At 65.1% G+C, this 54983-nt stretch carries 54 protein-coding genes and 3 tRNA genes (1 of these 57 cut by a window edge); 28 read left to right on the forward strand and 29 right to left on the reverse strand.

Translation table 11 applies throughout. From position 1 onward, the window contains the following. Positions 1-119: 119 nt before the first annotated feature. Positions 120-863 carry a queuosine precursor transporter gene (locus HGK27_RS13480; RefSeq protein ID WP_206241199.1) on the forward strand — a complete coding sequence of 248 codons (744 nt, stop codon included), beginning with the start codon at positions 120-122 and terminating at the stop codon, positions 861-863. A gap of 221 nt (positions 864-1084) precedes the next feature. Here HGK27_RS13480 and HGK27_RS13485 read toward each other — a convergent pair whose 3' ends face one another. Then, positions 1085-1276: a PspC domain-containing protein gene (locus tag HGK27_RS13485; protein WP_206241201.1), complete on the reverse strand. Its 192-nt coding sequence runs from the start codon at positions 1274-1276 to the stop codon at positions 1085-1087. A gap of 197 nt (positions 1277-1473) precedes the next feature. Between HGK27_RS13485 and recF the strand changes: the two genes are divergently transcribed. From recF to HGK27_RS13500, 3 genes are all read left to right on the forward strand, one after another. Continuing rightward, the gene (gene recF / locus HGK27_RS13490; RefSeq protein WP_206241203.1) at positions 1474-2562 is read left to right on the forward strand and encodes a DNA replication/repair protein RecF; all 1089 of its coding nucleotides are present in this window, start codon (positions 1474-1476) and stop codon (positions 2560-2562) included. Positions 2563-2757: 195 nt separating this feature from the next. Beyond that, entirely contained in the window at positions 2758-3228 is a 471-nt protein-coding gene (locus tag HGK27_RS13495) for a hypothetical protein (RefSeq protein ID WP_206241205.1), read from the forward strand. 47 nt (positions 3229-3275) lie between these two features. Continuing rightward, a complete protein-coding gene (locus tag HGK27_RS13500; protein WP_206241207.1) occupies positions 3276-3701 on the forward strand; it encodes a hypothetical protein in 426 nt (141 codons plus the stop codon). Between the two features lie 107 nt (positions 3702-3808). Here the strand turns inward: HGK27_RS13500 and HGK27_RS13505 are convergent, their stop codons facing one another. Beyond that, positions 3809-4636, reverse strand: coding sequence for a class I mannose-6-phosphate isomerase (locus tag HGK27_RS13505; protein WP_407674618.1), 828 nt, complete (start codon positions 4634-4636; stop codon positions 3809-3811). 34 nt (positions 4637-4670) lie between these two features. Further along, on the reverse strand, positions 4671-5705 hold the full coding sequence (locus tag HGK27_RS13510) for a mannose-1-phosphate guanylyltransferase (protein WP_206241209.1): 1035 nt from the start codon (positions 5703-5705) through the stop codon (positions 4671-4673). A 438-nt stretch (positions 5706-6143) separates the two neighbouring features. On the opposite strand from HGK27_RS13510, the gene HGK27_RS13515 reads away from it, so the two are divergent. Further along, complete coding sequence (locus HGK27_RS13515) at positions 6144-8105, forward strand: glycosyltransferase (RefSeq protein ID WP_206241211.1); 1962 nt, start codon at positions 6144-6146, stop codon at positions 8103-8105. Between the two features lie 127 nt (positions 8106-8232). On the opposite strand, the gene HGK27_RS13520 is transcribed toward HGK27_RS13515, so the two are convergent. Beyond that, positions 8233-8913, reverse strand: coding sequence for an arylesterase (locus HGK27_RS13520; protein WP_241127141.1), 681 nt, complete (start codon positions 8911-8913; stop codon positions 8233-8235). Between the two features lie 80 nt (positions 8914-8993). Between HGK27_RS13520 and HGK27_RS13525 the strand changes: the two genes are divergently transcribed. Together HGK27_RS13525 and HGK27_RS13530 are read left to right on the forward strand one after the other, a co-directional pair. After that, on the forward strand, positions 8994-9743 hold the full coding sequence (locus tag HGK27_RS13525) for an ABC transporter ATP-binding protein (RefSeq protein WP_407674619.1): 750 nt from the start codon (positions 8994-8996) through the stop codon (positions 9741-9743). Further along, positions 9740-12280 carry an ABC transporter permease gene (locus HGK27_RS13530; protein ID WP_206241213.1) on the forward strand — a complete coding sequence of 847 codons (2541 nt, stop codon included), beginning with the start codon at positions 9740-9742 and terminating at the stop codon, positions 12278-12280. Before HGK27_RS13525 ends, HGK27_RS13530 begins: the two co-directional genes overlap by 4 nt. Here HGK27_RS13530 and HGK27_RS13535 read toward each other — a convergent pair. The 5 genes from HGK27_RS13535 to HGK27_RS13555 all read right to left on the reverse strand — a co-directional run bounded on the left by HGK27_RS13535 (position 12277) and on the right by HGK27_RS13555 (position 16658). Next, entirely contained in the window at positions 12277-12489 is a 213-nt protein-coding gene (locus HGK27_RS13535; RefSeq protein WP_206241215.1) for a hypothetical protein, read from the reverse strand. The two genes, HGK27_RS13530 and HGK27_RS13535, sit on opposite strands and share 4 nt — an antisense overlap. A 13-nt stretch (positions 12490-12502) precedes the next feature. After that, entirely contained in the window at positions 12503-12916 is a 414-nt protein-coding gene (locus HGK27_RS13540) for a DUF805 domain-containing protein (protein ID WP_206241217.1), read from the reverse strand. 55 nt (positions 12917-12971) lie between these two features. Then, entirely contained in the window at positions 12972-13376 is a 405-nt protein-coding gene (locus HGK27_RS13545) for a DUF805 domain-containing protein (protein WP_206241219.1), read from the reverse strand. A gap of 80 nt (positions 13377-13456) precedes the next feature. Beyond that, positions 13457-13855 carry a DUF805 domain-containing protein gene (locus tag HGK27_RS13550; RefSeq protein WP_322099034.1) on the reverse strand — a complete coding sequence of 133 codons (399 nt, stop codon included), beginning with the start codon at positions 13853-13855 and terminating at the stop codon, positions 13457-13459. A gap of 130 nt (positions 13856-13985) precedes the next feature. Then, a complete protein-coding gene (locus HGK27_RS13555; RefSeq protein ID WP_206241223.1) occupies positions 13986-16658 on the reverse strand; it encodes a TonB-dependent receptor in 2673 nt (890 codons plus the stop codon). 348 nt (positions 16659-17006) lie between these two features. On the opposite strand from HGK27_RS13555, the gene typA reads away from it, so the two are divergent. The 4 genes from typA (at position 17007) to HGK27_RS13575 (ending at position 21219) form a co-directional block, all read left to right on the forward strand. Beyond that, on the forward strand, positions 17007-18836 hold the full coding sequence (gene typA / locus HGK27_RS13560) for a translational GTPase TypA (RefSeq protein WP_206241225.1): 1830 nt from the start codon (positions 17007-17009) through the stop codon (positions 18834-18836). A 241-nt stretch (positions 18837-19077) separates the two neighbouring features. Then, a complete protein-coding gene (locus HGK27_RS13565) occupies positions 19078-19839 on the forward strand; it encodes a DUF4019 domain-containing protein (protein WP_407674620.1) in 762 nt (253 codons plus the stop codon). Between the two features lie 172 nt (positions 19840-20011). Further along, on the forward strand, positions 20012-20257 hold the full coding sequence (locus HGK27_RS13570) for a hypothetical protein (protein ID WP_206241228.1): 246 nt from the start codon (positions 20012-20014) through the stop codon (positions 20255-20257). 239 nt (positions 20258-20496) lie between these two features. Continuing rightward, entirely contained in the window at positions 20497-21219 is a 723-nt protein-coding gene (locus HGK27_RS13575; protein ID WP_206241229.1) for a hypothetical protein, read from the forward strand. Positions 21220-21427: 208 nt separating this feature from the next. Here the strand turns inward: HGK27_RS13575 and HGK27_RS13580 are convergent, their stop codons facing one another. Further along, positions 21428-21658 carry a hypothetical protein gene (locus HGK27_RS13580; RefSeq protein ID WP_206241230.1) on the reverse strand — a complete coding sequence of 77 codons (231 nt, stop codon included), beginning with the start codon at positions 21656-21658 and terminating at the stop codon, positions 21428-21430. Between the two features lie 536 nt (positions 21659-22194). Here HGK27_RS13580 and HGK27_RS13585 point away from each other — a divergent pair. Continuing rightward, the gene (locus HGK27_RS13585; protein ID WP_206241231.1) at positions 22195-22569 is read left to right on the forward strand and encodes a hypothetical protein; all 375 of its coding nucleotides are present in this window, start codon (positions 22195-22197) and stop codon (positions 22567-22569) included. 197 nt (positions 22570-22766) lie between these two features. After that, positions 22767-23954, forward strand: coding sequence for a glycosyltransferase family 4 protein (locus HGK27_RS13590; protein WP_206241233.1), 1188 nt, complete (start codon positions 22767-22769; stop codon positions 23952-23954). A gap of 122 nt (positions 23955-24076) precedes the next feature. Here the strand turns inward: HGK27_RS13590 and HGK27_RS13595 are convergent, their stop codons facing one another. Then, positions 24077-24919, reverse strand: a complete 843-nt coding sequence (locus tag HGK27_RS13595; protein WP_241127143.1) for an alpha/beta hydrolase — start codon at positions 24917-24919, stop codon at positions 24077-24079. A gap of 404 nt (positions 24920-25323) precedes the next feature. Here HGK27_RS13595 and HGK27_RS13600 point away from each other — a divergent pair, with 404 nt between their 5' ends. Beyond that, positions 25324-26655: a replication-associated recombination protein A gene (locus HGK27_RS13600; RefSeq protein WP_206241235.1), complete on the forward strand. Its 1332-nt coding sequence runs from the start codon at positions 25324-25326 to the stop codon at positions 26653-26655. Between the two features lie 2 nt (positions 26656-26657). Continuing rightward, positions 26658-27683, forward strand: coding sequence for a leucine-rich repeat domain-containing protein (locus HGK27_RS13605; protein ID WP_206241237.1), 1026 nt, complete (start codon positions 26658-26660; stop codon positions 27681-27683). A 33-nt stretch (positions 27684-27716) separates the two neighbouring features. Here the strand turns inward: HGK27_RS13605 and HGK27_RS13610 are convergent, their stop codons facing one another. The 5 genes from HGK27_RS13610 to HGK27_RS13630 form a co-directional block, all read right to left on the reverse strand. Further along, on the reverse strand, positions 27717-28178 hold the full coding sequence (locus tag HGK27_RS13610) for a hypothetical protein (protein ID WP_206241239.1): 462 nt from the start codon (positions 28176-28178) through the stop codon (positions 27717-27719). A 407-nt stretch (positions 28179-28585) separates the two neighbouring features. Next, positions 28586-28660: transfer RNA gene (locus HGK27_RS13615), tRNA-Glu, on the reverse strand. A gap of 36 nt (positions 28661-28696) precedes the next feature. Next, positions 28697-28772, reverse strand: a tRNA-Thr gene (locus HGK27_RS13620). Between the two features lie 30 nt (positions 28773-28802). Beyond that, complete coding sequence (locus tag HGK27_RS13625) at positions 28803-29699, reverse strand: hypothetical protein (RefSeq protein WP_206241241.1); 897 nt, start codon at positions 29697-29699, stop codon at positions 28803-28805. An 88-nt stretch (positions 29700-29787) separates the two neighbouring features. After that, on the reverse strand, positions 29788-30324 hold the full coding sequence (locus HGK27_RS13630; protein WP_241127145.1) for an AAA family ATPase: 537 nt from the start codon (positions 30322-30324) through the stop codon (positions 29788-29790). Positions 30325-30584: 260 nt separating this feature from the next. Here HGK27_RS13630 and HGK27_RS13635 point away from each other — a divergent pair, with 260 nt between their 5' ends. Continuing rightward, the gene (locus HGK27_RS13635) at positions 30585-30938 is read left to right on the forward strand and encodes a UrcA family protein (RefSeq protein ID WP_206241242.1); all 354 of its coding nucleotides are present in this window, start codon (positions 30585-30587) and stop codon (positions 30936-30938) included. Between the two features lie 60 nt (positions 30939-30998). On the opposite strand, the gene HGK27_RS13640 is transcribed toward HGK27_RS13635, so the two are convergent. Beyond that, complete coding sequence (locus HGK27_RS13640; protein ID WP_206241244.1) at positions 30999-31742, reverse strand: LytR/AlgR family response regulator transcription factor; 744 nt, start codon at positions 31740-31742, stop codon at positions 30999-31001. Next, entirely contained in the window at positions 31732-32931 is a 1200-nt protein-coding gene (locus HGK27_RS13645) for a sensor histidine kinase (RefSeq protein ID WP_241127147.1), read from the reverse strand. Before HGK27_RS13645 ends, HGK27_RS13640 begins: the two co-directional genes overlap by 11 nt. 210 nt (positions 32932-33141) lie before the next feature. On the opposite strand from HGK27_RS13645, the gene HGK27_RS13650 reads away from it, so the two are divergent. The 6 genes from HGK27_RS13650 to HGK27_RS13675 are packed head-to-tail and all read left to right on the forward strand — an operon-like array spanning position 33142 to position 37766. Next, the gene (locus tag HGK27_RS13650) at positions 33142-33603 is read left to right on the forward strand and encodes an EF-hand domain-containing protein (protein ID WP_206241245.1); all 462 of its coding nucleotides are present in this window, start codon (positions 33142-33144) and stop codon (positions 33601-33603) included. 51 nt (positions 33604-33654) lie between these two features. Then, entirely contained in the window at positions 33655-34248 is a 594-nt protein-coding gene (locus HGK27_RS13655; protein WP_206241247.1) for an RNA polymerase sigma factor, read from the forward strand. Next, on the forward strand, positions 34241-34660 hold the full coding sequence (locus HGK27_RS13660; protein WP_206241248.1) for a hypothetical protein: 420 nt from the start codon (positions 34241-34243) through the stop codon (positions 34658-34660). Before HGK27_RS13655 ends, HGK27_RS13660 begins: the two co-directional genes overlap by 8 nt. 11 nt (positions 34661-34671) lie before the next feature. Further along, a complete protein-coding gene (locus HGK27_RS13665) occupies positions 34672-35124 on the forward strand; it encodes a periplasmic heavy metal sensor (RefSeq protein ID WP_206241250.1) in 453 nt (150 codons plus the stop codon). A 60-nt stretch (positions 35125-35184) separates the two neighbouring features. Beyond that, a complete protein-coding gene (locus HGK27_RS13670) occupies positions 35185-36585 on the forward strand; it encodes a DUF1800 domain-containing protein (RefSeq protein ID WP_206241252.1) in 1401 nt (466 codons plus the stop codon). 2 nt (positions 36586-36587) lie between these two features. Next, positions 36588-37766: a DUF1501 domain-containing protein gene (locus HGK27_RS13675; RefSeq protein ID WP_241127149.1), complete on the forward strand. Its 1179-nt coding sequence runs from the start codon at positions 36588-36590 to the stop codon at positions 37764-37766. Between the two features lie 106 nt (positions 37767-37872). Here the strand turns inward: HGK27_RS13675 and HGK27_RS13680 are convergent. Then, positions 37873-37962 (reverse strand) — tRNA-Ser (locus tag HGK27_RS13680). A 160-nt stretch (positions 37963-38122) separates the two neighbouring features. On the opposite strand from HGK27_RS13680, the gene hspQ reads away from it, so the two are divergent. Next, a complete protein-coding gene (gene hspQ, locus HGK27_RS13685) occupies positions 38123-38503 on the forward strand; it encodes a heat shock protein HspQ (protein ID WP_206241253.1) in 381 nt (126 codons plus the stop codon). Between the two features lie 76 nt (positions 38504-38579). On the opposite strand, the gene HGK27_RS13690 is transcribed toward hspQ, so the two are convergent. Continuing rightward, positions 38580-39473, reverse strand: coding sequence for an ABC transporter permease (locus HGK27_RS13690; RefSeq protein ID WP_206241254.1), 894 nt, complete (start codon positions 39471-39473; stop codon positions 38580-38582). Positions 39474-39548: 75 nt separating this feature from the next. Here HGK27_RS13690 and HGK27_RS13695 point away from each other — a divergent pair, with 75 nt between their 5' ends. From HGK27_RS13695 to HGK27_RS13710, 4 genes are all read left to right on the forward strand, one after another. Further along, a complete protein-coding gene (locus tag HGK27_RS13695) occupies positions 39549-40253 on the forward strand; it encodes a GcrA family cell cycle regulator (protein ID WP_206241255.1) in 705 nt (234 codons plus the stop codon). A gap of 91 nt (positions 40254-40344) precedes the next feature. Beyond that, positions 40345-42027 carry a hypothetical protein gene (locus HGK27_RS13700; protein WP_206241256.1) on the forward strand — a complete coding sequence of 561 codons (1683 nt, stop codon included), beginning with the start codon at positions 40345-40347 and terminating at the stop codon, positions 42025-42027. Next, a complete protein-coding gene (locus HGK27_RS13705; RefSeq protein WP_206241257.1) occupies positions 42024-43754 on the forward strand; it encodes a hypothetical protein in 1731 nt (576 codons plus the stop codon). Before HGK27_RS13700 ends, HGK27_RS13705 begins: the two co-directional genes overlap by 4 nt. Before the next feature lie 78 nt (positions 43755-43832). Continuing rightward, positions 43833-44975, forward strand: a complete 1143-nt coding sequence (locus HGK27_RS13710) for a GGDEF domain-containing protein (protein WP_206241259.1) — start codon at positions 43833-43835, stop codon at positions 44973-44975. A 257-nt stretch (positions 44976-45232) separates the two neighbouring features. On the opposite strand, the gene HGK27_RS13715 is transcribed toward HGK27_RS13710, so the two are convergent. The 7 genes from HGK27_RS13715 to rbfA form a co-directional block, all read right to left on the reverse strand. Further along, positions 45233-45469: a hypothetical protein gene (locus HGK27_RS13715; protein ID WP_068093237.1), complete on the reverse strand. Its 237-nt coding sequence runs from the start codon at positions 45467-45469 to the stop codon at positions 45233-45235. A gap of 236 nt (positions 45470-45705) precedes the next feature. Then, on the reverse strand, positions 45706-48000 hold the full coding sequence (gene pnp, locus HGK27_RS13720) for a polyribonucleotide nucleotidyltransferase (RefSeq protein ID WP_206241260.1): 2295 nt from the start codon (positions 47998-48000) through the stop codon (positions 45706-45708). 185 nt (positions 48001-48185) lie between these two features. After that, complete coding sequence (rpsO, locus tag HGK27_RS13725; protein ID WP_068093232.1) at positions 48186-48455, reverse strand: 30S ribosomal protein S15; 270 nt, start codon at positions 48453-48455, stop codon at positions 48186-48188. A gap of 5 nt (positions 48456-48460) precedes the next feature. After that, positions 48461-49402 carry a tRNA pseudouridine(55) synthase TruB gene (truB, locus tag HGK27_RS13730; RefSeq protein ID WP_206241261.1) on the reverse strand — a complete coding sequence of 314 codons (942 nt, stop codon included), beginning with the start codon at positions 49400-49402 and terminating at the stop codon, positions 48461-48463. Between the two features lie 2 nt (positions 49403-49404). After that, complete coding sequence (locus HGK27_RS13735; protein ID WP_206241262.1) at positions 49405-50094, reverse strand: site-2 protease family protein; 690 nt, start codon at positions 50092-50094, stop codon at positions 49405-49407. Further along, entirely contained in the window at positions 50091-50666 is a 576-nt protein-coding gene (locus HGK27_RS13740) for a thymidine kinase (protein ID WP_206241263.1), read from the reverse strand. The genes HGK27_RS13735 and HGK27_RS13740 overlap by 4 nt, the downstream gene beginning before the upstream one ends. Further along, on the reverse strand, positions 50666-51106 hold the full coding sequence (gene rbfA, locus HGK27_RS13745; protein WP_206241264.1) for a 30S ribosome-binding factor RbfA: 441 nt from the start codon (positions 51104-51106) through the stop codon (positions 50666-50668). Before rbfA ends, HGK27_RS13740 begins: the two co-directional genes overlap by 1 nt. 184 nt (positions 51107-51290) lie before the next feature. Between rbfA and HGK27_RS13750 the strand changes: the two genes are divergently transcribed. Next, on the forward strand, positions 51291-51668 hold the full coding sequence (locus tag HGK27_RS13750; RefSeq protein ID WP_206241265.1) for an RcnB family protein: 378 nt from the start codon (positions 51291-51293) through the stop codon (positions 51666-51668). A 261-nt stretch (positions 51669-51929) separates the two neighbouring features. On the opposite strand, the gene infB is transcribed toward HGK27_RS13750, so the two are convergent. Beyond that, on the reverse strand, positions 51930-54620 hold the full coding sequence (gene infB, locus HGK27_RS13755; RefSeq protein ID WP_206241267.1) for a translation initiation factor IF-2: 2691 nt from the start codon (positions 54618-54620) through the stop codon (positions 51930-51932). Positions 54621-54637: 17 nt separating this feature from the next. Next, positions 54638-54983 carry the final stretch of a DUF448 domain-containing protein gene (locus tag HGK27_RS13760; protein WP_206241268.1) on the reverse strand. 605 nt of this gene lie beyond the right edge of the window, so the window shows 346 of its 951 coding nt (coding positions 606-951); the start codon falls outside the window, past its right edge — the gene reads right to left on this strand; it ends in the stop codon at positions 54638-54640.

The following is a 54983-nucleotide window of genomic DNA, read 5'->3' on the forward strand; positions in this document are numbered from 1 at the left end:
GGCTGCCAAGCGAAGCGCCCGGCAAGCCCTCCCATAGCCATGTCTTGCCCCCCGCGCAAAGGTGGTTACTGTGCTTTTTCACCCGTCATCACATTCCTTACCCCCCACCGGAGCCCCGCATGACCGACCAGACCCACCTCCGCACCGTCGAGGCAAGCGATCTGGCCCAGAAACCCATGCGCTATTTCGACTTCGTCATGGCTGCTTTCGTGGCGATCCTGCTGCTCTCCAACGTGCTGGGCGCGGGCAAGGTGGCCAAAGTCGATCTGCCCGTCATCGGCGATTGGCCCTTTGGCGCGGGCATCCTGTTCTTCCCGCTGGGCTATCTGATCGGCGATATCCTCACCGAGGTCTACGGCTACGCCCGCGCCCGCCGCTGCGTGTGGGTGGGCTTTGTGGCGCTGCTGTTCATGGCATTTATGTCGTGGGTGGTCGTCACCCTGCCCCCCGCCCCCGACTGGACCGGCCAAAGCGCCTATGACGCGGTTTTCGGCCAGGTGCCGCGCATCGTCATCGCCAGCGTCTGCGCCTTCTGGTTCGGGGAATTTGCCAACAGCTTCGTCCTCGCCCGCATGAAGGTGTGGACCAAGGGCGAGAAGCTGTGGACACGCACCATCGGCTCGACAGTGGTGGGCCAGGCGGTGGACAGCATTGTGTTCTACCCGCTGGCGTTTCTGGGCGCCTCGGGCTGGACGCCCGCGCTGGTGGTGAAGGTGCTGGTAACCAACTGGGCGCTGAAAGTGAGCTGGGAGGTCATCCTGACGCCCGTCACCTATATGGTCGTCGGCTTCCTGAAGCGCGCGGAGGGCGTGGAGGTGTTCGATACGCACACCAATTTCACGCCGTTCAGCGCGAAGGTTTAAGGGAATAAGCAGGGGGTGTTACACCCCCTGCACCCCCATGACGTCTCCCGACGATAGGATGGGAAAAGCCGAAGCCTGGCGCCCAACCTCTCCGCCCCGCAGGGAGTGACTGCCTGCGGCGCTGCGACATTGCGCCAAGGCCGAACCCTTGGCGCCACGCCGACAAGTCATGGGAGCGCGAGGGGGTAACCCCCTCGCATTTCCCCTTTCCCTGAAAACCTTCAATCCGCGATCAAAGCCGCCACCAGATAGATCAGCACCGGCGCGCCGACGCCCAGCAGGGTGGCCAGGACGAAGACGATCCGCACCAGCGTCACATCGAGATCGAAATACTCGGAGAGGCCCGAGCAAACGCCGAGCAGCTTGCGGTTGGAACGGCTGAGAGCGAAAGACTTGCGCTGCGGAAGAGCCATGATGATACCCCTTGAGATTGTCTGGAGCCCGGCGAAGCATGTCCGCCCGGCGATACAGCCAGCATCGCAACACCCATGCCAAATGCTGAAAACCGCGCAAATTGGCGCCCTCGCCCTCAGCTCCGGTGCAAATTCCCCCAAGGTTTGGCGAAAATTCCACCATGGCGCCCGCTCGCCAACCCCGTTACAGCCCGCCCATGCTTGACCGCATCCGCCTCGCCTGGTTCCGCAACCACCGCAACACCGCGCTCAGCGGCGCGCGGGCGTTCAACCTGCTGCTGGGCGAGAATGGCGCGGGCAAGACCAACATTCTCGAAGCGATCAGCCTCTTCGCGCCGGGCCGGGGCCTGCGCCGGGCCGCTCTGCCCGAGATGGCAGGGCAAGGCGGGGATGGCTCCTTCGCGGTGGCGGCCGATCTGGTGCTACCGGGCGGCGAGCCCCTGCGCATCGGCACCGGCACCAGCCCCGACAAGCCGGGCCGCCGCATCCTGCGCGTCAATGGCGCGGATACGCCCGCCGTCGCGCTGGGCGAGCACCTCTCGATCTTCTGGCTGACCCCGGCGATGGACCGCCTCTTCACCGACAGCCCCTCGGCCCGCCGCCGTTTCCTTGATCGCATGGTGCTGGCGGTGGAACCGGCGCATGCCCGCGCCTCCTCGCACCTTGAGCGCGCGCTGACCGAGCGCAACCGCCTGCTCGCCCTGCCTGCGACGCCCGACCGCCAGTGGCTCGATGCCATTGAGGCGCAGCTGGCCGAGGCGGGCGCCGCCGTCGCGCAGGCCCGTGCCCGGCTGATCGAGCGCCTCAACGACATCCTCGCCCGCCTGCCCGATGCGCCCTTCGCCCGCCCCATCCTGACGCACGCCCCGGGCGGCCCCCTGCAGCGTGACGATCTGGCCGCAGCGCTGGCCGCCTCCCGCCCGCGCGACCGCGCCGCCGGGCGCACGCTGACCGGCCCTCACCGTGACGACATGCTGGTGACCATGGCCGCCAAGAACCAGCCCGCCGCCGACTGCTCCACGGGTGAGCAGAAGGCCATGCTGATCGCCATCACCTTGGCCCATTGCGAATTGTCCGGCGCGGCGGTGTCCGGCCTGCCGCGCCTGCTGCTGCTGGATGAGGTGGCGGCGCATCTCGATCCCGTCAGGCGCGGCGCCCTGTTCGAGCGCCTGGCCGCCAATGGCGCGCAAGTCTGGATGACGGGCACCGAGCCGGAGCCGTTCGAGGGGCTGAAAGAGGCCTCCGTGTGGCGGATCGCTGAAGGGGGCCTTCAAGCGGAGGAATAATAAGGTGCGGGGTGGGGTCTGCCGGTCGCTTGCCTCAAGAGACATTCTCCTCGCGCTCCCGGAAAGTTTTCTGGCGATGGGGCGCCTTCTTCACAGGGCAATGATAAGGCTGGATTAGTTCACATGCCCTGTATAGTATGGCGCCGAATTGGGGAGAGCGTAACACATCGGGGGATGAAACTGGAAAGGCACCTTATGTATAAGGCCAGCGTATTTCGAACGAATGTTATTGATATCGCCCTGCATACAATCGGTCTCTACAGCGTTGCGGCATCGGATTTGCTGCTCGGCACGGCGGTGCAGGAGAGCGGCGGATTTCGCTGGAATCGGCAGCTCGGCAATGGTCCGGCCCGGGGCTATTTCCAGATGGAGGTGGCGACCCACAATGATATCTGGACCAACTATCTGAAATATAGGCATGCCTTGGGCGATCTGGTCAAAAAGACCTTGAAGCCGGGCGAAAGCCCGACCGCCGAGACGCTGGTGACCAATGAGTATTATGCGGCTGCCATGGCCCGCGTGCGATACAAGCGCGCGCCCGCGCCACTGCCGCCGGCCGGCAATGTTCAGGCTTTGGCCGATTACTGGAAGCAATATTACAATACAGCGGGTGGTCGCGGAAACTCGCAGGAATTTGTTGCGAATTGGGCGAGGTATGTCCAATGAGCAAGGCTCTGGCACGGGGGAAAACCCCTTTTTGGGGCATGGCTCTGATGTCGGCCATGCCTTTCCTGATGGCGCAGCCGGCCTATGCGGCGGGCAAGCTTCTGGTGCAGTTGCATGTCACAAAAGCGGATCTGGTGCCGAAAAAGCCGGGAAGCCATTACATCAACGGCTTCGTCGATGGCGGGCAATTCGAGATTCTGCTCAGGCCCTCATCCGTGCCCGTGCAGGCACCGATGTGCCACGGGTCAATCATTGCGCGCATGCCGTGGAGCAATCCGAGGCAACCGGGCACCGGCCCTGCCATCGCCGCGAAAAAGCAGCTGTTTGACAAGTTCGAAGCCTTGCAGGCTGGGCGTATCACATCCGTGGATGTGACGGTCGATGCGGCGCCTTATGGCAAGCAGGTTTCCGCCTCACCGAGGGTCATCAGGCTGAGCGAATGCAACGTCTTCTTCCTACAGCCAAGCCCGTAAAGACTGCGATGCCATCATGCGCGCGCCATTCAGGCAGAGCGCAAGGCTGACAGTCATGGGAGCGCGAGGGGGTAACCCCCTCCTTCCTTCTTCAAGCTTTACGGAACTCAAACCGGCTGCATCACCAGCGCCAGCCCGTCATCGGCGAAGCTGGCTCGCCCCAGCCCCATGGCGAGAGCACAACCACCCGGAGCGATCACCTCACCCGCGATATGCACCTCGCCCTTCAGCGGCGCCACCAGCACAGGGCGATCGCCATAGCGCGCCGCCAGATCGCCGCCGGGCACGCCCTCCAACCGGTCCAGCCGGAAGTAAGGCCCATCGACCAGCGCGGCATTGCCATGCTCACCCACATGTTTGTGCCAGCGTGACAGGTCATAGACCTCGCCCAGCGACACGGCGATGCCATCGTCCAGATGCAGCTCGCGCGGGCGGCCATAGTCATAGAGGCGATAGGTGATGTCGCTGTTCTGCTGCACCTCCACCACCGTCACCCCCGCGCCGATGGCATGGACAGTGTTGGCCGGAATGTAGAAGAAATCGCCCGGCTTCACATCGTGCCAGACCAGCTTTTCCTCGATGCTGCCGTCCAGAGCGGCTGCACGCATAGCCTCATGGCTGATGGGCTCGCGAAAGCCGATGCCGAGCTGGCCACCGGGCTCGGCGGCGATCACGAACCAGCATTCCTCCTTGCCCTGCTTGCCCAGGCCGCGCTCCAGCGTCTGCGTGTCGCTGGGGTGGACCTGCACGGAAAGCTTGTCGCTGGTGAAGATGTATTTCACCAGCAGCTCGGGCAGCGCCGGGGGCGGCTCGAACCAGATCTCACCGATCTGGCGGCCATCAGGCGCGGTGAAAGGCGGGGGCAGATCGGTGCGCCCCCAGGGCTTGTCCACCAGCTTGACGGGCAGTTCGCCCTGCATTGCCACGATGCTCATCGCACGCTCCTTCATGTGCTGGTCCGGGGCCTGCTTACTGATTGGCCGCGCCATACAGCTTGCCGACCTTCTGCACGCCGGCCACCGAGGTGATCATCACATCGGGCCCATCGACCACGACGATCGCATCCTCCAGCCCGATGACCGAAACATGCGCGCCATCACTCTCAACCAGAACGTTGCGGCATCCCACGAGTTCCGCCTTGCCGATCACGCTGTTGCCCGCCGCGTCACGATCACGCGCTTCCCACAAGGCATGCCAGTTGCCGATGTCGCTCCAGGCCATGGCGGCGGGGACGACGGCGGCGCGCTGGGTCTTTTCCATCACCGCGTAATCAATTGATTCGCTGGGCACCTGCGCGAAAAGCTCCGCATCCGGGTGGAAGCGGCGGCCATCCTCATGGCCTTGCGCCACGGCGGCGCGCACGGCCTGCGCAATATCGGGCCGATGGGCTTCCAGCTCGCGCAGATAGTCACCGGCGCGGAAGGCGAAGATGCCACCGTTCCAGCTGTAGGTGCCTTCGCTCAGGAACTGCATGGCGCGTTCCAGATCGGGCTTTTCCACGAAACGATCAACCTTGTAGCCGCCCGTGCCCACGATCCCTTCGCCCTGCTTCACATAGCCAAAGCCGGTTTCCGGCGCCGTGGCCGCAATGCCGAAGGCCACCAGCCAGCCCTGTGTGGCAAGCGCCTCTGCCGTGCGCGCGGCGATCACAAAGGCTTCGGGATTGCCGATATGGTGGTCGCTGGGGCAGACCAGCATCACGCTGTCCTCCGGCACACGCAACGCGGCCAGAGCGATCGCGGCGGCTGTGTTGCGCGCGGCAGGTTCCACCACCACGCCGGCATCGGGTGCCAGAGCCAGCTGGCTTTCCACATGCTCCAGATGGGCCTTGCCGGTCACGATGATCGGCGCGGCGAAAATCTCGCGGTCGGCGGCGCGGTGCAGCGCCGCCTCAAACAGGGTGCGGTCCCCCACCAGCGGCAGGAAAGGCTTGGGCTTGGCCGCCCGACTGCGCGGCCACAACCGCGTCCCGCTTCCTCCGCACAGAACCACTGGGGTAATCATCTCAAACAGCTCCTCAGCGACAGCCGGATTCCGCAAGACCGGACCGGGCACACAAGCGCCCCATCCGCACCTTCCTAGCCCCAACCGACGCAATTTACACGGGCTATTCGCTTATGCAGCAAACTGCGCTGTTCCGGCAAGGTCCAGAAGGATGAGATTAAGCCGCTTCTTGTTCCAAATGGGCGCATTTGCACAACAAGCTGTCCCCGCAACCCAGCCTTGCAGCCTGCCTTGCCGGGGCGGAAAGAGCCATTCGGCGGGCTTCTTCCACAACCTCCGGAACGGATCAGACGGATACCCACACGCTTTCGACGTCCCGCCCTGAAACAGCGCCATGGCGAAACCGCATGCAGGCGCCATTCATGCCAATTGTGGCCTGTTAAGATTTGTGCGATGCAACCTTGATCCTCACCCCGTTTCTTGCGGAACGCCAGCCTCATGAGCTTTTACGGCGCCTTTTTTCGCACGCTGTTCTGGCGTCCGCGCCGGGCGACACAGGCGCTCTACTGGCATGCCAAGGGGCAGGCGCTGCGCGCGCGCAGCCTGTTGCGCGCCGGCGCTGCCCCACCGCCACAGACTGGCGCTCCGCAATCGCCCCATGCCTATCAGGTCTGGATCGACACCGTCGAGCGGCGCGAAAAAACCATCGCTCAGGCCCCGAAAGCCATCGAGGAATGGGCAACCAGGCCCCGCCTCACCGTGCTGCTCTATCAGGAGCAGGGCGCCGCACCCGGCGCTTTCGAGCGCTGCGTCACCGCACTCAGCCGCCAGATCTATCCGCATTGGGAGCTGGTGCTGGTGCAATCGCATGAGGTGCAGCCACCGCTCGCCATCGCCGTGCCCCGGCTGGTGCTGGCCCCCAGCCGCGCCAGCAATGCCGCCGCCGCGCTGAGCATCGGCATGCACTCGGCCAGCGGCAGCCATATCCTGCCGCTGGCGGTGGGCACGCGGCTGGCGCCCACCGCCCTCTATCACTTTGCCGAGGCGCTTCAGGACCACCCCCAGGCCGATGTGTTCTATGGCGATCACGACCATACCGGGCTGATGGGGCTGCGGCGGCGGCCATGGCTCAAGCCCGAATGGAACCGGGCGATGTTCCTTTCACAGGATTACCTCAGCCCCGTCTGCCTGCTGCGTGCCGAGCATCTGACCGCTGCCCTGCCGCTGCCCCCCGCTCTGGCCGAGGCGGCGATCTATGCCGTGCTGCTAGGCGTCACCGCGCGGGCGGAGGCCAGCGTGGTGCATGTGCCCCATATCCTCGCCCAGATCGGCAAGGAGGACGAGCGCGACACCGAAGACCGCCCGGAAACCCCTGAGGACAACCCCGAACCCGATCTGGCGCCTGCCTTTGATGGCGCTGTCTTTAACGGCACCACCGCCGGGTCGATCGAAGATCTGCCTGTCGCCCCCGCCGCGCCGCCGCTGGAGCAGGCCGAGATCCCCCTCTCCACCGCACCGGAGCAGCCCGCCCCGGTGGGCCGCCATGCCGCGCGCCTCGCCGCCCTTGCCCGCGCGCTGGAGCATGAAGGCGCAACCATCACCCCCGGCCCCTGGGGCACGCATCGCATCGACTGGCCCCTGCCCGAAGACCCCGGCCCCGTCAGCATCCTGATTCCCGCCGGACAAAAGGCCGAACCGCTGCGCCGCTGCGTGCTCAGCCTGCTGGGCGCCACCCGCTATGCCCGGCGCCATGTCGTGATCGCCAGCCACGGCATGCCCGGCGCCGATATGGAGCGCTATCTGGGCCGCATCGCGCAAAACCCGCGCGTCACCGTGCTGCGCATGGCCGACGCGCCCAGCAGCGCCGCCCTGCTGAACCGGGCGGCACGCGCCGCGCAGGGGCGCTTCCTCTGTCTGATGAGCCCGCAGGTCGAAGTGCTGGACGACCTCTGGCTCACCGCCCTGCTGCGCCACGCCATCCGCGCCGAAACCGGGGCGGCAGGGGCAAGGCTGCTCAACCGCAACGGCACCATCCATCACGCCGGGCTGGTTGTCGGGCTGGGCGAAGGCGCGGGCCACGCCCACCGCTATCAGCGTGATACCGATCCGGGCTATTTCGCCCAGGCCCATATCACGCGCCATGTCACCGCCGTCAGCAGCGCCTGCCTGCTGATCGACCGCGAGAAATTCGAGGCGGCAGGCGGCCTGGACGAGGACGCCTTCGCCCATGCGTTCCATGACGTGGATCTGTGCCTGAAGCTGGAGCAGGCGGGCCTGCGCAACATCTATGTGCCCGAAGCCCTGCTGCTGCATCACGATATGCCCGTCAGCCGCCGCCCCGCCCGCCACGGCGACGAGTTGGCCATGCTGCGTGAGCGGTGGGGCACCGATACATTCCGCGACCCGCTCCACCACCGTTATCTGGATCGCAAGAGTGAGCGTTACACGCTGAGTTTATAGGCCGGAAGAAAAGAGGATATGCGAGGGGGTTACCCCCTCGCGCTCCCATGAATGTCCGCGTCGCAACACAGTCAAATAACGGGACTGCAAAAAGCGATGGTCCTTTGCCCGCCGGAGGCAAAACGCCTTACGCCTTGGGCAGAGCGTCCTTCACCGTGCCGATGGTGGCCTTCACCATGGCCTCCACGCCCTGCGGCGTGGGGTGGATATGGTCGGGCAGCTGCATGCCCTCCTTGCCCATGATCGGCGCCATGAAGAAGGGCACCAGCGCGGTGTGGTGCTTTTTGGCCAGATCGGGATAGATCGCATCGAAGCTCTTGCCATAGGCCTTGCCCATATTGGGCGCCGCCAGCATGCCCAGCAGCACGACAGGGATATGCTTCTCCTCCAGCTTCGTGAGGATCGCATCCAGATTGGCCCGCGCCGTCTCGGGCGAGAGCCCGCGCAGCATATCGTTGCCCCCCAGCGAAATCAGCACCAGATCAGGCTTTTGCCCGCCCAGCGTAAAGTCCAGCCGGGCGAGGCCATCGGCAGTGGTGTCGCCCGAAACGCCGGCATTGGTGACGCTCGCTGCCACACCCTGCGCGCGCAGGGCCGCCTCCAGCCGGGCAGGATAGGCCTGCTGGGGCGTGATGCCATAACCGGCCAGCAGGCTGTCGCCCAGCGCCACGATCTTCGCTCCCTGCGCTTGCGGCGCACTCTGCGCCGAGGCCGCGCTGCCGGTCGCGGCGTCCTCCGGCTTCTGCCCGCAACCGCCCAGCGCGAGCGCGCAAGCCAGCACCGCCGCCATCATCCCAGCCTGACGCAAAATCCTGCCCTTTCCTCGCTGTAACCTTTTGTGCGCCGCAGCACCTTGTCGCGCGGGCACCCGCGCGCCATATCCATCTTGTGACAAACGCCCCGGAAAGCAAGCCCGCCATCACGGCGAACAATCTCACCCTCACGCTGGGGCAAGGTGCGGAGGCGACGGCGATCCTGCATGGCGTTTCACTGACTGTGCCCCAAGGGCAGGTGGTTGCGCTGCTGGGGCCTTCGGGATCGGGCAAATCATCGCTGATGGCGCTGCTGTCGGGACTGGAACGCGCCAGCGGCGGCCAGTTGATCGTGGCCGATCAGGACTTTTCCCAGCTGGACGAGGATGCTTTGGCACGCGCCCGAAGGGGCCGCATCGGCGTGGTGCTGCAGGCCTTCCATCTGCTGCCCACCATGACCGCGCTGGAAAATGTGATGACCCCGCTGGAGCTGGCGGGCCTGCCCGATGCCGAAACCCGTGCCCGTGAGGAGCTGGCGGCTGTCGGCCTGACGCACCGCCTCACCCATTATCCCACGCAGCTTTCGGGCGGCGAGCAGCAGCGCGTCGCCATCGCCCGCGCTCTGGCCCCCCGTCCCACGCTGATCTTCGCCGACGAGCCCACCGGCAACCTCGACCATGCCACAGGCGAGGCGATCATCGAACTCCTTTTCGCCCGTCGCGCCGAAAGCGGCGCCACGCTGGTGATCATCACCCATGACGAGGCGCTGGCCGCCCGCGCCCAGCGCATCATCCGCCTTTCCGACGGCCATATCGCCAGCGACAGCCTGAACGATCCGCACCACACCAGCGAAAACCTCCACGCCAGCCACGATCGCACGTCATGAGCGATGCCACGCTTTCATGGGGCATGGCATGGCGCCTGGCGCGGCGCGATCTTTCGGCGCGCTTCCGGGGCCTGCGGCTGCTGCTGGCCTGCCTGTTTCTGGGCGTGGGCGCGCTGGCCGCCACCGGCACGCTGACCGCCACCATCAACCATAACCTTGCCACCAAAGGCCGCCAGACCTTGGGCGGCGATGTGCAGTTCACGCTCTGGCAGCGCGGGTTGAACCCTCAGGAACGCGCGGCGCTGGGGCGCTATGGCACGCTCTCGGAAGGCAGCCGGATGCAGGCGATGGCCAGCTTCGGCGACACCACCGCCCCCATCGAGCTGAAAGCCGTCGACCAGAACTGGCCGCTGGTGGGCCGCCTGACCTTGGCCGATGGCCGCAAGGTGGGCGCGCCCTCAGCGGGCGGCGCATGGCTCTCTGACGGCGCGGCGCAGAGGCTGGGCATCACGCCGGGCCAGCATTTCACCATCGCCGGGCAGAGCCTGACCGCGCTGGGCATCATCGCCGACGAACCCGACCGCCTCTCCGAAGGCTTTGCCCTCGGCCCCACGATCATCACCGATGCAGGCTTTCCCCATCGCGCCGGGCTGGACGCGCCGGGCGCGATGATTCGCACCCGCACCCGCATGGCCTGCGCGCAGAGCTGCGATGCTCAGGCGATTGCGGACCGGCTGAAGGCTCAGCTGCCCAGCTCCGGCATCGATATCCGCACGCGTGACAAGGCCGCGCCGGGCGCCGAGAACTTTATCGGCCGCATGGGCGATTTCCTCGATCTGGTGGGGCTGGCCGCCCTGATGATCGCGGGCCTCGGCATCGGCGGCGGCACGGCCAGCTATCTTGAAGCCCGGCGGCAGGCGATTGCCACGCTGAAGGTTCTGGGCGCCACCTCTGCCGATATCGCGCGGATCTATGTGGCGCAGATTGCCGCTGCCGCTCTGGCCGGAAGTCTGGCCGGGCTGGTGGTGGGCACCGCCGTGGTGCCGCTGCTCACCCATGCGCTGTCCAGCGTGCTGCCGGTGGATGAGGGGTTGATCCTCTCGCCCCTCGCGCTGAGCCGCGCGGGAGGCTGGGGCCTGCTGGTGGCGCTGGTCTTCGCCGCGCCGCCTTTGGCCGCCGCGCGCGATTTTCCCGCCATGGCGCTGATGCGCGCGCGGGTAGCGGGTGCCGGGCAACGCTGGAGGCGAGGCGCTTTTGTGCCCGTGGCGCTGGGTTTGGTGGCGATTGTCGCGTTGGCCTTCGCGGGCTCCGCCAACATCCGGACCACCGCGCTGTTTATCGCGGGCGCTGTGGGCAGTTTTGCCCTGCTGGGCGCTTTGGGCTGGGGGCTGCGCGCTCTGGCGGCGCGGCTGCCGCGCCCGCGCGATCCCATTGCCCGCATGGCGCTGGCCAATCTGCACCGCCCCGGCGCTCAGACCGGAAGGCTGGTGACGGCGCTGGGCTTCGGCCTCTCGGCCTTTGTGCTGCTGGCGGTGGTGCAGTCCAGTCTGGATGCCAACATCGCCCGCCGCGTCCCCGCCAAGGCGCCGGACTATTTCGCCGTCGATCTGCCGCCCGATCAGCTGGGCACCTTCACGCAAGCGGTGAAGGCCACCGCGCCCGGAGCACATGTTCGCACCGTGCCCGCCCTGCGCGGCGCCATTCTGGCCTATGGGCCGGACAACGCCCCCACGCGCGTCGCCGATCTGAAAGAGGTGCCCGACGACGCCTGGGCGCTGAAAGGCGAACGCGGCCTGACCTTCAGCGACAGTGTGCCCGAGGGCAACACTGTCACCGAGGGCACATGGTGGACGCCCGCCAATGCCGACCAGCCGCAGGTCTCGGTGGATGAAAAGCTGGCCAAAACCATCGGCCTGCATCTGGGCGACAGCATCACCATCGGCCTGCTGGGCGTGGAGCGCAGCGCGAAAGTCACCTCCTTCCGCCGCATCGACTGGGACAGTTTCGGCTTCAACTATGTGCTGGTCTTCTCGCCCGGCGCGCTGGCCGGGGCACCCTACAAGCTGGCGGCAACGATCAGCCTCGATCCCGCCCATCGCTCTGGCGCGGTGAAGGGCGCCTTGCTGTCCCGCCTGACCAAAGCTTTGCCGGGCACCTCGGTGGTCGAAGTCGGCCCGCTGCTGAGCGCGGCCCGCGATCTGTTGGGGCAGGTCTCCACCGCCATCCTCGCGGCGGCCAGCATCGCCGTGCTGGCAGGGATCGCGGTGTTGATCGGGGCGATTGCGGCGGCGCGGGCCTCACGGCTCTATGACAACACCATCCTGCGCGTGCTGGGCGCCAGCCGGGGTCAGTTGCTGGCGTTGCAGATGGCGGAATATGGCTTGCTGGCGGGGCTGCTGGCGCTGGTTGCGCTGGCGCTGGGCAGCAGCCTTGGCTGGCTGGTGGTGGTGAAGCTCTTCAGCTTCGACTTCCTGCCCGACTGGCCTCATGTGCTGCTGGTGCTGGGCGCGGGTCTGGTGGTGGTGCTGGGCTTTGCCTTTGCCAGCTCTCTGCCACTGCTGAACGCCAGACCGGCGCGGGCCCTGCGGGAGCTTTAGAAAGGCTCCCGCGGCTGCACCTCGCGCTCTTCAACCCTTTCGACGTGGTTACGGATCATCCGCAGCACGGTCAGGCCGCCAATCCCCGTCATATATTCCCACCACACATATTTGTGATGGTAGGTCTGCCACCAGGCAAGGCAGATCACCGCGACAATCGCGACCATATGAACCCAAAACAGGACGCGACCGAGTTGAACATCACGCATCCTGCCCTCCTGCTCAACTGAACACGGCTTTCAAGCCGCTGTCCTTGGGGTCATCGCCAAAGCGGTTCGGACCCGGCGTGCCATCCTGACATTCGAAGATCAGTAGCGCCAACCAGCCCAGGATCGGCACGAAAAACAGCGCCATCCACCATTGCGAGCGGTTGGTGTCATGCAGCCGCCGCGCCGTCACTGCGAAGGTCGGCACCACCGAGCCGAGGCCGAAGATGGCCGTAACAACATTGCCCAGCATGGTCTGCTCGGCACGCAGACCCAGCCCCACGGAGAAATCGCCGCCCAGCAGCAGATCGAGCGCCAGATTGGTCAGGCTGGTGAAGAGATGGAACAGCCAGAACTCCAGCCGCCGCGACCGCCCGCTGAATTGCGCATAACGCCGATAGGGCAGCAGCGCCCAGGATATCAAACTCATACCACACCCCTGTCAGGCCAAAAAAAGGGGGCCATTGCAGCCCCCTTCCCTGTCTTCAGCTGAAGACCGTTGCCAGACCACGGCCCTTGGGATCTTCGCCAAAACGGTTCGGCCCGGGCGTGCCGTCAATCACCAGGAAATAGAGCAGCACCAGCCCGCCGATCAGCGGCACCAGACCGATCAGAATCCACCAGCCCGAACGGTCCGTATCATGCAGCCGCCGCACGGCCACTGCCAGCGAGGGAATGATCGACCCCAGAGCGAACAGCCCGCTCAGCGCCGTAGCCGCGAAATTGGGTGTGGAGCGCAGGCCCAGCAGCACCGAATAGGTGCCGCCCAGCCCGCCATCCAGCACCACCTGCACGATCACGCTGAGCAGGATAAACATCCAGTATTCCTTGCGCTGCGAACGACCGGCAAAGTCGAAATAACGCTTGTAGGGCAAGATCATCCATTCCATGCGAACTCTCCTTGATTTTGGCGAATTTGGTGAAATGCGACATCGCCCCTCCGGTAACGCAGCAGAGGGCCGTGGAACGGTCAGCTAAACACGGTAATCAGGCCCCTGTCGAGCGGATCTTCACCGAAACGGTTCGAACCCGGCGTGCCGGGGCGGCACATGAAGACCAGGATCACAATGCCGCCCACATAGGGGAGAAAGGCCAGCAGATAGAGCCAGCCCGACTTGTCCTGATCATGGAAGCGCCGCACATGCACGGCGATGTAGGGAATGATCGAGCCGAGCCCGAACAGGAACCACAGGCCCAGAAACACCATGCCGATCCCGTTGCCCGGATGGTTGATGCCGCCCGAACTGGTGATCACTGCGGCACTGAGCATGGCCAGCATCACGATCGCCTGAAGCAGCACGAACATCCAGAATTCCTTGCGGCTCGATCGGCCGCTGAAATCCGCATAGCGCTTAAAGGGTAAAAGCATCCATTCCATCGGGGGGCTCTCTTCCAAACTTTCATGAATGCTGCCCGAAAGGCAGCAGCATAGGCAAACAAAAAGCAGGGTGAGCCGTGGCACCACCCTGCTTTTTGCGGAAATAGCGAAGAGTACCTATTTAAAACTTGTATAGAGCCGACACACCATAGGTTCGCGGCTGATTGGGATAGCCGGACACCGATCCGGCCTGCGCCGGGCTGTCAAACACGATGTTGATGTAACGATCATCGGTGAGATTGCGGCCCCACACGCTCAGTTCCAGACCGCGCGGCAGCTTCCAGCTCAGCGAGGCGTCGATCTCGCTCACCTCGCGCTTGAAGGCGCGGGCGGCATCGAGACCGGTCTGGTAATTCACCACCGCGCCCGTCAGCGGATTGGTGGTGATGAAGCCGGGCAGACCGTCCTCGATCTGGGTCGGTGCTTCGTAATGCCAGTCGCCACGGAAGATCAGGTGATGGCCATTGGCGAAGGGATGATCCCAGGTCAGCACGGCGGTCGAGGAGATCGGCGGAATGCCCGCAGGTGTGCTGCCCGAAATATCGCCGAAGCTGGAGTTGACGAAGCTGTCATACTTGGGCCGCAGATAGGTCAGGCTTTCTCCGATGGTCACCTCGGGGCCGACATGGACAGTGCCCTCGAACTCGAAACCATAGACCGATTCCTTCTCGGCATTGAGCAGCGCAAAGCCGGTGCCGTCGAACTGGTTGGTCTGGAAGTTCTTGATCGTCTGGTGGAACACCGCGATGTTGGCCGTGGCGATGCCCCAATTGGCCTTCAGCCCGAACTCGATCGAGCGTGAGTTCTCCGGCAGGGCATAGCGGCTGCCATAGGTCAGATTGTTGAGCGCCAGACCAGCCGCGGCAATCGCCGGAGCATCGGCCAAAGCCGGGCGGCTGTCACGCGACAGATTCACCGAAGCCGCCTTCCAGCCTGTCACATAGGAACCATAAAGGTTGATATGCGGGTTGAGCTGATAGGCCAGACGCCCGGTGTAGCTGACGTTGCCATCGGCCACATGGCCGGGCTCAACGGCATTGGGCACGTTGAGGAAGGGCGGCATCACCTGCAGTGCGTGCAGCGCCATCAGCTGCTGCGCCACCGCTCCGGCATTGGGCACGCCCTGCGCGGCCAGCACCTGCGTCGCGCCCGGCACATAGCTGGCCAGATTCAGGCTGGAGAACACGTCATTGCTGACGACATTGGTGGAAAAGCGCTTGGCATCATGGGTATAGCTGATGCCGCCGGTGACGGTGAGCTTGCCGAATTTGACATCGGCCTGACCGAAGATCGAGAAGCTCTCATCCTTCAGCGCATAGGCCTCATTCAAGCCCGTGCCCGACTGGAAGAACTTGCCGCTGTAGAGCGACGGATTGCCCGAAAGCGCCCCCAGCAGATTTTCCACCGCCGGCAGGCTGAAGGCCCCGCCCGACTGCTGCTGCACCAGCAGATTGGCGTAATTGCGGAAATCGCTGCCATATTGCAGCTGGCCGATCTGATCGATCTTCTCGTTGAAATAGGACGCGCCGCCCAGCAGGTTGACGAAATCGCCCAGTGCCAGATTGGCACGGAATTCCTGCGTAAAGGTGCGGATATGAACATCAGCGGCATTGCGGCTGAGCAGATCGGCGCTGGTGAAATCGCTGTCCTGATTGTTGTAGTTCAGGCTTTTGCGCCACGCCGTGATGCTGGTCAGCTTCACCGGGCCCAGATTGTCGTCAATCTGCGCCGACACGCCGTAATTGGTGATGTTGTTGGTGGATTTCAGATTGTTGTAGAGCGTGGAATAGGGATCGCTGGCCGGATTGACCTTGCCGCCGATCGCCTGAATCGCCGCCGTCGTTGCGCTGGGCAGCACATTCATCGTGGCGCAGCACAATTCGTCGATCTTGCCATAATCGCCGATGATCCGCACGCGCGGGCCATTGTCCGGCGCATAGAGCAGCTGGCCCTTCACATACCAGCGGTTGCGGTTGTTCGTCTTGCTGTTGGTCCCGGCGTCATAGACATAACCGTCGCGCCGGTTGTAGCCCCCCGCAATGGAGCCGGCCAGATCCTTGGCGATCTTGCCCGTAAGGTTCGCCTTGGCCACGAAGGCATTGTAATTGCCATAGGACAGCTCCGCCGAGCCCTGAGTCTTGAACTGCGGCTCTTGCGTGGTGATCGAGACCACGCCCGCGCTGGCATTCTTGCCGAACAGCGTCGATTGCGGCCCGCGCAACACCTCGACCTGGGTCACATCGGGGAAATCCGCGATCTGCGCCGCGCTGCGCGAGCGATAGACGCCATCGATGAACACACCGACGCTGGGCTCCAGCCCGGCATTGTTGTCGCCATTGCCGAAGCCACGGATCAGAAAGGAGGTGTTGGCCGAGGTCTGATGCTCATTCACCCGCAGCGAGGGCACCACGCTGGCCAGATCGGCGATATCGCGAATCTTGGCGCGATTCAGCGTCTCGGCGGTGGTGACGGTGACGGCCACAGGCACATTCTGCAGCGTCTGCTCATGCTTGGTGGCGGTGACGAGGATCTCATTGCCACTGCCCTCACCGGCCACAGGCGGCGGTGCGGGAGGTGCTTCCTCGGCCTCGGCGGGGGGAGCCTCGGCGGCGGGCGCAGGCGCGGCTTCGGCAGGCGATGCCTCGGCGGGCGGCTGGGCGGCATAGGCCACGCCCGGCGCCGCCAGCACCATCGCCCCGCCTGCCAGCCAGGCCCCACGCAGGCGCGTCAGCGACGTGGCGAGACCGCCCATCCCCCGCGCTTCAACCCCATCCTCAATCTTGTTACGGTTCATATCATCTGCGTCCCGGCCCGACAGGGCGCTTGTTTTTGTCCTGTTCATCTTGGCCGGTGTTAATGAGCGTGCGGTGCAATCTCAATGGCCAAAGCGGCCCAAACCCTCGGTTCGCCGTGCTTTTCCGTGCAAAGCGCGCCCTCTGTGGCAGTTTTGGGACACTCGCGCAGCGCGGCCCGGATCGCTCGCTGCGCCCAGCCGAGTTGCCTCCCGCTCACCCCACCTTGCCCTGCGCGCGCTTTTCGACTAGGGGGCCGCCAGAATTGTGCGGTGCAAAAGCCGCACCATGACTGATGCCAGAAAGGCGTGCCGCAACGGGCCCGCCCCCTCTTACGGAAAGACCCTTCGATGTCCGCCCCGCTTCCGCTTCGCAACATTGCGATCATCGCTCACGTTGACCACGGCAAGACCACGCTGGTTGACCAGCTGTTCCGCCAGTCCGGCACCTTCCGCGACAACCAGCGCGTGGAAGAGCGCGCGATGGACAGCAACGATCTCGAAAAGGAGCGCGGGATCACCATTCTGGCCAAGCCCACCTCGATCGAGTGGGAAGGCACCCGCATCAACATCGTCGACACCCCGGGCCACGCCGACTTCGGCGGCGAGGTGGAGCGCATCCTCTCGATGGTCGACGGCGTTGTGCTGCTGGTGGACTCGTCGGAAGGCGCCATGCCTCAGACCAAGTTCGTGACCGGCAAGGCGCTGGCGCTGGGCCTGAAGCCCATCGTCGTCGTCAACAAGGTCGACCGCCCCGACGAGCGCATCCAGGAAGTGCTGGACGAAGTGTTCGACCTGTTCGTGTCGCTCGACGCTTCGGACGAGCAGCTCGATTTCCCCGTGCTCTACGCTTCGGGCCGCAACGGCTACGCCAGCGATGACATGAACCGCCGCGAGGGCACGCTGACCCCGCTGTTCCAGAAGATCGTCGACCACGTGCCCCCGCCGGCGCTGGAAGTCGACGCTCCCTTCACCTTCCTGGTGACCCTGCTGGACCGCGACAACTTCTTGGGCCGCGTGCTGACCGGCCGCGTCACCTCGGGCGTCGTCAAGACCAACCAGGCGATCCACGCGCTCGACGCCGAGGGCAATGTGATCGAAACCGGTCGCGCTTCGAAGATCATGTCGTTCCGCGGTCTGGACCGCGTGCCCGTCGATGAAGCCAAGGCTGGCGACATCATCTCGCTGGCCGGTCTGACCGTCGCCACCGTGGCCAACACCATCGCCGACACCTCGGTCCGCACCCCGATCAAGGCCCAGCCGATCGATCCGCCGACCCTGTCGATGCGCTTTGCCGTGAACGACTCGCCGATGGCGGGCCGCGAGGGCACCAAGGTGACCAGCCGCATGATCCGCGACCGCCTGGAGCGCGAAGCCGAATCGAACGTGGCCATCAAGATCACCGAATCGGCCGACAAGGACAGCTTCGAGGTCGCCGGTCGCGGCGAACTTCAGCTGGGCGTGCTGATCGAGACCATGCGCCGCGAAGGCTTCGAGCTGGGCATCAGCCGTCCCCGCGTGCTGTTCGGCACCGACGAGAACGGTGGCAAGACCGAGCCTTACGAAAGCGTCCTGATCGACGTGGACGATGAGTTCTCGGGCACCGTCGTGGAAAAGATGGCGCTGCGTAAGGGCGAAATGACCGACATGCGCCCCTCGGGCGGCGGCAAGACCCGCATCAGCTTCATCGCCCCCTCGCGCGGCCTGATCGGCTACCACGGTGAATTCCTGTCCGACACGCGCGGCACGGGTATCATGAACCGCCTTTTCGACAAGTACGGCCCCCACAAGGGCAAGATCGAAGGTCGCAAGAACGGCGTGCTGATCTCGAACGGCGCCGGTGAAGCCAATGCCTACGCGCTGGGCCCGCTCGAAGAGCGCGGCATCCTGTTCGTCGGCGTGGGCGAGGCCCTGTATGAAGGCATGATCATCGGCGAGAACGCCAAGCCCGAAGACCTCGAAGTCAACCCGATGAAGTCGAAGGCGCTGACCAACTTCCGCGCCAGCGGCAAGGACGATGCCGTCCGCCTCACGCCCCCCAAGGTGATGACGCTGGAGCAGGCCATCGCCTACATCGATGACGATGAGATGGTCGAAGTGACTCCCAAGAACATCCGTATCCGCAAGGCCGAGCTCGATCCCAACGAGCGCAAGAAGGCCAGCCGTCGTAAGGACTCGTAAGAGTTCTTTACTGTTGAGAGATCGCAGGAAGGCCGGGGGGAAACCTCCGGCCTTTTTGTTTGGGTTTCAAGAAAGGAGATGATGCGAGGGGGTTACCCCCTCGCGCTCCCGGGTTTTGTCCACGTTGCGCTTCGTTCGATTGGGTTGGGGCGTTTGAGGGGATGAAATTCACTGCCTGCGGCGCTTTGGGGGTGGTACAAATTTTTTGGGGTTGTCGGGGCCATGCTCGCTGCCCGAAAGGATGGCCATGCTGGCACAAGATGATGTCTGGGGGCTTACGGAGAAGGAAAGGCAGACCTTGCGCCTCATGGTGCGGGGGCATGATGCCAAGTCTATTGCCTCCAGCCTTGGTCTCTCCGTTCACACCGTCAACGAGCGGCTGCGCGATGCCCGCCGCAAGATGACCGTCTCCAGCAGCCGCGAGGCCGCCCGGCTGCTGCTGCAAAAGGAAGGCGAGACAGCCCCCCATTCTCTTGGGGACACGGAAATGGGGGAAGACCCGGGCCAGTCCAAAGCGAATGAGAACAAGGCGCCGGTCAACGGCGTGGAGCGTTCGAAACGCTCCATCTGGATCATCGCTGGAGTTCTGCTCATGCCCCTTCTTCTCGCCCTTCTGGCCCTCAGCCCCTTGGCGCAGATCGATACCACACCGCCTGCGCCCAACGCTGAAAGCGCCCATTCCCAAACCGCCGAGACGGCGAGCCAATGGCTGTCACTGGTCGATCAGGACAAATGGGACAAAAGCTACAAGGCCACCGGCAAGGCCTTCCGCAAGCTGAACACCGGGCAAGTCTGGGCAGCGACATCGCAAAAGATGCGCCAATCGCTGGGCAGAATGATCGCGCGCAGCTTTTCCAGCGAGGAAAACCTGCCCGCACCGCCCTACGGCTATCAGGTGGTGAAATTCCACACCCGCTACGCCAACAAGCCCGACGCACTGGAAACGGTCTCCCTCGACCAGGAAGACGGCCACTGGCGTGTCGTGGGCGTAACGGTGGAGTAATCATCTCCCCCGCAACAGAGAGGCCAAACGCAAGGACAAGGAACCACCGCCCTGTCGCCGGAAGACGTTATGGGAGCGCGAGGGGGTAACACCCTCGCATTTTCCTTTCTTCCCCCGGCCTTGCCCTCATGATAAAATCTCCGCACGGAAAACCGACACCAAGGCTCCTGCCATGTCCCGCCAAGGCAAACTCTGGTTCCGCCGCAAGACCTATGGCTGGGGATGGACGCCGGTTTCTGTCGAAGGCTGGCTCAGCATCGGTGCCTATCTGCTGATCATCCTCGCGCTTCATGCCGCCAGGAACGCCAGCCCCGCCCTTTCCTTTGCCGGCATCGCCCTCGCGACAGCGGGACTGATCGCGCTCGGCTTCCTCAAGGGTGAGCCACCCAAGTGGCAATGGGGCCACCGGGACCGCTAAGCACTTCACACAGCGCGTCTTTCACCTCGACTCATGGAGAGTCAGAGGCGGTTCATCCCGTCTGGCGCCGCAACCGCCCCCTGAACGGCCGCTTCGCGACGAAGCGCAGGAACAGAATCGAAAGGCGATCCTTTCCAGCCACATCTGCCAATGTTTTACCCTGTCAATCACGGCATTGCGGACAGTAAACACTCCGCAAAGAAAGGCATGGTAAAAATACTGGGGTGAATTGAATGGCCATGAAAAGCTTCGTCGTCGCCGGCAATCTTGCCGCCTTCCTGCTCCCCTATCCGGCTTTTGGCCAGAATTCTTCACCCTCCCCTGAAACACCTCCACAAACACAAGACGCACCCAAACAGGATCAACAACCCCAGCCGCATATTTCACCCGTCTATTTCGGCGTGACAGGCGGCAGCCTCGGCGTCGGGCCTGAGGTATCCTATGCCATCAACCGCTATGTCGGCGTGCGCGGCAACATCACCTTTCTCAACGTCTCGCATGATTTCCACTCCGGCGGCCTGCCCTATCACGGCGAGGCACATCTCGGCTCGGGCGGGCTGATGCTGGACTTCCGCCCCTTCGGCGGCGGCTTCTTCATCTCGGGCGGCGCGCGGCTGAACAAGAACAAGCTGCGTGCCAAATCGACCTTCAACGGCGTGATCGTGATCGACGGCGTGACCTACACCTCATCGCGCACGGGCACGCTGCTGGGCTATGCCGATTTCCCGGCGGTGGCGCCCACATTCACCTTCGGCTACGCGGGCACGCTGCGCCGCGGGATCAAGGTGGGGATCGAGGCCGGGGCGATGTTCATGGGCTCCGGGCGGGTCTATCCTTTCACCAACACCGGCCCCACTGTCTCGCCAAGCCGCCTGGAGGCCCAGCGCGCCGGACTGCAGCGCGAGTTGGACAAATATGAGGTCTATCCCATCGTCCAACTGACAGCAGGATATCGGTTTTGATGCGTCGGAAAGAATAAAGAAATCATGCGAGGGGGGGCTTTGTTGGCCGCATGTCTCAAGAGGCATGCTTGCGCCCTCGCCCTCCCGGACGCGTCCATGCTGCGCTCAACGGCATCGTCGGGGCCTGCAAGCAGAGCGCAGCAAGCCTCCCATGCCGGCACAACCATCGCTCAACGTAATATCTGCCAGCAGCCCTTGAAGTATCCGCTCAACACCCATCGGATGGCCGAAAACCCACCCGCCACAACAGATCGAACATCGCCTGCCCCTCAGCCATGGTGGCCTTGCCGGTCTCCATTTCACCCAGCACGGATTTCGCCGCCTGAGCCAGCAATTGCGCTTTCCAGCTGACCTCATGCAGATCGGCATGAGTCATCTGAACCGTCTGCCGGTCGCTTCGCTCAGACGGTCCAGTGCCGTCTGAAGGATTGGATGCCATGGATGGGCTTCCTTTCACTGCGGATCATGGCCATAACTCAAAAAGCCGATCGGCCCGCTGACAAGAACGCAGGCGTTACACCGATTATCCTGAGCCGTAACATGCGATGGACTGCATGTCTGTTACGAATTGTGTATCCGGATCGGGTCGCCTCCGAACCGGATACACAAAACGTCGACTTCAACATGGGAGCGTTACAGTCCACGCATCCAGCTTATCGTATTGATACGATAAGGCCAGTGCCTCCAGTATAAATAATTCATCCGATTTGACTGTCTTCCGGCGCCGAGAGCTGCCCCTGCAACACCACACCGGATCGAACACCCCTTTCGACCATGGCAAGGCCCGGCCTACCCCCAGACTCACCCCTACAAATGTAGGATATCGCAGCCCATGCACCGCTCATCGAAGCTGAACCTCGGCTGCAAGCGCCGTCCCGTTTTCGTTCAGTTGGAAAGCCCCATATCGGTCTCACAGACGGCGACTCGCCAGGGCCGAACAGGGGTTCCAGCCCGGCCGCCGACAGGAGAGCTACGATGAACGTCAAGTTCGGAACAGTGATGCGCAAGGCCGCCATGGCCGCCGCACTGGTTGCCACGGCCGCGACCGGCATGATGGCCACCACCGCTGAAGCCCGCCCCGGCTGGGGTGGCGGCTGGCACGGCGGCTACCATCGCGGTGGCGGCGCCGGCGCGGTGATTGCCGGCGGCATCGTCGGCGCGGCGCTGGGTGCGGCCATCGTCGACAGCAGCCGCCCGCGTTACTACTACCCGGCTGGCTATGGCTACTATGCCCCGCCCCCGCCGCCCCCGCCCTATTACTACGGTGGCTATTACCGCCCCTGGGCCTGGCATGACGGTTACTACTGGGATCACTGGGGTCACCGTTACTACGGCCACCGCGGCTGGTAACACGCCTTTCTGATTGTCCGACTTCTGGTCGCCCTGCCCTTCTCCCCCTCCCGGCAGGGTGCCCCAAACTTGAGCGCATGGCCCTCTCTTCCCCTTGTGGAGGGCCATGCGCCTTTTTCTTGCCCCCTCCTCCTGCAGCGCTTCCGCGCAAGGCAGCCCCCTCGCCAAACCGGGCCGACAGGTCTATGGGCCTCCCGATGACTTCGTCCGACACATTTCCCGCGCTCCCCGCCCGCATCGAGGATCTGCGCGTCGCCCTCTTCAGCGGCAATTACAACATGGTCACCGACGGCGCGAACAAGGCGCTGAACCGGCTGGTCGGCTATCTGCTGGCCAAGGGCGCTCAGGTGCGCATCTATTCGCCCACCGTGCCCAATCCCGCCTTCAAGCCCACCGGCGATCTGGTCAGCGTGCCCAGCTTCGCCATTCCGGGCCGCGCCGAATATCGCATCGCCAGCGGCCTGCCGCGTTCCGTGCGGCGCGATCTGGATGCTTTCCAGCCCAACATCGTCCACGTCTCCTCGCCCGATGTGACGGCCCATCGCGCCGTCAGCTGGGCGCGGGACCGCGGGCTGCCCGTGCTGGGCAGCGTTCACACCCGCTTCGACACCTATCCGCGCTATTACAACATGGCCTGGATCGAACCGCTGCTCACCGCCCTGCTGCGCCGCTTCTACCGCCGCTGCGACGGGCTTGTCGCGCCTTCGGAGAGCTTCGCGCAGGTGCTGCGCGACCAGCGCATGAATTACGACATCTCGCTATGGTCGCGCGGCGTCGACCGCGAGATCTTCAATGCCGAGCGCCGCGATCTGGCCTGGCGCCGCTCTTTGGGCATTGCCGATGATGAGGTGGCCATCGGCTTCCTTGGCCGTCTGGTGATGGAAAAGGGCCTCGACGTCTTCGCCGACACCATCGAGGAACTCGAACAGCGCGGTGTGCCCCATCGCGTGCTGGTGATCGGCCAAGGCCCGGCGCAGGGCTGGATGGAGGCCCGCCTGCCCAAGGCCGTCTTCGCCGGTTATCAGGCTGGCACCGATCTTGGCCGCGCGGTGGCGGGGATGGACGTGCTGTTCAACCCCTCGATCACCGAGACCTTCGGCAATGTGACTCTGGAAGCCATGGCCTGCGCCCGCCCCGTCGTGGCCGCCGAGGCCACCGGCAGCGAGAGCCTCGTGGATGATCGCGTGAATGGCCGCCTGATCCGTCCGGGTGCGGTGCATGCCTTTGCCGAGGCCTTGAAGGTCTATCTGACCGATGCCGATCTGCGCGCTTCTCACGGCGCTGCGGGCGAGGCGCGCGCGCGGGACTTCAGTTGGGATCGGATCAACCAGTCCGTGGCTGACACCTATCTGCGGTTGATCCGGCAGAGGGCTCGCAAGGCGTAAGGGTTGAAGCAGGGGGTATTACACCCCCTGCACCCCCGTGACGTCTCCCGGCGAGAGGTTGCGTTGGGCCTTGGCCTCGCGGCACGGCTTACTGTGGGGCATCGTTTTTCCCTGCGGGGCCGCTATTCCGGTTTCAGGATACCAATGGTGCGCAGCCATTGCTCGGCCAGAACTGGCCAGTGGCTGATCGGATGATTGGTCGGTCGCAGTCCAAAGGCATGTCCACCTTGTGCGTACAGATGCATTTCAGTGGGAACGCCCGCTTTTTGCAGCGCCACGTAATAGGCCAGGGATTGCTCCACCCCATCCACGTCATCGTCTTCGGCCTGCAGCAGAAAAGTGGGCGGCGTGTCCCGCGTCACATGAATGTCCGGACGCAGGCTCAAGTCCGTTTCGTGGCGCGTGGCGTCATCGTCATCCTCATGCACCCACAAATGGCCGGGGTAGATCGCCATCGCGAAATCAGGGCGACTGCTCAATCCATCCGCATCATCCACAGGCCGGTAGGTCCGCTGAGCAAAATGTGTGCTCACGGCAGCGACCAGATGCCCTCCTGCGGAAAAGCCGATGACCCCGATCTTGTGAGGGTCGATCCCATATTGCCCGGCCTGTTGGCGCAACAAGCCGATCGTGCGCTGAGCATCCTGAAGGGCTGTCTGCACCTTCGGGTAATAGCGATGCCCATCCTTCATTGTCGGCCCGGAATCCGGCACGCGATATTTCAACAACACGCAGCTTATCCCGCGAGAGGTCAGCCAATCGCAGACCTCCGTGCCCTCAAGATCCATGGCCAGAATTTGATAGCCGCCGCCCGGGAACACGACCACCGCAGCGCCGGTGTTCAGGCCTTTCGGGGTGTAAACTGTCATGGTCGGTCGGCTCACATTGGCAACTCTGGCCCACCACGCATTGCCCGGAGGCGGCCCGACCGTTTCCGGTTCTGGATCAGGCATGGCATCGGGCACGGCGCCGGGCCATATCGGTCTTTGCGGATGATCCGAAGAGGGCGGCCACGGAGCGCCTTGTGCAGCCACCAAGGGACCGGAGAGGCAAAGCATAAGCACGCAAGCTACAAATCTTCGCATGGGATCAGTCCTGCTTTTCCACCATGTCCAGCGATATGGCGTGGCGGAACCACCGCAATCAAAGCATATTATCTCGACAGAGCCATGAAGCGGATTCATGCTTTCCTGCCACCGGAGGCACTCTCTCTACACACAACGGAGAGGCCTCGCGCCACGACCGGGAGCCAATACCCTTTCGCCGGGAGACGTCATGGGAGCGCGAGGGGGTAACCCCCTCGCATCATCCACCTTCCCCCTTGAACAGACGGATGCAATTTCCCGCCGCCTCCCCTACATACCCCCTTATGGCCGACCTTTTCCAAGCCGATCCCCCGCCGCGTGCCGAGGCGGTTGCTCCGCCCACCGCGATGCCTCTGGCCGAGCGCCTGCGCCCGACATCTCTGGCGGAGGTCATCGGGCAGGAACATCTGACCGGCCCGGATGGCGCCATCGGGCGGATGGTGGGTGCCGGACGGCTGTCGAGCATGATCCTGTGGGGTCCGCCGGGCACGGGCAAGACCAGCATCGCGCGGCTGCTGGCCGATGCGGTGGGCATGCGTTATGCGGCGGTCAGCGCGGTGTTTTCGGGCGTGGCGGATCTCAAGCGGATCTTCGCCGAGGCCGAGGGCGCGCTGACCCTGCATGGCCGCCCGACGCTGCTTTTTGTGGATGAAATTCATCGCTTTAATCGCGCCCAGCAGGATGGCTTTCTGCCCTATGTGGAAAAGGGCACGGTCACGCTGGTGGGGGCCACCACCGAAAACCCGAGCTTCGAACTCAACGCCGCTCTGCTGAGCCGCGCGCAGGTGCTGATCCTCCACCGCCTCTCGCCCGAGGCGCTGACCACCCTGCTGGAACGCGCCGAGGAGGCCGAGGGCGTGCCCCTGCCCCTCACCAAACCCGCGCGCGAAGCCCTGATCGCCTCCGCCGATGGCGACGGGCGTTTTCTGCTGGGTCAGGTCGAGACGCTGTATACCGCCTCGCTGATGGAGCCGCTGGGGCCTGCCGAATTGGGCCAGTTCCTCAACCGCCGCGTCGCCGTCTACGACAAGGACCGTGAGGGCCATTACAATCTGATCTCGGCGCTTCACAAATCCCTGCGCGGGTCGGACCCGCAGGCGGCGCTTTACTATCTGGCGCGCATGCTGACGGCGGGGGAAGATCCGCTCTATGTGCTGCGCCGCCTCGTGCGTTTTGCCAGCGAGGACATTGGCCTCGCTGATCCTCAAGCGCTGGTGCAATGCCTGGCGGCCAAGGACTCCTACGATTTCCTCGGCTCGCCGGAGGGGGAGCTGGCGATCGCTCAGGCCTGCCTCTATTGCGCCACAGCGCCCAAATCGAACGCGGGTTATGTGGCGTGGAAGGCCGCCGCCGCCACCGCCAAGGCGACAGGATCGCTGATGCCGCCCGCCAACATCCTCAACGCGCCCACCAAGCTGATGAAGGAGATCGGCTATGGCAAGGGCTATGCCTATGACCACGATCAGGCGGATGGCTTTTCCGGCGCCAATTACTGGCCCGAGGAGATGCAGCCCCAGACCTTCTACCGCCCGGTGGAGCGCGGTTTCGAGCGCGAAATCCTCAAACGCCTCGAATGGTGGGAGCGCAAGAAGCGCGAACGGCAGGACGAGCGCTGACGATGGAGATCGCGTCCGGGCGGATCGACAACCCCGCCTCGATCTCGGCTGACGGGATCGCGCAGGCTTGCGCGCAGCATGGCGAACTGACGCTCCAGTTCAGCCGCGCCGACGCCTATGATCCGGCGAAACTGGCCGCCCTGAACGAAGCATGCCGATTGGCGGGCGAGGCATTATGCGTGCGTTTCTATGGTCATTACGGCGATCAGTTCGACGCCGCATGGCTGCGCCATCTGCCCGAGGTGCGCACTCTATCCGTCGATTGCCTGACGCAGATCGTGCATGAGGAAGAGATCGGCCGCCTTCCCCGGCTGACACGCCTGTCTTTCGGCGTCTTCGAGCTGAACCGGCCCGATCTGCTGGAAACGCTCGACCTTGCCCGGCTGAAAGGGCTGACGCTGGTGGAGAACCGCAAGCGCAATGTGGATCTCTCGCCCTTGGCGCGGGCCACATCGCTGACTCAGCTTTTCATCCACGGCCATTCGAAAGGCATCGGCGCCATTGCCAGCCTGCCTGATCTGCGCAGGCTGACGCTCAGCGCCTATGCAAAAAGCAATGGGCTGGGCTTTATCGCCGATCTTCCGCAGCTTGAGGCGCTGACGCTGATCCTTGGCGGGCGCGCCACCATCGATGACCTGTCCAGCCAGACGCTGGGCATGCTGCAGATTCTGCGCCTTCGCGGCTTGGCCACGCTGGGCGACCTGTCACGCTTCCCTGCCCTGACGGCGTTGCGGGTCGAGGACCAGCTCCAGCTGCTGCAGCTCGATCTGAACGGTGCGCAGCTTGAGCGCCTGTCGCTGTTCAACTGCCGCAAGCTGGCCGCCCTGCCGGGGCTGGAAAGCCAGCAACGCCTGCGGGAGTTTTCCGTGTTCGGCACGATGCTGGATCTCGATGCGCTGCGGGATCGCGACTGGCCCGCCACCGCGCGCTCCATCCGCCTGAACGGCGCCAGCAAGGCCTGGAACGAGGATGCAAGGCAGCGTCTGGCCGCCAAAGGCCTGAACGAACAGCAGGAGCTATGGCCCTGACACGCTCAGCCGCTCCGGATGGCGGCGGCGCCCTTACCTCGGCCTGACGCCGATCTCCTCCATCGACTTGCGGCCACCCATCTGCTGATAGGTTCGATAGGTTTCCGCAAGCGCGTCCTGATCCTGCGTGATCACCCTCTGCGCTGAATTCAGCACCGACCTGTCCGCGCCCCAATGGTTTGTCCCGAAGCGATGCTCCTGCCGGATCAGGCTGCGCGTATCACTCATATGGTACTGAATCTCGCGGATCTGATCCTCCAGCGCGGCAAGCTGCTGCTCGCGATCCCCATCCGGCAAAGCGCCCCGGCCGACCGAGCCGCGCCCATCATGCCGCTCGATCAGCCGCCGGTGCGCCTCGGCCTCGGCCATCGCGCAGGGATGCACCGAAATATCGCTGCGCCGGCGCACATCTTCGGCGCAGGCCCGCGACAGAAAGGTCGGCGCGCCATCGGCATCCGTGTTGTATTTGAACCAGGCCAGCGGAGGATCATCCATCAACGGCGGATCTTCTTCCTGAGCATACGCCCCGGAAGGCAAGATCAGGAAAAAGGCCGGAATAATCCATGTATAGCGTGATGCGTTGTTCATAACGCCAACTTCGCCTTTTGGCGCATCCGAGTCCAGATTTAATCCCATAGTCGCGGATCAATCCGCTCAACAAACAGCGCGGCATTAATGGGATGTTCACGCCTTACCGCCCAAAGGGCCCGCGGCGCCAAGGCTTTTCCGAATCCCCCCGACTGCGGGTTTGCCGGGCACCAATGTCGATGACATGCACCGAACCCTCGGTGCCAAACGTCCTCTGGAATTTCAGGGACGCTCCTTTCCGGCACGTTCTCGCGACCATCTCGCGCCCGTGCCACCGGAGGCTTTCTCAATCTTCACACCATCTGCACCGCAGATGGTGACCCCTACGGGAATCGAACCCGTGTTTCAGCCGTGAAAGGGCCGCGTCCTAACCGCTAGACGAAGGGGCCGAAGCCTGATGTATTGCCTTCTTCCCGAAGGAAGAATGGTGCCGGCTAGAGGGTTCGAACCCCTGGCCCCCTGATTACAAATCAGGTGCTCTACCAGCTGAGCTAAGCCGGCACGTTTCTGCTAGAGCAAGGCCCCCATGCCCTATGCCACGCCAAAGGTCCAGCCCTCGGTGAGCGCGATTTTGCCTGTCAGCGTGGATGGATGCCACAAATCCTCTCGCGCCGCCTGGCCACGCAGCCATGCCGCCGTCATCAGCGCATCGGCGGCATGGTCGGCGATGGGGGCATCGGCATCCTCCACCGCTTCGCTCTGGCACCCCAGCGCCACCAGCGCCGCCGCCAGATCGCCGCGTGTTCGCACCTTCGAGCGCCCCGCGCTGCGCCCCGCCGCCATCGCGGCCAGCGTGGTGTAGATCTCCACCACCACGCGGCCCTTCTGCGGCAGCGGGTCCATCGGCCAGACCGTCACCTCACGCGGCAGGCGATGGAACAGACGCATCCCCGACAGCGATCCCTTCCCCACCTGCCCTGCCCCCACCAGATTAAAATTGCTGGTCGGGCGGCATCCGGCCAGTGCCTGCGCATGTTCGGTCACCCGCATGCGACCGCGCCCGCCGGGCTGGCCTTCCGCACCGAACAGGTCGCCCTCGCGCAGGCCATGGCGGCGAAAATAGCGGCTCGCCTGCGGGTGGTCGACGAAGCTGGAGACGCCCAGATGCGGCTCATCCACGCAGATCGCCTCGACCAGCGCCCAGAGATCGCGCGCCGTTTCGGGGCTATCCTGCCAGCCGGGGAAGAAGGCGCCCTGGTCGGCATAAGCCAGCGACTGGCCAAGATCGAAGCCGATCAGCGTCTCTGGCGGGGTCTCCTTCAGCAGCCAGTCCAGCACCTCGATGCGCGACCAGACATGGCCGGGGCGGACCAGCGTGGGCATCGGGTCTGCCGCGCCGATGATCGCCACGGCAATGCCCTTGTGCCGCTCTCCGCTGGCGCCGGACCAGTCGACGGCGGCATAATGGGTGAAGCTTGGGTGAGGCATTGCAGGGGTTCTAGAAGAAGAAAGCGGAAATGCGAGGGTGTTACACCCTCGCGCTCCCATTTTTGGGGAAGCGCCCGGCAGGGTGGGTTTAGCACTGGCCGAGGTGGTTCAGCACGAAGTCGGCTCTTTCCTTGACCGGGATCTTGGGCAGGACGATCGGGGCATAACCCAGTTCGCCGTAAGCGATCAGCAGGCGGTCATATTCAGCAATGGCCTCCGCCATATCATGGCGGCGCTCGTGATCCCCGGCGTAGATTTCGGGCCAGGGCGGCGTCAGAAAGACGCTGTGATGATAGCGGGGGAAAGGCGCCAGCGTGATCCGCACCGCCTGGCCGGTGGCGTGCTGCAAGGCCACCGCCGCATCCACAAGGCCGCGATCGAAGAAGGTCCACGGGCCCTTGGGCGCAAGATCGCGATCCCGCGCCGCCAGATCCAGCGCACGCCGAGCAAAGCCCGCCAGATCCACCCATGGCAGCGCGCCACCATCGCCGAGCAATTCTTCCGCGACGATCCGCCGTCCGGGCTCCGCAACCGCCCCGAACCCTCGCCCGGCCAGTTCCGCCAGCAGGGTGGATTTACCCCCGCCCGAACAGCCCGAGAGGATCACATGGCGGGAGGGACTCATCGTGCCGGTCATCATCGTCACTTTCGCAAAGGCGCATCGCGCCGGGGAATGGCAGCCTTCCTGCAACCTGACGTTTGTCGAAGCTGCTTGTTCATTCGTCGGCGCCTCCTGCCTTTGATGGAGGCCTGTGGGGCCCTGATCGAGGATCGGGCGCATCCCGCGCGGCTTGCGCCTAGGACCGGATCAGCGGCGGCTTTGCCCTGGCCTCCGCAAAGAGGCGCGGGGGCCTTCACCCCGCCCCCGCCGGAGGAGCACCGATCATGTCCACTGCCACGCTTCGCACGCTTGCATCGCTCGCCCTGTCCTGCACCGTGGCGGCCGCCCCCGCCATGGCCGCATCGGAAGCACCGCAACGCTTCGTCCATTATGCCGATCTCGATCTGACCACCCGCGCCGGTCAGGATGCGCTGCATCACCGCGTGCTGCGCGCCGCCGCCGAGGTCTGCGAACGCCCTGCCCCCGGCGATTTCGGACCGATGCGCGAGATCTACGCCCAATGCCGCGACACCGCCCTGACCGGCGCGATGACTCAGGTCCATATGGCCTTTGCCAATGCGCGCGGCGGCAAGGCGCTGGCCAGCAATGAGGTGAAGGTCACGCCCCCTGCCCGGTAAAGCCGGCACCTTCACCTGCCCCGCAGCCTCCGGGACCTGATCCCGGGGGCTGCGCCTTTTTCAGCCGCGCCCCACCAGAGCGCGCGCATTGGCCAGATAGCTGCGGCCGATCCGCAGCTGCGCGCCATCGCTCAAAACGGCATGCCAGGTGCCGAGGCCATCATGGCACAGCTTGGCGATCATGTCCCGCCGCACGATGGTCGAGCGGTGCAGGCGCAGGAAGCGTGCAGGATCGAGCCGCTGCTCCAGCACGCTGATCGTCTGATGCAGCAGAAAGCTGCGCGGGCCGACATGCAGGCGCATATAGTCGCGCTCGGCCTCGATGCGGTCGATGTCCTGCGCGGCGATGCGGATCACCTCGGAGCGGTGCGGCACCCAGAATTCCTCGACCCATTCCGGCGTTTCGGCTGGCGCGGGGCGTTCCACGCGCAGGGTTTCGGCGATGCGGGCGATGGTTCTGGCCAGCTGTTCGGGCGTAACGGGTTTGAGCAGATAGCCCACCGCCGCCACATCGAAAGCGGCGACAGCAAACTGGTCGAAAGCGGTGCAGAAGATGATCGCCGGGCGGGCCACCTTGCCTTCCAGCGCCCGGGCCACATCCAGCCCGTCCAGCCCCGGCATGGAAATATCCAGCAGCACGATCTCGGGCGAGAGCGCCTCGATCATCCGCAGCGCCGCCTCGCCATCGGAGGCCGTGCCCACCAGCTGCACCGCCGGAATGGCCGCGCAGAGGATCTGCAACCGCTCGATGGCCAAAGGCTCATCATCGACGATCAGGGTTCGCAGCGCACGCTCAGCAGCCATGGCGCACCAGCGGCAGGGTCAGGGTGACGGTGAAACCGCCTTCGGGCCGCGCCTCCCAATGGCAGGCCGCAGCGCTGCCGAAGCGCGCCGTCAACCGGTCGCGAACATTGCGCAAACCCACACCGGTGCCGCCTTCAACTGCGGCGATGGGATCGCCATCATCCTCGACGCGGAGCGTGACCCTGTCCCCCTCCTCCCGCGCGGCAATGCGGATCGTCACCGGGCGGCGCGAGCGCGACACGGCATATTTGACGGCATTTTCCACCAGCGGTTGCAGGATCAGCCCCGGCACGCAGGCGTGAAGCAGCGCCTCGGGCACATCCATGCTGACCAGCAGCCTGTCGGGAAAGCGCACCCGCTCGATATCGAGATACAGCCTTTGCAGCATGATTTCGTCAGACAGAGGCACATCCTCGGTGGGATCGCCGGTCAGGCTGGTGCGGAAGAAGGTGGCCAGATTGATGATCATCTGCTCGGCCTGCTCGCGCTTGCCGGTCAGGATCAGCGAGGAGAGCGCATTGAGCGTGTTGAACAGGAAATGCGGATTGACCTGATAGCGCAGCGCCTTGAGTTCGGCGGCTTGAGCCGCCGCGCGCAAGGCCGCCTCGCGCCGTTCCAGCGCGGCGGCCCGCACCGCATAGCTGAGCGCCAGATAGAGCGCCGACCAGGCAATGAAGAAGAAATAGCCATTCACCGCCTGATCCACGATGGATTGCAGCGGCGTCATCCCCTCATCCGATGTGTTGCGCATCATGCCGACGCTGAGCGCAGGGGCTCCCGGCACCACCGGGGGCGCCGGCGGGGTGGGCGGCAGAGGGGGCAGGTCTTCGGCCTTCGGGGCCGTCCAGTGCCAGCTCATCGCCACACCCTCGCCGATATGGCTGAACATGTACCAGTTGAAAGCCGAATAGGACAGGGCAGCAGGCACCGCGAGCATCAGCGCCAGCCCGACACTGATGCGCAGCCTGGCCCCGGCCACCCGGCGCATCAGCAGGTAAAAGAGCACCGTGACACCGGCGCTGAACAGCGAGACGACCGCCCGCTTGCCCAGCATGCCGGTCTGATCGTGATGATAGAGCGCCATCGATCGCAGCGACCAGATGGTCAGATAGAAAGCCCAGAAACAGGCGATCGACATCAGGGCGACCGAAGGCGCAAGCCGTGCGGCGGGTGGTTCCTCGGATTGCATCCGCTCAACATAGCCTGAATGGCGGCAAGAAACATGGGCCGACATGTCGTTGGTCGAAAGCGGTCGGCCGCCTGCCGAAATCCCGGGGCCCGCAGGTCCGCGAAAAAACTTTACCCCCGCGCGACGGAAGCGGCGCCGCGCCGCGTTCAACCGGCATCCGCCCCCGAAAGGCGGATGCTCGTGGATGATCGAACCTTCAAGGAGACCCTTATGCGCCTCTCCCCTCTTCTGCTGGCCAGCATGGTGCTGGCCATGCCAGCTCTCGTTCAGCCCGCCATGGCCCAGAGCGCCGATGATGCGCCGGCTCACGGAAAACCCCTGACGCTTGACCAGTTCCTTTCGCGCCAGACCGCGCGTATCATGGCCGCCGACACCGATGGCGACGGCCGCATCAGCAAGGCCGAAATGATGGCCGCCGGTGCGGGAGGCAAGGGCGAGAAGGCGGGCGGCAATCCCGAACGCCGTTTCGACCGGATGGACACCAACCATGACGGCTATCTGGACAAGGATGAAATCCGCGCCGCCCTCACCGCCCGGTTCCAGCGCATGGACCGCAATGGCGATGGCGTCCTCACGCCCGATGAGCGCATGGGGCAGCGGGGTGGCAGGCAGCGCGCGAATCAGGGCGCTCAGGGTGGCGGTGACATGCCCGCCCCAGCGCAGCAGCCTTGATCCTGTGGCGCCCTGCTCTGCTATGCGCTCTGCTGCCTGCGCGAGTCCGGCTTGACCACGCAGGACCCGGATACCGCGCTGATCGCGCAAGACCCGGATGCCGCGCTTGTCGCGCGGATGGGACAGGGCGACGAGGGGGCGGTGCGTCAATTCGTCACCGCCCGCCTGCCGCGCGTGCTGGCACTGGGACTGCGCCTGCTGCGCGATCCGGCCGAGGCCGAGGATGTCGCGCAGGAGGCCTTTACCCGCGCCTGGCGTCAGGCGCCGCGCTGGCAGCCCGGGCAAGGCCGCTTCGACACATGGTTGCATACGGTGACGCTCAACCTGTGCCGCGACCGGCTGCGCCGCAAACGCCATGCCCCCGTGCCCGGTGGCGAGGACCTGCCCGATCCGCCCGATCCGCAGCCGGGCGCCGATGCCATGCTGGAAGCCTCCGCACGCGGACAGGCGGTGGCGCAGGCGATTGCCACCTTGCCCGAACGTCAGCGCGAGGCCATCCTGCTGGTGCATTATCAGGACCTTACCAACATCGCGGCGGCGGAAGTCATGGACATCAGCGTCGAGGCGTTGGAAAGCCTGCTGGCCCGCGGACGCCGCAGCTTGAAGCAGCATTTTGCCCAAAAGGAAGGTTGGCGCGATGAGTGAAGCCCTGACACCGACGCCAGTGCTGACGATGGCCCGCTTCGCCGAACTGGCGCAGGCCTATGGCGGCGAGATCGCCCGCTGGCCTGCCGAGGTGCAGGGCGCGGCCCGGCACATGGCGCAGGACCCTCAGGCCTCAGCCTTGCTGGCAGAGGCGGCGGCCCTCGATGCGCAGCTTGATCTCTGGACGGTGCCCGCGCCCTCACCACGCCTGCGTCAGGCTGTGACAGGATCGTGGCAGGCGCCGCTTGGTCGGCGCGTGCGGCTGTGGTGGTCGGCGCTGGGACTGGGCGCGGCACTGGCCGGTGCGGGGGCCGGATTGGCCTTTGCCTCGCTGAGCGGCGTGGCCCTGCCCTCCGCCTCCTCCAGCTTCGAGGCCACGGCCTTCGGCGATTTCAGCCCGGGAGAAGGATGATGAGTCCTTTTATGAGGAATCCGGGCAGCTTGCGGGTCGTCTGTCTGGTCTCGATCCTGCTCAACATCTTTCTGGTCGCGGGGGGGATTGCCGCCTTTTATCGCCTGCAGGCCAAAGCACCCATGATCGGTGCGGGCGCGATGCACATTGCGGGCGCCGATCTGCCCAAGGATGAGCGCAAGGCGCTGCGCCAGACCCTGCGCGCCGCCCGCAAAGAGGTGCAGCCCATGGTGCAGGACAATCGTGCCCGGCGCGACGAGGCCGCCAATCTGCTGAGCGCTCCCGTAGTCGATCAGCCTGCGCTGCTGGCGGCGCTGCAAAAGGTGCGCGAAGGCGATGTGGCCCTGCGCGCCCATGTCGAGGAGCGCGCGGTGCCCTTCATCGCCACCTTGCCTCAGGCCGATCGCATCAAACTGGCCGAAAGCCTGCAGCGCAAAGGGGTGCTGAAGAAAACCGCAAAATAGCGCGACGGAAAAACCGCCACGCGGCGTTCAAAAAGGGCAGACCCATAGAGGACAGCATCCATGCCGGTTTCCCATGCTCTCTCCCCTCAGGCGATCGCGCTCAACCGCTTCGGGCTGGGCGCCAGCCCCGGCGCCGCGCCCGCCGATCCGCGCGGCTGGCTGCTGGACCAGTTCGCACATTACGAGCCCCGCCCGGCCGGTTTCGCCGCCCTGCCCGATGCCGGGGCAATGGTCACCGCCTATCAGGCCGAACGCCGGATGGAGCGGAAAAACCAACCTCCCGCCCCTGCTGACGGGACCGGCGTGAAAGACCCCGCCCTGCTCGCCGCGCGTCAGGATTACGGGCAGCAGGTGCAGGCGCTCTATCGCGCGGCGGTGCAGGCGCGCAGCGATGCCGCGCTGCAGACTCAGGCGCCCTTCGTCGAGCGCATGGTCCATTTCTGGTCGAACCATTTCTGCGTTTCGGTCGATAATCAGCCCGTCACCGCCTATGCCGGTGCCTTCGAACGCGATGCGATCCGCCCCCATGTGTTGGGCCGCTTCGAGGATATGGCCATGGCGGTGGAGCATCACCCCGCCATGCTGATCTACCTCAACCAGAACCAGTCGATCGGCCCGAACAGTGTTGCTGCCCAACGTGGCGATCCGGCCAAGCGGCGGGGCCTGAACGAAAACCTCGGGCGTGAAATCATGGAGTTGCACACGCTGGGCGTGCGCAGCGGCTATACGCAGGCCGATGTCACCGAATTTGCCCGCGCGCTGACGGGCTGGTCGGTCTCGGGCGCGGAGAGCAACGAGCCCGGCACCTTCCTCTTCCGCGACCGCCAGCATGAGCCGGGCTCGCGCCAGATCCTTGGCCGCACCTATCATCAGTTGGGCGAACATCAGGCCCGCGCCGCTCTGGCGGATTTCACCCATGCGCCCGCCACGGCCACCCATATCGCCACCAAGCTGGCCCGCCATTTCGCCGGTGATACGCCCCCGCCCGCCATGGTCGAGCGGCTGGCGGGCGTGTTTTCCAGCAGCGGCGGCGATCTGCCCACGCTCTACAAGGCGCTGATCGACAGCCCCGAGGCCTGGCAGCCCCAGCCCCTCAAGTTCAAGACGCCCTGGGAATGGACCATCTCGGCCCTGCGCGGTCTGGGGCGCGGCGAGACCGGCGCGATCCAGATGGCTGCCGTGCAGCGCCAACTGGGCCAGCAGGTATGGAAGCCGGGCTCGCCCGCCGGATGGGACGATATCAGCGCCAGCTGGATCGCGCCCGATGCGCTGATGCGCCGCGTGGAATTCGCCCAGCGGCTGGTGTTACCGCTGGGCGACCAGATCGATGCGCGGGCGCTGGCACCGCGTTTGCTGCCCGCCTCGCTCGATCCGGCGACCGCCGGGCAGGTTGCCATGGCGGAAAGCCCGGCCAGCGCTCTGGCGCTGCTGCTGGTGTCCCCCGATTTTCTGCGGAGATAAACATGAGCCATCCCATTCTTGCCCCCCTCCTTGGCCGCCGTCGTTTCATCGCCTGCGCGGGTGCCGGGCTGGGCGCGATGCTGGTCTCGCCGCAACTGGTGCTGGCCGCCGCCCAGACCGAGCGGCGCTTTATCTTCATCATCCAGCGCGGCGCCGCCGATGGGCTGAACATCGTGGTGCCCTATGCCGATCCGGCCTATGCGCGGCTACGCGGCGATCTGGCCATCGATCCGGCCACGGCAACCAGGCTGGACGGCACCTTTGCGCTGCACCCCTCGCTGAAGCAGACCGCAGCGATGTTCGCGGCGAAACAGGCTTTGTTCGTGCATGCCGCCGCCTCCCCCTACCGTGACCGCTCGCATTTCGATGGCCAGAACGTGCTGGAGACGGGCGGCACCCAGCCCTACCAGACCCGCGACGGCTGGCTCAACCGCCTGACCGGCATGCTGCCCCCGCTGCATGGAGGGGATAGCGCGATTGCCATTGCCGCCACCGTGCCTCAGGCGCTGCGCGGGGGCGTGGAGGTCTCCAGCTATGCGCCCTCGGCCCTGCCTCAGCCTTCGGACGATCTGATGATGCGGGTGGGGCAGCTTTACGCCAGGGACGAGCAGTTCCACCCGGCATGGTCCGCCGCCCTGGCCGCGCGCGATCTGGCCGAGGGCACGGGCGCCAAGCAGGACCCGGCCTCGCTGGGGCATCTGACGGCCAGCTTCCTGACCAAGCCCGCAGGCCCGCGCATTGCCATGCTGGAAACCAGCGGCTGGGATACGCATAGCGGGCAGAACAACCGGCTCGCGGGGCAATTGAAGGCGCTCGACACGCTGCTGGCTTCTCTGCGCGACGGGCTGGGGCCGGTCTGGGCGCAGACGACCGTGGTGGTCGCCACCGAATTCGGGCGGACCGCCGCCGCCAATGGCACGGGCGGTACGGATCATGGCACAGGCTCGGTGGCCTGGGTGCTGGGCGGAAACGTGCGCGGCGGGCGCGTGGTGGCCGACTGGCCGGGGCTGGCGAATGGCCAGCTCTATCAGAACCGCGATCTGCGGCCCACGGTCGGTCTCGACGCTTTGATCGCCGGCGTGGCGGGGGAGGCACTGGCGCTCGACCCCGATCATGTGGCGCGGGTGCTGTTCCCGCTGGCAGGCGGGGCGCGTCCTGTGACAGGGCTGGTGTCGGTCTAGGCTCTGGCGGCCATCAATGCATGCTGCGAACCAGCAAAGGTGGCGAGCTAAAGATCGAAGGAAAATGCCCACTTAACAAGGGGCTGATACACCTCAGAGGAGGTGATGGCGGAGAGGCAGGGATTCGAACCCTGGATACCCTCACGAGTATGCCGCATTTCGAGTGCGGTGCATTCGACCACTCTGCCACCTCTCCGCAAGGTAGGAACAAAAGCCTTTTGGGAAGGCCCTCATCCGGTCGGGAGCCGCCCCCTAGCCAATGATTCTCACCTTGCCAAGCCCTTAAAACGACATGACGGTGGATTTTCCTCTCGCCTTGCTTGTTCTCCACAACCCCAGCGCCTATATTCAAGCTCATGGACCGTGCGAGTTTCTTTTCACCCCAGGCCGGCCGCCGCATCGATGTGCCGCGCGCCAGCCACGCCAGCTTTGCCATCGGCGATGTGGTACGCCATCGCGAATATGATTTCCGGGGCGTCGTCTTCGATATCGACCCCGTCTTCGCCAACAGCGAGGAATGGTACGAATCGATCCCCAAGGATCTGCGCCCCCGCCGCGACCAACCCTATTATCACCTCTTCGCCGAGAATGAGGATGGGGCCTATATCGCCTATGTCAGCCAGCAGAACCTGCTGGAAGACAGCGAGACCGGCCCGGTGGACCATCCCCAGCTCGAACAGATCTTCGAGGATTTCGACGGCTCACGCTATCCGCTGCGCCGCGCCATGAGCCACTAAGCAGCACACCAATCGCCGGATACGAAAAGGGCGCCCCGCAAGGCGCCCTTTTTGCTGTCTGCCCGTCGTGAAACCCTTAGCCCTTCAGCTTCCAGCCCGAACGCAGCATGCGATAGGCCGCAAAGCCCAGCACGATGTTCAACGCCAGCAGCCCCAGCGCGCCATGCAGCACGTCCTGATTCGTCGTGCCGATGTCGCTCTGCCCCAGAAAGCCGAAGCGGAAGCCGGAGATCACATAGAAGAAGGGATTCACCCGGCTCACCGACTGAAAGGCGGGCGACAGATTGTCGATCACGTAAAACGTGCCCGAGAGCAGCGCCATCGGCTGGATCACGAAATTGGTGATGGCCGCGTTATGATCGAACTTCTCGGCCCAGATCGAGGACATCAGGCCGATCTGCGCCAGCATCAGCGGCCCCATCAGCCCGAACCACACCAGCGCCCAGGGATGCGCCACACTCAGGCTGACCCCCGGCCACAGCAGCATCGCGCCCGCCAGAGCACAGCCCACCATAATGCCGCGCGTCATCGCGCCAGCCAGCATGCCCACCATCAGTTCTCCGGTGGAAAGCGGCGGCATCAGGAAATCGATGATCGTGCCCTGCATCTTGCCCGCCAGAAAACTGAAGGAAGCATTCTGGAAGGCATTGTTCATCATGCCCATCATGATCAGGCCCGGCGCCACGAAGGTGGCGAAGTTCACGCCCAGCACCATGCGGTTGCCGCGCCCCATCGCCACGGTGAAGATCACCAGAAAAAGCAGCGTGGTGACGGCAGGGGCCCAGATTGTCTGCGTATGCACCTTTAAAAACCGGCGGACCTCCTTCATATAGAGGGTCCACAAGCCCAGGCGGTTGACGCCATGGATGATCGGCACACCCTGCGGCGGGAAACCGCGCGGCAACAGGGCAGGTTTGACTTGCTGCGCCCCAAGGGCGTTTTCAGCGGCAAAGCGGGGTTGATCGGCCATGGCTAGGCGACTATCGGGGTCTTTCGCGGCTGGCAAGCGCCCGCTTGTCACCCACACTCGAATTTCGGACAATCGATGAGCTGGACCGACGAACGCATCGACAAATTGACCCGCATGTGGGAGGGCGGCTCGACCGCCTCCCAGATCGCGGAGGAACTGGGCGGAGTGAGCCGCAATGCCGTGATCGGCAAGGCGCACCGCCTGGGGCTTAAAGCACGCCCCTCACCCGTGAAGGCCAATGAGCGCTCGGACGATACGCCCGCCGCGCCCCCGCCGCCCCGCGCCCCGCGCCCGGTGGAAGCGGCTCCCGCAGCGCCCGCGCCTGCCGCTCCGCCGCCGCCGCGTGCTGCAGCGCCAGTGCCGCGTCCGGCCCCTGCCGCTCCGCCGCCGCCAGCACCCGTGGCTGCCGCGCCCGCTTCGGATGCGCCCGCTGCCGCGCCTTCGCCGCGCATCGTCTCGGTCGGCCCCGGCGGCTTCCTGCGTCAGGGCCCCGGCGATCAGCAGGCTCCGATCCCGCCGGCCCCGCCGCGCCGTCTGGTGCCCGCCAAGCCGAGCGCCGATGTGGCCGACAAGACCAGCCTGCTGGATCTGAACGACCGTATCTGCCGCTGGCCGATGGGCCACCCCGGCGAGCCCGACTTCCACTTCTGCGGTGACAAGGTGAACCCCGGTTTCCCTTACTGCGTCGAACATTGCGGCCGGGCCTATCAGGCGCAGCTGCCGCGTGGTGCGCGCCGTCCCCCTCCGCCCCTGCCTTTCGGTGGTCCCCGCCTGCGCTGAGCAGGTCGGGCCCCACCGGGCACGATTTTGATACAATTCGACGCGCGGTAGCCAGTTGTGGCCTACCGCGCGTTTTGCGATCAGCCTTGCGATGATTCGCACACACTTTCCTGCCTCACGACTGGCGCGGTGGCTGCCGCTTGCCGCGCCCACCGTGCTGGCAGGCATGCTGCTGATCGGCCTGCTGCTGCCGCTCTACTCCGACGAGGTGGGCTGGCGCCTTCAGGAACGCGCCGGGATCGACGGCGTGGACAAGCTGTTCTCCCAGCAATGCGGCCCCAACACGCTGGCCGGGCCGCCATGGTTCATGATGCCGGTGCGCTGGTATTCGGCGTTCTTCAATCTGGCATGGCCCGATCCTTTCGCGGTGCGCCTCTCGGGCGTGGCCTATGCGCTGGGCTGGGTGGCGATGCTGCTGGCGCTGATCCGTCAGGCCACCGCCGACCGCCTGCGCCGGGGCCAGCTGACGATGCTGTGCTGCGGGCTGATGGGTCTGGGCGTGATGCCATGGCTGCTGGTGTGGAGCCGCCCCGAGCAGCCCATCATCCTGTGCGCCACCGCCAGCCTGCTGATCGCCATGGGGCAAAGCCCCCGAAACGGCACGCAGCGCAACCAGAACGGCACGCGCCTGTGGGCCCCGCTGGCGATCCTGCTGCTGGGGGTGATTGCGCTCTCCTATCACTTCAAGGCGCTGATCCTGATGCCGCTGTTTGTTGCAGCGATGATCGCGGCCGCGCCCATGCGCCGCAGCTGGATCATGCAGGCGCTGTGTGCCCTCGCCCTGATCGCTGCGGCGGCGATTTCGGCCCATTACTGGTTCGCCCGCATGGCCTGCCCCGGCGACCCCATCCTTCAGGCCGATCACGCCAAACAAAGCCTCGGCCTGCAACTGCTGGGCGATGGCCGCTGGGCGATGGCGCCGCTGCGGCTGATCGCCAACTATCAGCTGCCGGTCTATGTGGCTCAGGCCGCGCCGGACATCACCCCCATGTCCAACTGGATGCTGCCCCATATCGTCAGCAAGGCCACGCAGATCGGCTGGACCATCGCCCTCAATCTGCTGTGGATCGCCGGCTTTGTGCTGGCGATCTGGGCGCTGGGCGCGGCGCTGTGGCGGCAAAGACGGGCCTTGCTCGATCTCGACAAGCGCATCGTGCTGGCAGGGGTGACGCTGCTTTGCGCCTCGGCTTGGTGCATGTCGCAGGTGGTGCGCAATGTCTATGAGGCCAGCTTCGTGCTGCCCTTGCTGGCTCTCACCTTTGCTCTGGCGCTCTGCGTCCCCCTGTCTCCGCGCCTGACACGCAGCCTGAGCCTTGTGGCCATCACCACCGGTCTGGCCCTGCCGATCAGCGCCATCGCCATTCTGGGGCTCTATGGCCCTTCGCTGGCACAGGTGGCGGATAAGGGTGGCTATCTGCCCAACCAGCCCTATTCGGTGGGCCTTGCCCATTACAGCACGCTGCGCACCCAAATTCTGCGTGCCGCCGCCGCTTGCGGCATCACGCCCGCCAACCATCCGGCGCATCTGCTGCTCGACGACATCACCTATTTCACCTTCATGGATGCCCCCTTGCCCGACCACAAGACCTCCGTGCTGGAACCGCGCTGGAGCGGCAGCCTGACCGATCCGCTGGCCTATCTGAAGCAGCAGCATGCCTCGGGCGTGGTGCTGGCCTGCGGCGCCCTGCCCCCGGCCCTGCGCGCAAAGGCGAAGGCCACGGGCGACGTCTGCTGCATCGGCGCGGACCAATGGCAAGGCGGCGCGGCGCAATGAGCGAGGCCCGCGAGGAAACGCCTCCCTCCTATCTCAAACTGTTCCATTTGCTGCGCCATGGCGTGGTGGCCTCGCTGGTCATGGGGCTGCTGGGCGGGCTGCTGCTGCCGCTCTACACCGATGAGGTGGGCTGGCGCCTGCAGGAACGCGCCTGGATCGACGGTTTCGACAAGCTCTATTCCGACCAGTGCGGCCCCAACACGCTCTCCCTGCCGCCCTTCTTTATGTGGCCGGTGCGCTGGTATTCGGGCATCTTCAACCTGCATTTCGCCGAGCCCTATTGGGTGCGGCTGTCGGGCGTGCTCTATGCCTGCGCTTGGCTCTATCTGCTGCTGGCGCTGATCCGCCGTCTGGCGCGCAACCGCACAGAGCGCCATATGATCGCGGTGATCGCCTGCACGCTGATCGGCCTTGGCTGCACCCCGCTGCTGATGGTGTGGAGCCGCCCCGAACAGCCGATCCTCCTCACGCTGACCGCCACGCTGCTGATCGCCAGCCGATCGTGGCAGGCGCCCGGCAACCGCTTCGAGCCTTTCGCCGATTTCGCCTATTCCAAGACGCTGGCCTCGCCGGAGATCGCCTGGCTGCGCTCGATGAGCATCGCCGCGCTGGCGATGGTGGCGCTGAGCTATCATTTCAAGGCGCTGATCACCATGCCGGTCTTCGCCGCCGCGATCCTGATGGCCAGCCGGGGCCCGCGCGCTCATCTGCCCCGCGCGGTGGCGCTGGCGGTTGTGGTGGGCGCCGCTCTGGCCGCGATGCATTACTGGAGCGCCCGCCTCGCCTGCCCGCTCGACCCGCTGATCAACCGCGAGTTCAACCGCCAGAACATCGGCGCGCGCATCGTCAACAATGCCGCCCCCAGCGGACTTGGCGGGCTGCTGCAGATGGGCTGGACAGTCCTCTCCAACCTGCGCTTCGACGCCTATATCGACAGCGCCGCGCCGCAGGTCGTGCCGATGTCGCGCTGGCTGGTGGCGGGCCGGGTCAGCGCCGACGAGATGCAGGGCTGGCGCGGCGGCATGGAGGTGATCTGGGCGCTGGCCGGTGCCGCCGGGCTGACCGCCGCTCTGGCCGCGCTGTGGCATCAGGGGCGGCGCAAGGTGCTGGCCTGCGACGCCGTGATGGCGCTGATCCTGCTGGCCGTGGCCGCCGCCTGGTGCGCCAGCCAGTTCGTGCGCCATGATTACGAGGTTTCCTTCGAGCTGCCGCTGCTGATTCTGGCCATCGTCATGGGTCTGGCCTCGCCCCATGGGCTGGGCTGGCTGAAACGCGCCCTGCCGGTGCTGGCGATGACGCTGGGGCCGCTGATGATCCTCTCGCTGGTGCTGGTGGGCGGGCTCTATGGTCCGCCGCTGGTCGAAGCGCTCGACGCCCCGGCCTATCTGCCCGCCCAGCCCTATTCGGTGCCGCTGTTTGCCCGCACCCACTCGGAAAACGATATTCTGGGCGCGGCGGCGCGCTGCGGTCTCTCGCCCAAAACACCCGCGCGCAATTTGCTGATCGACGATGTGACCTATTTCACCTTCATGGCCAGCCATACGCCCCAGCATTATCTGGGTGTGCTGCCGCTGCGCACGCGCGGCTCCATCGAGGACCCGCTGCTCTATCTCGACAAGCGGCAATCCTCCGGCATCGTGATGGGCTGCAACAAGCTGCCCGAGGAGCTGCGTGACCGGGCAAGACGCCAGGGCTCCTTCTGCTGCCTGGCCCCGCCCGACTGGTAAATACAGGATCTGTAAACCATATTTTCGATCTGAAAAAACCGCCCTTAAAAAGGCCGGCGCAATACCGTCTTCACCGGTATGAGCGTCCAAGATCCATCCCTGCCCCGCCGCCCTGCCAAGGGCTTGCTGGACTGGTTCGGCTTTGCCGGGCCCAGCGACGTTAACCATGATTCGGAGGGCGGAAGCCCCCCGATCGTGCCGACGACGCCGCATCAGATCGCCCGCAAGCAGTTGATGGACGACATCACCAACTTCCTGCTGGTGCATGATCTTGAGGTCAGCAGCTTCACGCTGCAGGTCGCGCATGACTATCTGACGGGCGGCAACCGCCGCGTCATCCGTGCCATCGACGATCAGCTTCAGGCGCGCGAACCGATCACCCTGCCGCTGCTCAAGAAGGCCGCCGAGGAAAAGGGCGCCAACCAGAATGAAGCGATGCATCGCCTGATGCGCCGCCTGGAAAACGACATCGAGGATTTCAGCAAAGCCACCACCGAAGCCTCCAGCGCCACCACCGATTACAACGAAGCGCTGGCCGCTCACGTCAACGATCTCGACAAGGCCCCCGACGAGCATCTCAAGCGTGAGGAACTGCTCGATCTGGCCCGCTCCATGCTGGAGCGCACCCGCAGCCTCGAAGAGGATATGGCCCGCAGCGCCGAGCAGACCAAGGCCCTGCGCCGCAGTCTGGAAGAGGCGCGCCGCAACGCCGATCACGATCATCTGACCGGCCTGCCCAACCGCCGCGCCTTCGAAGCCTGCTTCGAGGCCGAATATGCCTCGGCCAAGACGCGCGGCGAGCATCTCTGCGTCGCCTTCTGCGACATCGACCATTTCAAGCGCATCAATGACACCCATGGCCATGATGCGGGCGACCGCGTGCTGAAGGTGGTCGCCGAAACGCTGGCCCGCATGTCGGATGACCGCTGCCATGTCGCCCGCCACGGCGGCGAGGAGTTCGTGGTGCTGCTACGCGGCCGGTCGCTGCATGAGGCCTGGGAAATCCTCGACGACACCCGTCACCGCATGGCCGAGCGCAAGCTGATCAACCGCGCCACCGAAGCCGCTTTCGGTCAGGTGACCTTCTCGGCAGGCATCGCCGATGTCTTCGCCTCGGAAGACCCGCGCGATGCGCTGAGCGCTGCCGACAAGGCGCTCTACAAGGCCAAGGAATCGGGCCGCAACAAGGTGGTGGTTGCCGAAAAGCCCACCAAGGCCTGAGAGTCCTTTTGGCACATGCGCGAAAGCGCATGTGCGGCGCGGCACCGGCCCTCTCCCCCACCCGGCCACCCAACGGCAGTATCTTATGGGTGGCCGGGTGGGGGAGAGGGCTGGTGCCGCAAATCCGGCTTTCGCCGGATTTCCAAAGAAAATGCCGGCATGCCCCAGGGGAGGGCAGCCGGCATTCCCATGCAGGACATGGTGCATGTTCAGGGGAACGATGCACCCTTGAGGGGACGGGCTTGCGCCCGCTGGCGTCAGTTGTCCTGCGACTCGTCGGGAGCGGGCTGATCGGACCAGTCCTGATCGGTGGCCGACTGATCCGTTTCGGCCTGCTCGCCGTCGAAATGCTCTTTTACGGCCTTCACACCCTCGAAACCGGCCACCGCGGCAACGCCCTTGGCCAGCAGACCCGCATCGGGATCGACAGCTTCAAGCGCCTTGTCGGCGGCGAAGGCTCCGGCGGCTTCTTCCAGAAAATCCTTGATGCCCATGTGACTCTCTCCTGTGACTCTGCAGAGCGCCGGAGGCGGTGAGACAGCGGTGCGTCCGGCAGCATTTATATAGATTTTTTATGCCGCGCCAGCACGTAAATTCTCGTCACGCCGCAGCGTGTTTTCAAGCCGGGTGACCGCCTGGCGCCTTGCTGAAACACGGCATCACACAGGCAAAGAAAAGGGCCCGCCGGATCAACCGGCGGGCCCCTTCCTGTTCAGCGCTGTGGCGCCGATCAGTCGTCCGACTTCAGGAAAGCCGGCATGTGATCGGGGTTGCCGCCTTCGCGGTCGCCACGGGGCTCGCGACGGGGACCACGGTCGCCGCCACGGCCACCGCGATCGCCACGGTCGCTGCGCGGACCACGGCGGTCACCGCGATCAGGACGGTCGCCGCGCGGTTCGCGGGGCTCGCGAGCAGGACGGGTGTCCTCCAGCTCGGCGCCGCTCTCCTGATCGACAACGCGCATCGACAGGCGCACCTTGCCGCGCTGGTCGATCTCGAGGACCTTCACGAAGACCTCCTGACCTTCCTTCACGACGTCGGTGGGCTTCTCCACGCGCTCGTTCTTCATTTCGCTGACGTGGACGAGACCGTCCTTGCCGCCCATGAAGTTCACGAAAGCGCCGAAGTCGACGATGTTGACGACCTTGCCCTTGTAGATCTTGCCGACTTCGGCCTCTTCCACGATGCCCAGAATCCAGACCTTGGCGGCCTCGATCTGCGCGACATCGCTGGACGAGATCTTGATGATGCCCTCATCGTCGATGTCGACCTTGGCGCCGGTCTGGGCGACGATCTCGCGGATCACCTTGCCGCCGGTGCCGATCACGTCACGGATCTTCGACTTGTCGATGCTGATGGTCTCGATGCGCGGGGCATGAGCCGACAGCTCGGTGCGGGCTTCGCCCAGAGCCTTGAGCATCTCGCCCAGGATGTGAGCGCGGCCTTCCTTGGCCTGATCCAGCGCCTGCTTCATGATGGCTTCGGTGATACCGGCCACCTTGATGTCCATCTGCATCGTGGTGATGCCTTCGGACGTACCGGCCACCTTGAAGTCCATGTCGCCCAGGTGGTCTTCGTCACCCAGAATGTCGGACAGCACGGTGAACTTGTCGCCTTCCAGGATCAGACCCATGGCGATGCCCGACACAGGGCGAACCAGCGGCACGCCGGCGTCCATCATCGAGAGCGAACCGCCGCAGACGGTGGCCATCGAGGACGAACCGTTCGACTCGGTGATGTCCGAGAGAACGCGGATCGTGTAGGGGAAGTCTTCCTTCGAAGGCAGCACGGGGTGCAGCGCGCGCCAGGCCAGCTTGCCATGGCCGACTTCACGACGACCCGGGGCGCCGAAGCGGCCCACTTCGCCCACCGAATAGGGGGGGAAGTTGTAGTGCAGCATGAAGTTCGAATACGACAGGCCGTCGAGGCCGTCGATCATCTGCTCGGCGTCCTTGGTGCCCAGCGTGGTGGTGCAGATCGACTGCGTTTCACCACGCGTGAACAGCGCCGAACCATGGGTGCGGGGCAGGAAGCCGACCATCGATTCGATGGGGCGGATCTGCGTGGTGGTGCGGCCGTCGATGCGCTTGCCGTCCTTCAGGATGGCGCCGCGCACGATTTCGGCTTCCAGCTTCTTGGTCAGCTTGATCGCGGTCATGATCGTCTGGCCATCGGCTTCGGCGTACTTGGCCTTCACCTTGTCACGCAGGGCGTTCAGCGCGTTCGAGCGGGCCGACTTGTCGGTCAGCTTGTAGGCCGCGGTGATGTCCTTGCCGATCAGCTTCTTGATCTCGGCCTTCAGGGCGGTGTTGCCGTCCTGCGACTTGACTTCCCAAGGCTCCTTGGCGGCCTTCTCGGCCAGATCGATGATGCCGTTGATGACCTTGCGGATCTCGGCATGAGCGAACTGCACGGCGCCCAGCATGGTCTCTTCCGAAAGCTCCTTGGCTTCCGATTCCACCATCATCACGGCATTGCCGGTGGCGGCGACGACCAGATCCAGCTCGCCCTCGGCAACCTGCGCCATCGAGGGGTTCAGCTGGTACTCGCCGTCCTTGTAACCGACGCGGGCAGCGCCGATCGGGCCCATGAAGGGCAGACCCGAGATGGTCAGCGCAGCCGAGGCCGCGATCATCGCGACGATATCGGGCTCGCTCTCGCCGTCATAGCTCAGAACCTGAGCGATAACGTTGATCTCGTTGTAGAAACCTTCGGGGAACAGCGGGCGGACCGGACGGTCGATCAGGCGGGAAACCAGCGTTTCCTTTTCCGTCGCGCCGCGCTCGCGCTTGAAGAAGCCACCGGGGATACGGCCCGCAGCGGAGAACTTCTCCTGATAGTGAACGGTCAGCGGGAAGAAGTCCTGGCCTTCCTTCACGCTCTTGGCGGCGGTCACGGCGCAGAGCACCACGGTCTCGCCATAGGTGGCCAGCACGGCGCCATTGGCCTGACGGGCCACACGGCCGGTTTCGAGGGTGAGGGTCTTTCCGCCCCACTCCAGCGATACGGTTTTCACGTCGAACATTCTTTTTCCTTCGCCCCGCGCGGCCCTATTGCCTGCGCAAGGTTGCTATGCCGGGGGTGCCGTCCCGGTCCGGTGCGGGGCTTGTTTCCGCGCCCCAGAGCCGCCCGCCGGATTGCGGACATGCCCGTATTTTTGAAACTCACATATGAAAAGCGCCCCGCGAAGGGGGCGCTTCCAATCGAACCTTACTTACGCAGGCCCAGCTTGGCGATGAGAGCATTGTAACGCTCCACATCCTTCTTCTTCAGGTAGGCGAGCAGGGTGCGACGCTTGTTCACCATCATGAGCAGGCCACGACGCGAATGGTTATCCTTGTGGTGGGCCTTGAAGTGCTCGGTCAGGGTCTTGATGCGGCTCGTCAGGATGGCGACCTGCACCTCGGGCGAACCCGTGTCATTGGCGGCGCGGGCGTTGTCCTGAATGATTTCCTGCTTCAGTTCGGGCGAAACCGACATTTTCTCTACTCCGCGACATCGGGAAGGTTGAACCCCCGCACGACTTTCATCGCACCCCCTTCAAGCTCCACCAGCGCCACCGGCACGGGGCCGTGATACGCACAGAAAAGCCCGTCGGGATGGGGCTGTCCGATCAGAACGCGACCCTGACGGATCGCCCCTGCCTCTGTGGACGTGAGGGAGAGGGCCGGGATGTCGACCAGCCCCGCCTCCAGCGGCAGAAGTACCTGTTCAAGCGGCGCCCCTTGGCCGATTTCGTTCAATCTGTCCAGCGAAATCGCCTGTTTCAGGGTGAACGGCCCGGCGCTTTCGCGCCTCAGCATGGTCACATGGCCGCGCGATCCCAGCGCCAGAGCGATGTCCCGCGCCAGGCTGCGGATGTAGGTGCCCTTGGAGACATGGGCGCGCAAAGTAGCACTCCCCTCGCCCCCCCCACCTTCGTAATCCACCAGATCGAGACTATGGATCGTGACCTTGCGCGAGGCCAGTTCCACCTCCACGCCCTTGCGCGCCAGATCATAAGCACGCGCGCCATCGACCTTGAGCGCGCTGTAGATGGGCGGCACCTGCTCGATGGGGCCGGTGAAGAGGGGCAGCACCTGCGCCACCTCGGCGGCTTCGGGGATTTTCTCGCTGGTGGCGATGACCTCACCCTCCAGATCCAGCGTCGAGGTTTCGGCGCCGAATTTCACGGTGAAGCTGTAGACCTTGCTGGCATCCAGCATCCGCCCGGTCAGCTTGGTCGCCTCGCCCAGAGCGATGGGCAGCAGGCCGCTGGCCAAAGGATCGAGCGTGCCGCCATGGCCCACCTTGATCCCGCCCTTCAGCTTCATGTTGAAGCCCGCCTGCCGCAGATTGCGCTTCACCGCGCTGACGGCCTGCGTGCTGCCCAGCTCCAGCGGCTTGTCGAGGATGATCCAGCCGTTGACGGCGGTGTCGGGGGCCATGGTCAGAACCTCCCCGTCCAATGCGCGACCTGCATTACATGCGCATAGAGCCACTCGAAGGGCGGCCCGACAAAGCTCCCGATGGGATCGAAGCTGGGGATCACCTGAGGCAGCAGCACCAGCAGAACCAGAACGAGCGCAAAGCCCAACCGCCGAAACTTCGCGTAAAATTCTGCGGCTTTCGCAGGCAGCAATCCCTCGACGATATGCGAACCGTCAAACGGCGGGATCGGCAGCAGGTTGAAGATCGCCAGAAACAGATTGATCTGGATAAAGGTGGCCAGCAGCTCCACCACATTCACCAACCAGCGCGTGTCCGGTCCCAGCGGCATGGCGCCAATCGGCCCCAGCACCAGCGCCGCGATCAACGCCATCACAATGTTCGACCCCGGCCCCGCCGCCGCAACCAGCATCATGCCGACACGCGGATTGCGCAGCCGCCACTTGTTGACCGGCACCGGCTTGGCCCAACCGAACACCGGCAGATGCGCCAGCGCCAGCAGCCCCGGCAGCACCACCGTGCCGATGGGATCGACATGGCGCAGCGGGTTGAGACTCAGCCTTTTGGCATCGCGCGCGGTCGGATCACCCAGAGCGCGCGCGGCCCAGCCATGCGCCACCTCATGGAAGACGATGGCCACGATCAGCGGCACTGCCAGCATCACGATCTGATGGATCAGCGCGCCGCTCATGCCCGCGCCTCGCTGAAATGCTTGCGACAAAGGGCCACATAGCGGTCATTGCCGCCGATCTCGGTCTGGGCGCCGTCGATCACCGCCCTGCCCGTCTCATCGACGCGCAGGTTCATGATCGCCTTGCGCCCGCAATGGCAGACGGCCTTAAGCTCGATCAGCGAATCCGCAATGCCCAGCAGCACCGCCGAGCCGGGGAACAGCTCGCCCCGGAAATCGGTGCGCAAGCCGTAGCACAGCACCGGCACATTGGCCTCGTCAGCCAGACGCGCCAGCTGCCAGACCTGCGCGGAGGTCAGGAATTGCGCCTCATCCACCAGCACGCAGGCGACCGGCCCCGCGCCATGCAAGGGCGCGATGGCGGCGTACATATCCGTCTGCGGCGTAAAGCGATGCGCCTGAGCATGCAGGCCGATCCGGCTTTCAATCGCGTGATCGCCCCCCCGGTCATCAACGGCAGCCGTCCACAGCATGGTCGTCATGCCGCGTTCGCGATAGTTGAAATCGGCCTGAAGCAGTGTCGTCGATTTTCCGGCATTCATGCTGGCGTAGTAGAAATAGAGCTTGGCCATCAGTCGGCCCCACCCTCCTCAGCGCCCTCCTCGCCTTCTTCCTCACCGGCGGCCACATCGCGGCGCACGCGCGGATCGGCCAGCAGCGCCTCGATCCGGCTCGCCTCATCGAAGCTCTCATCAGGCAGGAATTTGATGCGCGCGGCATATTTCAGCTTCAGTTTGCCCGCCACGGCCTTCTGGAAAAAGGCGGTGTTGGTGCGCAAGGCCTTCAGCACGATCTCTTCCTGCTCACCCAGCAGCGGCTTCACGAAGACGGCGGCGTGGCGCAGATCGGGGCTCATGCGGACCTCGGTCACCGAAACGGTGCGCGCGGTCAGCACATCGTCATGCACCTCCTGCCGGGCCAGAAGGTCGGAAATGACGTGGCGCACCTGTTCGCCCACCTTGAGCAGGCGGACAGAGCGGGCTTCGGGCGTGGTGGGTGTGATCTTGGCCATGGTGTCCATATGGGGCGCGCCGCGCTTTTTCGCAATTCGGCGGATAATCGGGAAGCAGGCGCCTTGGCCCGGGAACACATCTTTTTGCAATGCTTTCTTGTAACTGACCCGCCTGTTCAGATAGTTCTCAGTGCGACACAAGCATAGCTGTGTCACCAAATACGGATACCGAAAGGATAAATCCATGCGTAAGACCATCAGCGCGATCATGCTGGCCACCTTGCTGACCCCGGCCCTGGCCATGGCTCAGCCCGGCCGTGACGACCATCGCGACGATCACCGCGGCGGCCCCGATCATGGTCCGGCCATGCGCGGCGGCCCTGACCACGGCCCGAATCGCGGTGGCCCCGGCGGCCCGCCCAATGGCTGGCACCAGTTCCGCCAGGGCCAGCGCTTCGACCGCGCCCACGCCTGGAACTATGGCGAGATCGACTATCGCCGCTATGGCAACCGCCTGCGTCCTCCCCCGCGCGGCTATCACTGGGTCCGCAACGGCAATGACGCCCTGCTGGTCGGCATCACCACCGGCGTGATCGCCAGCGTGATCGCGGGCAACTTCTAATCTAAGGGTAAACGCCGGGCGGAGGCCCCCCGCATTCGCCCGGCACCTTATGAAGCCTGAACACAAAAAGGGCGGCCTTCGCAGGCCGCCCTTTTTGTTTGAGTCGCTCTGTTTGAAAATCCGGCGGAAGAGCCGGATTTTACGGCGCCAGCCCTCTCCCCCGCCCGGCCACCCAGAGGATACCACCGTAGGGTAACCGGGCGGGGGAGAGGGCTGGTGCCGCTTTGGGCAATGCGCGAAAGCGCATTGCCCAAACACATCTTACAGCGTGCGCTCGCGCATCTCGACCTCGAAGGTCTCCAGCATATCGCCGGGCTTCACGTCGTTGGTGCCTTCCAGCACCACGCCGCATTCCAGACCCACGCGAACCTCGGCCACATCGTCCTTGAAGCGACGCAGCGAGGCCACGACCGTCTTCGAAACGATCACGTCGTTGCGCGTCAGGCGGGTATGCAGGCCCTTGCGGATGTAGCCCTCGACCACCAGCAGACCGGCGGCCTTGTTGTGCTTGCCCGCAGGGAACACATCCTTGACCTCGGCGCGGCCCACCACGGTTTCGATGCGCTCCGGACCCCAGACGCCGGCCATTTCCTTCGAAATGTCCTCGGTCAGGTGATAGATCACGTCGAAATACTTGGTGCGGACCTTGAAGCGATCGACGATCTCGCGCGCCTTGGCATTGGGGCGCACGTTGAAGCCGATGATCGGCGCGTTCGAGGCAGCCGCCAGATTGACATCGCTCTCGGTGATCGCGCCCACGCCGCTGGAGAGCACGCGCAGCTTGATCTCGTCGTTCGACAGGCGGGTCAGCGCATTGACGATGGCTTCCACCGAACCCTGCACGTCGGCCTTCACCACGACAGGATATTCGATCACCGCTTCCTTGGCCTTCAGCGCGGAGAACATGTTCTCCAGGCTGGCGGGGGTGTTGGTGGTGCGCTTGGCGGTCGCCTGCTCCTGACGGAAGGCGGCAACCTCGCGGGCGCGGGCTTCGCTTTCCACCACGGTCAGCGTGTCACCGGCCATGGGCACGCCGCCCAGACCCAGCACCTCGACCGGCAGAGCGGGCGGGGCTTCCTTCAGCTGGCGGCCCTTGTCGTCAAGCATCGCGCGGACGCGGCCCGACTGGGTGCCCACCACCAGAATGTCACCGACCTTCAGAGTGCCACGCGTGATCAGCACGGTGGCCAGCGGGCCCTTGCCCTTGTCGAGCTTGGCCTCGATCACGGTCGCCTCGGCGGCGCGATCGGGGTTGGCGCGCAGTTCGAGCAGTTCGGCCTGAAGCAGGATCTTCTCGATCAGCTCGGGCAGGCCCGCGCCGGTCTTCGACGACACTTCCACATCCTGCACGTCACCCGACATCTCCTCGACCACGACTTCGTGCTCAAGCAGACGCTCACGGATGCGCTGGGCATTGGCTTCGGGCTTGTCGGCCTTGGTGATCGCCACGATCATCGGCACGCCCGCAGCGCGGGTGTGGCGGATCGCCTCGATGGTCTGGGGCATGATGCCGTCGTCGGCAGCCACCACCAGCACCACGATGTCGGTCACGTTCGCACCGCGCATACGCATGTCGGTGAAAGCCTCGTGGCCCGGCGTGTCGAGGAAGGTGATGAGGTCACCGCCCTTGGTCTTGATCTGATAGGCGCCGATATGCTGCGTGATGCCACCGGCCTCGCCGCGCACCACATCGGTGCCGCGCAGCGCGTCGAGCAGCGAGGTCTTGCCGTGGTCGACGTGGCCCATGATGGTGACGACCGGAGCACGCGGCTTGAGCGTTTCCTCGGCATCCACATCGGCAGTCGCGTCGATGTCGACGTCATTTTCAGACACGCGCTGGATGTTGTGGCCGAATTCCTCGACCAGCAGCTCGGCGGTGTCCTGATCGATGGTGTGGTTCAGCGTGACCATCACGCCCATCTTGAACAGCGCCTTGACCAGATCGGCGGCCTTTTCAGCCATACGGTTGGCCAGTTCCTGCACGGTGATCGCCTCGGGCACCACCACGTCACGGACCTGCTTCTCACGCACCTGGTTCTGGCCCGAGAAGTGAGCGCGACGCTCCTTCTCACGCGCACGCTTCAGCGCGGCGAGGCTGCGGGCGCGGGCGCCTTCATCCTCGTTCAGAGCGCGGGTCACGGTCAGCTTGCCGCCGCGACGCTCATCGGCACCCTTGCGGTCACGCGAGGGAGCGGCAGGCTTCTTGGCCGGCGTAGCTTCGGGGCGACGCACCGGAGCGGACACGACGGGCGTGAAACGGCGCGGCGCGGGGGCAGCGGCAGGCGCAGCAGCGCGGGCCGGAGCCTCGGCAGCAGGAGCCGCAGCGGCAGGCGCTTCCTGAGCAGGAGCAGCCTTGTCTTCCACCGGAGCGGGCGCAGAGGCGACGGGCTCGGGAGCCTTGACCGGCTCGGGCTCGGCAACCGGCGCAGGCTTGGCAGCTTCGGCAGCGCGGGCGGCTTCGGCAGCGGCCTTGGCGCGCTGCTCTTCCTCGATGGCGCGCTGGCGCTCTTCCTGCTCGCGGCGGCTCTGGGCCTCCATCATCTGCATGCGGGCTTCTTCAGCCTCACGCAGCAGACGGGCCTGCATTTCCTGGCGGGTCTCATTGCTGGGAATGGGACGCGGAGCCGGACGGGCAGGCGCGGGCGCCGGGCGCTGGGCCTGAGGCGCGGGCGCAGCCGGACGCGGCGCGGCAGGCGCCGGTGCGGGCGCAGCGGCGGCAGGAGCCGGAGCAGCAGGCGCCGGAGCGGCAGCGGCAGGCGCCGCAGCTTCGGGCGCGGCATGCTGGGCTGCGCCTTCGGGGCGGCCGCCCAGCACCTTGCGGCGCTTCACCTCAACCACCACCTTGTTGGTGCGGCCATGGCTGAAGGTCTGCTTGACTTCGCCCGCTTCCACCGAGTGCTTCAGCCCCAGCGGCTTGCGGCCCAGTGTCGGTTTGTTGTCGGTGTCGCTCATAATCGTCAAACAGCCCTTCAGTCTTGTATCGTCGTGGTCATGGCCGAACGCTGGGTTTCACCCGGCGCATGACCTTCTTCTTCGTGACCAACAGCCCCGGGCGATCCCGGTTCGTCGATCTGGCCGGTGTCACCCGGCCCGGCATCCGGATCACCCGGATCGCCGTCGCCGGGCGAACCCGGCTTGTTGCCGTCGGGGTTACCCGGCGGGCCGACATCGTCTGGTCGGCTCAGGAAATGGAGTAGTCGCGATAGCGGCACGTCCAGCCGTTTGGCCGCAGACGACTCCGTCAGCGCCAGATGGACGACATTTTCGCGGCCCAATGCCACAGACAGGGCCGCCCGGTCCAGAGGTAAGGTGACG

It is taken from the genome of Novosphingobium terrae (assembly GCF_017163935.1).
In the GTDB taxonomy this organism is placed as follows: Bacteria; Pseudomonadota; Alphaproteobacteria; order Sphingomonadales; family Sphingomonadaceae; genus Novosphingobium; species Novosphingobium terrae.

Bases quoted from the DNA above. Each gene is read 5' to 3' on its own strand.
- HGK27_RS13480 (WP_206241199.1), top strand. From the start codon at position 120: ATGACCGACCAGACCCACCTCCGCACCGTCGAGGCAAGCGATCTGGCC.
- HGK27_RS13485 (WP_206241201.1), bottom strand. From the start codon at position 1,276: ATGGCTCTTCCGCAGCGCAAGTCTTTCGCTCTCAGCCGTTCCAACCGC.
- recF (WP_206241203.1), top strand. From the start codon at position 1,474: ATGCTTGACCGCATCCGCCTCGCCTGGTTCCGCAACCACCGCAACACC.
- HGK27_RS13495 (WP_206241205.1), top strand. From the start codon at position 2,758: ATGTATAAGGCCAGCGTATTTCGAACGAATGTTATTGATATCGCCCTG.
- HGK27_RS13500 (WP_206241207.1), top strand. From the start codon at position 3,276: ATGTCGGCCATGCCTTTCCTGATGGCGCAGCCGGCCTATGCGGCGGGC.
- HGK27_RS13505 (WP_407674618.1), bottom strand. From the start codon at position 4,636: ATGAGCATCGTGGCAATGCAGGGCGAACTGCCCGTCAAGCTGGTGGAC.
- HGK27_RS13510 (WP_206241209.1), bottom strand. From the start codon at position 5,705: ATGATTACCCCAGTGGTTCTGTGCGGAGGAAGCGGGACGCGGTTGTGG.
- HGK27_RS13515 (WP_206241211.1), top strand. From the start codon at position 6,144: ATGAGCTTTTACGGCGCCTTTTTTCGCACGCTGTTCTGGCGTCCGCGC.
- HGK27_RS13530 (WP_206241213.1), top strand. From the start codon at position 9,740: ATGAGCGATGCCACGCTTTCATGGGGCATGGCATGGCGCCTGGCGCGG.
- HGK27_RS13535 (WP_206241215.1), bottom strand. From the start codon at position 12,489: ATGCGTGATGTTCAACTCGGTCGCGTCCTGTTTTGGGTTCATATGGTC.
- HGK27_RS13540 (WP_206241217.1), bottom strand. From the start codon at position 12,916: ATGAGTTTGATATCCTGGGCGCTGCTGCCCTATCGGCGTTATGCGCAA.
- HGK27_RS13545 (WP_206241219.1), bottom strand. From the start codon at position 13,376: ATGGAATGGATGATCTTGCCCTACAAGCGTTATTTCGACTTTGCCGGT.
- HGK27_RS13550 (WP_322099034.1), bottom strand. From the start codon at position 13,855: ATGCTTTTACCCTTTAAGCGCTATGCGGATTTCAGCGGCCGATCGAGC.
- HGK27_RS13555 (WP_206241223.1), bottom strand. From the start codon at position 16,658: ATGAACCGTAACAAGATTGAGGATGGGGTTGAAGCGCGGGGGATGGGC.
- typA (WP_206241225.1), top strand. From the start codon at position 17,007: ATGTCCGCCCCGCTTCCGCTTCGCAACATTGCGATCATCGCTCACGTT.
- HGK27_RS13565 (WP_407674620.1), top strand. From the start codon at position 19,078: ATGGCCATGCTGGCACAAGATGATGTCTGGGGGCTTACGGAGAAGGAA.
- HGK27_RS13570 (WP_206241228.1), top strand. From the start codon at position 20,012: ATGTCCCGCCAAGGCAAACTCTGGTTCCGCCGCAAGACCTATGGCTGG.
- HGK27_RS13575 (WP_206241229.1), top strand. From the start codon at position 20,497: ATGAAAAGCTTCGTCGTCGCCGGCAATCTTGCCGCCTTCCTGCTCCCC.
- HGK27_RS13580 (WP_206241230.1), bottom strand. From the start codon at position 21,658: ATGGCATCCAATCCTTCAGACGGCACTGGACCGTCTGAGCGAAGCGAC.
- HGK27_RS13585 (WP_206241231.1), top strand. From the start codon at position 22,195: ATGAACGTCAAGTTCGGAACAGTGATGCGCAAGGCCGCCATGGCCGCC.
- HGK27_RS13590 (WP_206241233.1), top strand. From the start codon at position 22,767: ATGACTTCGTCCGACACATTTCCCGCGCTCCCCGCCCGCATCGAGGAT.
- HGK27_RS13600 (WP_206241235.1), top strand. From the start codon at position 25,324: ATGGCCGACCTTTTCCAAGCCGATCCCCCGCCGCGTGCCGAGGCGGTT.
- HGK27_RS13605 (WP_206241237.1), top strand. From the start codon at position 26,658: ATGGAGATCGCGTCCGGGCGGATCGACAACCCCGCCTCGATCTCGGCT.
- HGK27_RS13610 (WP_206241239.1), bottom strand. From the start codon at position 28,178: ATGGATGATCCTCCGCTGGCCTGGTTCAAATACAACACGGATGCCGAT.
- HGK27_RS13625 (WP_206241241.1), bottom strand. From the start codon at position 29,699: ATGCCTCACCCAAGCTTCACCCATTATGCCGCCGTCGACTGGTCCGGC.
- HGK27_RS13630 (WP_241127145.1), bottom strand. From the start codon at position 30,324: ATGAGTCCCTCCCGCCATGTGATCCTCTCGGGCTGTTCGGGCGGGGGT.
- HGK27_RS13635 (WP_206241242.1), top strand. From the start codon at position 30,585: ATGTCCACTGCCACGCTTCGCACGCTTGCATCGCTCGCCCTGTCCTGC.
- HGK27_RS13640 (WP_206241244.1), bottom strand. From the start codon at position 31,742: ATGGCTGCTGAGCGTGCGCTGCGAACCCTGATCGTCGATGATGAGCCT.
- HGK27_RS13645 (WP_241127147.1), bottom strand. From the start codon at position 32,931: ATGCAATCCGAGGAACCACCCGCCGCACGGCTTGCGCCTTCGGTCGCC.
- HGK27_RS13650 (WP_206241245.1), top strand. From the start codon at position 33,142: ATGCGCCTCTCCCCTCTTCTGCTGGCCAGCATGGTGCTGGCCATGCCA.
- HGK27_RS13660 (WP_206241248.1), top strand. From the start codon at position 34,241: ATGAGTGAAGCCCTGACACCGACGCCAGTGCTGACGATGGCCCGCTTC.
- HGK27_RS13665 (WP_206241250.1), top strand. From the start codon at position 34,672: ATGAGGAATCCGGGCAGCTTGCGGGTCGTCTGTCTGGTCTCGATCCTG.
- HGK27_RS13670 (WP_206241252.1), top strand. From the start codon at position 35,185: ATGCCGGTTTCCCATGCTCTCTCCCCTCAGGCGATCGCGCTCAACCGC.
- HGK27_RS13675 (WP_241127149.1), top strand. From the start codon at position 36,588: ATGAGCCATCCCATTCTTGCCCCCCTCCTTGGCCGCCGTCGTTTCATC.
- hspQ (WP_206241253.1), top strand. From the start codon at position 38,123: ATGGACCGTGCGAGTTTCTTTTCACCCCAGGCCGGCCGCCGCATCGAT.
- HGK27_RS13690 (WP_206241254.1), bottom strand. From the start codon at position 39,473: ATGGCCGATCAACCCCGCTTTGCCGCTGAAAACGCCCTTGGGGCGCAG.
- HGK27_RS13695 (WP_206241255.1), top strand. From the start codon at position 39,549: ATGAGCTGGACCGACGAACGCATCGACAAATTGACCCGCATGTGGGAG.
- HGK27_RS13700 (WP_206241256.1), top strand. From the start codon at position 40,345: ATGATTCGCACACACTTTCCTGCCTCACGACTGGCGCGGTGGCTGCCG.
- HGK27_RS13705 (WP_206241257.1), top strand. From the start codon at position 42,024: ATGAGCGAGGCCCGCGAGGAAACGCCTCCCTCCTATCTCAAACTGTTC.
- HGK27_RS13710 (WP_206241259.1), top strand. From the start codon at position 43,833: ATGAGCGTCCAAGATCCATCCCTGCCCCGCCGCCCTGCCAAGGGCTTG.
- HGK27_RS13715 (WP_068093237.1), bottom strand. From the start codon at position 45,469: ATGGGCATCAAGGATTTTCTGGAAGAAGCCGCCGGAGCCTTCGCCGCC.
- pnp (WP_206241260.1), bottom strand. From the start codon at position 48,000: ATGTTCGACGTGAAAACCGTATCGCTGGAGTGGGGCGGAAAGACCCTC.
- rpsO (WP_068093232.1), bottom strand. From the start codon at position 48,455: ATGTCGGTTTCGCCCGAACTGAAGCAGGAAATCATTCAGGACAACGCC.
- truB (WP_206241261.1), bottom strand. From the start codon at position 49,402: ATGGCCCCCGACACCGCCGTCAACGGCTGGATCATCCTCGACAAGCCG.
- HGK27_RS13735 (WP_206241262.1), bottom strand. From the start codon at position 50,094: ATGAGCGGCGCGCTGATCCATCAGATCGTGATGCTGGCAGTGCCGCTG.
- HGK27_RS13740 (WP_206241263.1), bottom strand. From the start codon at position 50,666: ATGGCCAAGCTCTATTTCTACTACGCCAGCATGAATGCCGGAAAATCG.
- rbfA (WP_206241264.1), bottom strand. From the start codon at position 51,106: ATGGCCAAGATCACACCCACCACGCCCGAAGCCCGCTCTGTCCGCCTG.
- HGK27_RS13750 (WP_206241265.1), top strand. From the start codon at position 51,291: ATGCGTAAGACCATCAGCGCGATCATGCTGGCCACCTTGCTGACCCCG.
- infB (WP_206241267.1), bottom strand. From the start codon at position 54,620: ATGAGCGACACCGACAACAAACCGACACTGGGCCGCAAGCCGCTGGGG.